General features: G+C 74.9%; 50 protein-coding genes, 1 pseudogene and 1 riboswitch (1 of these 52 running past the window's edge). Of the genes and pseudogenes, 25 read left to right on the plus strand and 26 right to left on the minus strand.

The genetic code is table 11. From position 1 onward, the window contains the following. The coding region (locus ACF053_RS22830; RefSeq protein WP_391955622.1) for an MFS transporter at window positions 1-1,528 on the minus strand (1,528 nt) is incomplete at its 3' end. 595 nt (window positions 1,529-2,123) lie between these two features. Next, complete coding sequence (locus ACF053_RS22835) at window positions 2,124-2,402, minus strand: hypothetical protein (protein ID WP_391955623.1); 279 nt, start codon at window positions 2,400-2,402, stop codon at window positions 2,124-2,126. A gap of 184 nt (window positions 2,403-2,586) precedes the next feature. On the opposite strand from ACF053_RS22835, the pseudogene ACF053_RS22840 reads away from it, so the two are divergent. Next, window positions 2,587-3,165 (plus strand): annotated as a pseudogene (locus tag ACF053_RS22840) (TauD/TfdA dioxygenase family protein); the annotation flags it as partial. A gap of 135 nt (window positions 3,166-3,300) precedes the next feature. On the opposite strand, the gene ACF053_RS22845 reads toward ACF053_RS22840, so the two are convergent. Both ACF053_RS22845 and ACF053_RS22850 read right to left on the minus strand, forming a co-directional pair. Next, the gene (locus ACF053_RS22845; protein ID WP_391955624.1) at window positions 3,301-3,735 is read right to left on the minus strand and encodes a rhodanese-like domain-containing protein; all 435 of its coding nucleotides are present in this window, start codon (window positions 3,733-3,735) and stop codon (window positions 3,301-3,303) included. Next, on the minus strand, window positions 3,732-4,214 hold the full coding sequence (locus ACF053_RS22850; protein ID WP_391955625.1) for a cysteine dioxygenase: 483 nt from the start codon (window positions 4,212-4,214) through the stop codon (window positions 3,732-3,734). Before ACF053_RS22850 ends, ACF053_RS22845 begins: the two co-directional genes overlap by 4 nt. A gap of 382 nt (window positions 4,215-4,596) precedes the next feature. Here ACF053_RS22850 and bdeA point away from each other — a divergent pair, with 382 nt between their 5' ends. Beyond that, window positions 4,597-5,499: a bis(hydroxyethyl) terephthalate hydrolase gene (gene bdeA, locus ACF053_RS22855; protein WP_391955626.1), complete on the plus strand. Its 903-nt coding sequence runs from the start codon at window positions 4,597-4,599 to the stop codon at window positions 5,497-5,499. A gap of 229 nt (window positions 5,500-5,728) precedes the next feature. Next, the gene (locus ACF053_RS22860; protein ID WP_391955627.1) at window positions 5,729-8,590 is read left to right on the plus strand and encodes a helix-turn-helix transcriptional regulator; all 2,862 of its coding nucleotides are present in this window, start codon (window positions 5,729-5,731) and stop codon (window positions 8,588-8,590) included. 39 nt (window positions 8,591-8,629) lie between these two features. On the opposite strand, the gene ACF053_RS22865 is transcribed toward ACF053_RS22860, so the two are convergent. The 9 genes from ACF053_RS22865 to arfA form a co-directional block, all read right to left on the minus strand. Beyond that, complete coding sequence (locus ACF053_RS22865) at window positions 8,630-9,025, minus strand: VOC family protein (protein ID WP_058940282.1); 396 nt, start codon at window positions 9,023-9,025, stop codon at window positions 8,630-8,632. Between the two features lie 87 nt (window positions 9,026-9,112). Beyond that, window positions 9,113-10,513 (minus strand): serine hydrolase domain-containing protein, encoded by a 1,401-nt coding sequence (locus tag ACF053_RS22870; protein ID WP_391955628.1) that lies wholly within the window; start codon window positions 10,511-10,513, stop codon window positions 9,113-9,115. 220 nt (window positions 10,514-10,733) lie between these two features. Further along, entirely contained in the window at window positions 10,734-10,877 is a 144-nt protein-coding gene (locus tag ACF053_RS22875) for a hypothetical protein (protein ID WP_198549246.1), read from the minus strand. A 129-nt stretch (window positions 10,878-11,006) separates the two neighbouring features. Further along, window positions 11,007-11,399 carry a PRC-barrel domain containing protein gene (locus ACF053_RS22880; RefSeq protein WP_391955629.1) on the minus strand — a complete coding sequence of 131 codons (393 nt, stop codon included), beginning with the start codon at window positions 11,397-11,399 and terminating at the stop codon, window positions 11,007-11,009. Between the two features lies 1 nt (window position 11,400). Continuing rightward, window positions 11,401-12,336, minus strand: coding sequence for a DUF72 domain-containing protein (locus tag ACF053_RS22885; RefSeq protein WP_391955747.1), 936 nt, complete (start codon window positions 12,334-12,336; stop codon window positions 11,401-11,403). Between the two features lie 121 nt (window positions 12,337-12,457). After that, window positions 12,458-13,351, minus strand: coding sequence for a carbohydrate ABC transporter permease (locus ACF053_RS22890; protein ID WP_391955630.1), 894 nt, complete (start codon window positions 13,349-13,351; stop codon window positions 12,458-12,460). Next, window positions 13,348-14,310 (minus strand): carbohydrate ABC transporter permease, encoded by a 963-nt coding sequence (locus ACF053_RS22895; protein ID WP_391955631.1) that lies wholly within the window; start codon window positions 14,308-14,310, stop codon window positions 13,348-13,350. Before ACF053_RS22895 ends, ACF053_RS22890 begins: the two co-directional genes overlap by 4 nt. Continuing rightward, on the minus strand, window positions 14,307-15,650 hold the full coding sequence (locus tag ACF053_RS22900) for an extracellular solute-binding protein (RefSeq protein ID WP_391955632.1): 1,344 nt from the start codon (window positions 15,648-15,650) through the stop codon (window positions 14,307-14,309). Before ACF053_RS22900 ends, ACF053_RS22895 begins: the two co-directional genes overlap by 4 nt. Window positions 15,651-15,800: 150 nt before the next feature. Further along, entirely contained in the window at window positions 15,801-17,330 is a 1,530-nt protein-coding gene (gene arfA, locus ACF053_RS22905) for an arabinosylfuranosidase ArfA (RefSeq protein ID WP_391955633.1), read from the minus strand. 801 nt (window positions 17,331-18,131) lie between these two features. Here arfA and ACF053_RS22910 point away from each other — a divergent pair. Continuing rightward, on the plus strand, window positions 18,132-18,269 hold the full coding sequence (locus tag ACF053_RS22910) for a hypothetical protein (RefSeq protein ID WP_391955634.1): 138 nt from the start codon (window positions 18,132-18,134) through the stop codon (window positions 18,267-18,269). A 152-nt stretch (window positions 18,270-18,421) separates the two neighbouring features. Continuing rightward, the gene (locus ACF053_RS22915) at window positions 18,422-18,583 is read left to right on the plus strand and encodes a hypothetical protein (RefSeq protein ID WP_391955635.1); all 162 of its coding nucleotides are present in this window, start codon (window positions 18,422-18,424) and stop codon (window positions 18,581-18,583) included. Between the two features lie 70 nt (window positions 18,584-18,653). Here ACF053_RS22915 and ACF053_RS22920 read toward each other — a convergent pair whose 3' ends face one another. Beyond that, complete coding sequence (locus ACF053_RS22920) at window positions 18,654-19,583, minus strand: anti-sigma factor RsbA family regulatory protein (protein ID WP_391955636.1); 930 nt, start codon at window positions 19,581-19,583, stop codon at window positions 18,654-18,656. A 787-nt stretch (window positions 19,584-20,370) separates the two neighbouring features. Between ACF053_RS22920 and ACF053_RS22925 the strand changes: the two genes are divergently transcribed. Further along, window positions 20,371-20,877, plus strand: a complete 507-nt coding sequence (locus ACF053_RS22925) for a MarR family winged helix-turn-helix transcriptional regulator (RefSeq protein ID WP_391955637.1) — start codon at window positions 20,371-20,373, stop codon at window positions 20,875-20,877. A 160-nt stretch (window positions 20,878-21,037) separates the two neighbouring features. On the opposite strand, the gene ACF053_RS22930 is transcribed toward ACF053_RS22925, so the two are convergent. Beyond that, the gene (locus ACF053_RS22930) at window positions 21,038-22,210 is read right to left on the minus strand and encodes a PP2C family protein-serine/threonine phosphatase (RefSeq protein ID WP_391955638.1); all 1,173 of its coding nucleotides are present in this window, start codon (window positions 22,208-22,210) and stop codon (window positions 21,038-21,040) included. Window positions 22,211-22,413: 203 nt separating this feature from the next. On the opposite strand from ACF053_RS22930, the gene ACF053_RS22935 reads away from it, so the two are divergent. The 3 genes from ACF053_RS22935 to ACF053_RS22945 all read left to right on the plus strand — a co-directional run bounded on the left by ACF053_RS22935 (window position 22,414) and on the right by ACF053_RS22945 (window position 29,355). Further along, window positions 22,414-22,791 (plus strand): STAS domain-containing protein, encoded by a 378-nt coding sequence (locus ACF053_RS22935; protein ID WP_391955639.1) that lies wholly within the window; start codon window positions 22,414-22,416, stop codon window positions 22,789-22,791. Window positions 22,792-22,996: 205 nt separating this feature from the next. Next, window positions 22,997-27,025: a HAMP domain-containing protein gene (locus tag ACF053_RS22940; RefSeq protein WP_391955640.1), complete on the plus strand. Its 4,029-nt coding sequence runs from the start codon at window positions 22,997-22,999 to the stop codon at window positions 27,023-27,025. After that, window positions 27,022-29,355, plus strand: a complete 2,334-nt coding sequence (locus ACF053_RS22945; RefSeq protein ID WP_391955641.1) for a SpoIIE family protein phosphatase — start codon at window positions 27,022-27,024, stop codon at window positions 29,353-29,355. Before ACF053_RS22940 ends, ACF053_RS22945 begins: the two co-directional genes overlap by 4 nt. A gap of 291 nt (window positions 29,356-29,646) precedes the next feature. On the opposite strand, the gene ACF053_RS22950 is transcribed toward ACF053_RS22945, so the two are convergent. From ACF053_RS22950 to ACF053_RS22960, 3 genes are all read right to left on the minus strand, one after another. Then, window positions 29,647-30,498, minus strand: a complete 852-nt coding sequence (locus ACF053_RS22950) for an RNA polymerase sigma factor SigF (protein ID WP_391955642.1) — start codon at window positions 30,496-30,498, stop codon at window positions 29,647-29,649. Between the two features lie 80 nt (window positions 30,499-30,578). Beyond that, window positions 30,579-30,797 (minus strand): DUF5133 domain-containing protein, encoded by a 219-nt coding sequence (locus ACF053_RS22955; protein ID WP_391955748.1) that lies wholly within the window; start codon window positions 30,795-30,797, stop codon window positions 30,579-30,581. 163 nt (window positions 30,798-30,960) lie between these two features. Next, window positions 30,961-31,377 (minus strand): CBS domain-containing protein, encoded by a 417-nt coding sequence (locus tag ACF053_RS22960; protein WP_391955643.1) that lies wholly within the window; start codon window positions 31,375-31,377, stop codon window positions 30,961-30,963. A 204-nt stretch (window positions 31,378-31,581) separates the two neighbouring features. Between ACF053_RS22960 and ACF053_RS22965 the strand changes: the two genes are divergently transcribed. The 10 genes from ACF053_RS22965 (at window position 31,582) to ACF053_RS23010 (ending at window position 44,120) form a co-directional block, all read left to right on the plus strand. Continuing rightward, window positions 31,582-32,169 (plus strand): DUF6328 family protein, encoded by a 588-nt coding sequence (locus tag ACF053_RS22965; RefSeq protein WP_391955644.1) that lies wholly within the window; start codon window positions 31,582-31,584, stop codon window positions 32,167-32,169. 138 nt (window positions 32,170-32,307) lie between these two features. Then, window positions 32,308-33,399 (plus strand): glutamate--cysteine ligase 2, encoded by a 1,092-nt coding sequence (locus tag ACF053_RS22970; protein ID WP_391955645.1) that lies wholly within the window; start codon window positions 32,308-32,310, stop codon window positions 33,397-33,399. Window positions 33,400-33,662: 263 nt separating this feature from the next. Beyond that, on the plus strand, window positions 33,663-34,238 hold the full coding sequence (locus tag ACF053_RS22975) for a hypothetical protein (protein WP_391955646.1): 576 nt from the start codon (window positions 33,663-33,665) through the stop codon (window positions 34,236-34,238). A gap of 636 nt (window positions 34,239-34,874) precedes the next feature. After that, window positions 34,875-34,985 (plus strand): keywimysin-related RiPP, encoded by a 111-nt coding sequence (locus ACF053_RS22980; RefSeq protein ID WP_391955647.1) that lies wholly within the window; start codon window positions 34,875-34,877, stop codon window positions 34,983-34,985. Between the two features lie 18 nt (window positions 34,986-35,003). Further along, window positions 35,004-36,860, plus strand: a complete 1,857-nt coding sequence (locus ACF053_RS22985) for a lasso peptide isopeptide bond-forming cyclase (protein WP_391955648.1) — start codon at window positions 35,004-35,006, stop codon at window positions 36,858-36,860. 124 nt (window positions 36,861-36,984) lie between these two features. Further along, window positions 36,985-37,239 carry a lasso peptide biosynthesis PqqD family chaperone gene (locus tag ACF053_RS22990; protein ID WP_391955649.1) on the plus strand — a complete coding sequence of 85 codons (255 nt, stop codon included), beginning with the start codon at window positions 36,985-36,987 and terminating at the stop codon, window positions 37,237-37,239. Beyond that, the gene (locus ACF053_RS22995) at window positions 37,236-37,673 is read left to right on the plus strand and encodes a lasso peptide biosynthesis B2 protein (protein WP_391955650.1); all 438 of its coding nucleotides are present in this window, start codon (window positions 37,236-37,238) and stop codon (window positions 37,671-37,673) included. The genes ACF053_RS22990 and ACF053_RS22995 overlap by 4 nt, the downstream gene beginning before the upstream one ends. A gap of 83 nt (window positions 37,674-37,756) precedes the next feature. Further along, the gene (locus ACF053_RS23000) at window positions 37,757-39,733 is read left to right on the plus strand and encodes an ABC transporter ATP-binding protein (protein ID WP_391955749.1); all 1,977 of its coding nucleotides are present in this window, start codon (window positions 37,757-37,759) and stop codon (window positions 39,731-39,733) included. Window positions 39,734-39,862: 129 nt separating this feature from the next. Continuing rightward, the gene (locus ACF053_RS23005) at window positions 39,863-41,308 is read left to right on the plus strand and encodes a glyceraldehyde-3-phosphate dehydrogenase (protein ID WP_391955651.1); all 1,446 of its coding nucleotides are present in this window, start codon (window positions 39,863-39,865) and stop codon (window positions 41,306-41,308) included. 547 nt (window positions 41,309-41,855) lie between these two features. Beyond that, on the plus strand, window positions 41,856-44,120 hold the full coding sequence (locus tag ACF053_RS23010) for a S8 family serine peptidase (RefSeq protein WP_391955652.1): 2,265 nt from the start codon (window positions 41,856-41,858) through the stop codon (window positions 44,118-44,120). A gap of 239 nt (window positions 44,121-44,359) precedes the next feature. On the opposite strand, the gene ACF053_RS23015 is transcribed toward ACF053_RS23010, so the two are convergent. After that, window positions 44,360-45,061 carry a restriction endonuclease gene (locus ACF053_RS23015; RefSeq protein WP_391955653.1) on the minus strand — a complete coding sequence of 234 codons (702 nt, stop codon included), beginning with the start codon at window positions 45,059-45,061 and terminating at the stop codon, window positions 44,360-44,362. Window positions 45,062-45,470: 409 nt separating this feature from the next. After that, window positions 45,471-45,649, plus strand: a riboswitch (cobalamin riboswitch). A gap of 30 nt (window positions 45,650-45,679) precedes the next feature. On the opposite strand from ACF053_RS23015, the gene ACF053_RS23020 reads away from it, so the two are divergent. The 5 genes from ACF053_RS23020 (at window position 45,680) to ACF053_RS23040 (ending at window position 51,096) form a co-directional block, all read left to right on the plus strand. After that, a complete protein-coding gene (locus ACF053_RS23020; protein WP_391955654.1) occupies window positions 45,680-46,726 on the plus strand; it encodes an ABC transporter substrate-binding protein in 1,047 nt (348 codons plus the stop codon). Further along, entirely contained in the window at window positions 46,723-47,847 is a 1,125-nt protein-coding gene (locus tag ACF053_RS23025; protein WP_391955655.1) for a FecCD family ABC transporter permease, read from the plus strand. Before ACF053_RS23020 ends, ACF053_RS23025 begins: the two co-directional genes overlap by 4 nt. After that, complete coding sequence (locus ACF053_RS23030; RefSeq protein WP_391955656.1) at window positions 47,844-48,668, plus strand: ABC transporter ATP-binding protein; 825 nt, start codon at window positions 47,844-47,846, stop codon at window positions 48,666-48,668. Before ACF053_RS23025 ends, ACF053_RS23030 begins: the two co-directional genes overlap by 4 nt. Before the next feature lie 438 nt (window positions 48,669-49,106). Next, window positions 49,107-50,201 (plus strand): magnesium and cobalt transport protein CorA, encoded by a 1,095-nt coding sequence (locus ACF053_RS23035; protein ID WP_391955657.1) that lies wholly within the window; start codon window positions 49,107-49,109, stop codon window positions 50,199-50,201. 55 nt (window positions 50,202-50,256) lie between these two features. Then, the gene (locus tag ACF053_RS23040) at window positions 50,257-51,096 is read left to right on the plus strand and encodes a DUF1206 domain-containing protein (protein ID WP_391955658.1); all 840 of its coding nucleotides are present in this window, start codon (window positions 50,257-50,259) and stop codon (window positions 51,094-51,096) included. Window positions 51,097-51,212: 116 nt separating this feature from the next. On the opposite strand, the gene ACF053_RS23045 is transcribed toward ACF053_RS23040, so the two are convergent. The 5 genes from ACF053_RS23045 to ACF053_RS23065 all read right to left on the minus strand — a co-directional run bounded on the left by ACF053_RS23045 (window position 51,213) and on the right by ACF053_RS23065 (window position 55,594). Further along, a complete protein-coding gene (locus ACF053_RS23045) occupies window positions 51,213-51,713 on the minus strand; it encodes a DUF1360 domain-containing protein (protein WP_391955659.1) in 501 nt (166 codons plus the stop codon). Window positions 51,714-52,020: 307 nt separating this feature from the next. Then, complete coding sequence (locus ACF053_RS23050) at window positions 52,021-52,347, minus strand: hypothetical protein (protein WP_391955660.1); 327 nt, start codon at window positions 52,345-52,347, stop codon at window positions 52,021-52,023. After that, entirely contained in the window at window positions 52,344-54,068 is a 1,725-nt protein-coding gene (gene ctaD / locus ACF053_RS23055; protein ID WP_391955661.1) for an aa3-type cytochrome oxidase subunit I, read from the minus strand. Before ctaD ends, ACF053_RS23050 begins: the two co-directional genes overlap by 4 nt. A gap of 141 nt (window positions 54,069-54,209) precedes the next feature. Continuing rightward, window positions 54,210-55,046, minus strand: coding sequence for a cytochrome c oxidase assembly protein (locus ACF053_RS23060; protein WP_391955662.1), 837 nt, complete (start codon window positions 55,044-55,046; stop codon window positions 54,210-54,212). After that, window positions 55,043-55,594, minus strand: a complete 552-nt coding sequence (locus ACF053_RS23065; protein WP_391955663.1) for a DUF2243 domain-containing protein — start codon at window positions 55,592-55,594, stop codon at window positions 55,043-55,045. The genes ACF053_RS23060 and ACF053_RS23065 overlap by 4 nt, the downstream gene beginning before the upstream one ends. 216 nt (window positions 55,595-55,810) lie before the next feature. On the opposite strand from ACF053_RS23065, the gene ACF053_RS23070 reads away from it, so the two are divergent. Further along, window positions 55,811-55,948, plus strand: coding sequence for a hypothetical protein (locus ACF053_RS23070; protein ID WP_391955664.1), 138 nt, complete (start codon window positions 55,811-55,813; stop codon window positions 55,946-55,948). A 156-nt stretch (window positions 55,949-56,104) separates the two neighbouring features. Here the strand turns inward: ACF053_RS23070 and ACF053_RS23075 are convergent, their stop codons facing one another. After that, window positions 56,105-56,611 (minus strand): SPW repeat domain-containing protein, encoded by a 507-nt coding sequence (locus ACF053_RS23075; protein ID WP_391955665.1) that lies wholly within the window; start codon window positions 56,609-56,611, stop codon window positions 56,105-56,107. Window positions 56,612-56,677: 66 nt separating this feature from the next. Next, window positions 56,678-57,319, minus strand: the 3' portion of a protein-coding gene (locus ACF053_RS23080; protein ID WP_391955666.1) for a phosphodiesterase. 96 nt of this gene lie beyond the right edge of the window; 642 of the gene's 738 nt are visible here — the last part of the coding sequence; its start codon lies off the right edge, out of view — the gene reads right to left on this strand; it ends in the stop codon at window positions 56,678-56,680.

The following is a 57,319-nucleotide window of genomic DNA, read 5'->3' on the forward strand; positions in this document are numbered from 1 at the left end:
TGGGGGGGGGGGGGGGCGCGCGGGGCGCCGCGGCCGCCGGCGCGGGGGGGGGGGGCGGGGCGGCCGGGGGGGGGGGGGGGGGGCCCCGCGCCCCGCCCCCCCCCCCCCCCCCACGGCCGTCCCGCGGGGCGGTGACCGCCGGCGCCTGCCGTGCGGCGCGGGCCACGAGGAACAACAGCGCGCCGCAGGCGGCGACCACGAACCAGCCCGGCCGGGACGCGTGCGCCAGCCCGGCCGGGGAGACGTCCGCCACCAGCCCGCCGGCCACGGCGATGCCGACCGCGGCGCCGAACTGCCGCGCGGTGGACGTGATCGCCCCGGCGACGCCCGCCCGCTGCGCGGGCAGCCCGCTCACGGCGGTGTTGGTGATCGGGGCGTTGGCGAAGCCGAAGCCGACGCCGACGAGCCCGTTGGCCAGCAGGAGCAGTGGTACGCCGGTGTCACCGTCGAGTCCGACGAGGCAGAGCCCGCCGGCGGTGAGGAAGCCGGCCGCCAGGGTGAGCGGGAGCCGCGGACCCGAACGGCCGACCAGACGGCCGGAGAACGGGGCGCACAGGGTGGCGCCGACCGCCATGGGCAGGGTCGCCGCCCCGGCGGCCAGCGGCGTCCAGCCACGGACGTGCTGGAGGTGGAAGGTCTCCAGCAGCAGCGTGACGTTGAGGGCGACGAAGACCGCCACGGCGCCGACGACCGCGCCGGTGAAGGCCGGGCCGCGGAACAGCGCCGGCTCCATGAGCGGCTCGCTCCGGCGGGACTCCACCATGCCGAACGCGACCGCGGCCAGCACGACGCAGGCGTAGGCGCCGACCGCCGGCAGCGACGTCCAGCCGACGCGCGGCCCCTCGATGAGCACGCCGACCGACCCCCCGATCACCACCGTCAGCAGGACCTGCCCCGGGAGGTCGAGCCGTCGCGGTCGCGACGCCCGGGACTCCGGGACGAACACCGCGCTGAGGACGAGGGCCACCACGACGACCGGCACGTTCACCCAGAACACCGACCGCCAGCCGAAGGCGTCGATGAGGGCGCCGCCCGCGACGGGACCGGCGGCCATGCTCAGCCCGAAGACCGACGCCCAGACGCCGATCGCCCGGGCGCGTTCCCGCGGGTCGGGCATCGCGTTCACCACGATCGCCAGGGCCACGGGACTGAGCATCGAGGCACCGACCCCCTGGAGGGCGCGGGCCGCGACGAGCGCCCCCGCCGAGGGGGCGACGGCGCACGCCAGCGAGGCGGCGCCGAAGACGGCCAGTCCCCACTGGAACACCCGTCGCCGCCCGAACCGGTCGGCCAGCGCACCGGCGGAGATCAGCAGCGCCGCAAGGACGAGCGTGTAGGCGTCCACGGTCCACTCCAGGCCGCGGGTGCCGATGTCCAGCGCCTGCCCGATGGTGGGCAGGCCGATGTTGACGATGGTGGTGTCCATGCCCACGAGGAACATGCTCAGGCAGCAGACGGCCAGCACCGTCCAGCGTCTGCGCGCACTGGCCGCGGGTGGGGTTCCGACGGGTCGGGTCGTGGTGGTCACGGCCTGCCTCTCGTGTCCGGGAAGGGCTTCCCGGACATGGTCGGGCGGAGGGGCACGCGGGGCCCAACGCCGTTGCGGAAACGGCACGTCGGGCCCCACCGCCGGACGTTACCGACGCGAGGGGCGCGGTGGGGCGGGGCGGGGCCGGACGGGGCCGGACGGGGCCGGACGGTGTTGGGCCGGACACCCCGGGTCGTGCCGGGGGGCCCGGCCGGACGGGGCCGTGCCGGTGCGGACAGCCAGGACGTCGACCTGCCGGACGGTTCCAGGTGTTCATGGGCTGAGCCGCTCGGGCGGGTGCGCACGGCCGGGGGGTGCGCACGGCCGGGGCTCGGCGGGGCGGTGGGGGGCCCGGCAGCAGGGCGGTACGGGGCGCCGGACGCGGTCGGGCCCGAGGCGGTACGGGCGGGCACCGCCCGAGCTTCCGGACGGACGGCCCCTGGCCCTGGGTGACGGGCCCGGCGTGAGGCGGGCCCGGCGTGACGGCGGGCCCGGCGTGACGGCCCCGACTGGAGGGGGCCCGGGGGGCGGCGGGCCCGGCGTGACGGCCCCGACTGGAGGGGGCCCGGGGGGCGGCGGGCCCCGCTCGGGATGGTCAGTAGCGGCCGGTGTCGGTGACCTCCGTGATCTCCGCCTGCGGATCCACGGCCACCGTGACGCGGGTCCACAGCTCCCGCAGCCGCGTCACCATGGCCTCGGCCCGCTCAAGGTCGTCGAACTCCAAGTCGATCATGACCCGGCCGGGATCGGAGACCGGCCGCATGATGCGGTAACCGCGGACGCCGGAGGCGGATCGGCCGAGGGGATCGCCGTCGAACGCCTCCTTCCACGCCTGGTACTCGGGGACCGCGTGTTCGATGCGGACGACGTACATGGTGGCTCCTTCCGCCGGCCCCCCTTCCAGTCGACCACCGCGCAGGCCGCACGGCGCGCCGGCGGCCGCAGGCGCGCGCGAGGCCGGCCGGCCGGTGCCTCGGCCGGCGGGACGGGCGGTGCCTCTGCCGGCGGGACGGCACCGGCGGCCGCCGTCGCGCCGACCGCGTGTACGGCGGTGTCTCACCCCGCCGAAGGCGTCGACGCTGCGGGCCCTCGTCGTCCCCCCGTACGGCGGGAACACGCTGATCGCCGACTCGGCCGCCGCGTACCGGGACCTGCCCGAACCGCTGCGGCAGTTCGCCGACCGGCTGTGGGCCGTGCACACGAACGCCTACGACTACGCGGAGCCGAAGACGGAGAAGGCCGCCGAGCACCGCAGGCGGTTCGTGTCCCGCACGTACCGGACGGCCCATCCCGTGGTACGGGTCCACCCCGAGACGGGGGAACGGGGCCTGTTCATCGGCGGGTTCGCGCAGAGCCTCGTCGGCTTCGGTCCGTCGGACTCCCGCGACCTGCTGCGGATCCTGCAGGGGTACGTCACCCGGCCGGAGAACGTCGTGCGGATCGCCTGGAACGTCGGGGACGTGGTGCTGTTCGACAACCGCGTCACCCAGCACTACGCCCCCGACGACCACGGTGACCTCCCCCGCCTGCTGCACCGCGTCACCGTCGCCGGCGACGCGCCGATCGGGGTGGACGGCGGCCGCAGCCACGTCCTGGAGGGTGACGACGCGGCCCACTACACGCCCACGGCGGCCTGACCGGCCGACCGTGACGGAGGGGGCCCCGGCCGCGTGGTGGCCGGGGCCCCCTCCCATGTGCCCGCCGGTGTGCCCGGCCGGCCGGCCCCGCGGCAGCCGCCGGCAGAGCGCGAGGCTCGGCGCACCGTGTGCCCGTCAGCCGGTGCCCGCGTCCGCCCCGGAATCCACGTCCGCGCCCGCACCCGCGGCGGGCGGCGTGACCGGCAGGCCCGCCGCGCGCCAGGCGCGGAACCCGCCCGCGAGGTCCGTGGCGCGGGAGAGCCCGATGGTGCGCAGCGAGGCCGCGGCGAGCGACGAGGCGTACCCCTCGTCGCAGAAGACGATCCAGCGGACGTCGGTCCGCGCGGCCTGCGGAAGCGCGCCCTCGGAGGCCGGGTCGCACCGCCACTCCAGGTGGTTGCGCTCGATGAGGAGGGCGCCCGGAACGGTCCCCTCGGCGCGGCGGGTGGCCTCGGGCCGGGTGTCGACGAGCAGCGCGCCCTCCTCCCGTACGGCGCGCAGGGCGTCGTGCGGGCCGAGGCGGTCGAGGCCCGCGCGGACGTCGGCGAGGTGGCGGTCGATCCCGGTCACGCGTCCACTCCTTCGATGCGGTCCGTCACCAGCCGCCCGTCGGGCAGCCGGCGGTAGTACGTCATGGTGGTCAGCGCGGGCGCGTAGGCGTGGATACTGACGGCGGGCGACGCGCCGCCGTTGACCACGCTGTGGACGTGGCGCGGGCCGAAGGAGCGCGTCGCGCCCGCGACGAGCCGCCGCGGCACGGGGTGCACGGGGTGCGAGGACGGCGGGAAGGCCCGTTCGGTCAGTTCGCCGCGCACCACGGTGAAGGCGCCGCTGGAGCCACCGTGACCGTGGATCTCCGTGCCCTGGCCCGGCAGCCAGGTCAGCAGCCACACCTCGTGGGTGTCGGCGCGTGCGAGGCGGGTGTAGTGGCGGTCGGGGTGGGTGAAGCGCACGGCCGGCAGCCACAGGTCGCGGCGCGCGGCGAACGACGCGGCGAGCCCGGCGAGGCGGGCGGGTCCGAGCAGGGCGGGGGAAGGCACGACGGACATGGGGGTTCCCGGAGGGTGTCGAGGCGGGTGGGCGCACGGGGAGGAGCCGCGCCTCGGGACACCGGGCGCGACCGTCAGGGACGGTCGCTGCGACACAGCGCGCTGGCCACGCGGACGAGGTCCACGTGGTGCCGCGCGAAAAAGCGCCTGCTGGTCGACATGGGAGGAAGGCTCGCACCACGGGACGGCGGCGGTCAAGGCACCCGGTGTGTCAGGCGCGGCACACGAGGACCGGTGATATCACCGATGCCCGCGCCGCGGGGGCGCGGTGACAGTGGCATCCCCACCCGCGGCGGGTCAGCCGCCCGGGGCAGCGCGCCGGCGGCGGACGTCCGCAGGTGTGCGTCCCGGGGCCCGCCACGACAGAGAGGACGACCCCGTCGTGCACACGCTCCCCCCCACCCGGCACCGGATCCGCCGTTCGCTCGGCGCCGCCCTCGCGTCGTTCGCCGTCGTCGCCGGACTCGGCTTCGGCCCGGCGCCCGGCGCGCACGCCGCGGACAACCCGTACGAGCGCGGCCCCGCGCCCACCAACGCCAGCATCGAGGCGGTGCGCGGCCACTACGCCGTGTCCCAGTCGACCGTCTCCTCGCTCTCCGCCACCGGCTTCGGCGGCGGGACGATCTACTACCCGACCACGACCGCCGACGGCACGTTCGGGGCCGTCGCCATCTCCCCCGGCTACACCGGCACCCAGTCGTCGATAGCGTGGCTCGGGCCGCGCCTCGCCTCACAGGGGTTCGTCGTGTTCACCATCGACACCCTCACGACGGTCGACCAGCCGGACAGCCGGGGCCGCCAGCTGCTCGCCGCGCTGGACCACCTCACGCGCGTCAGCCCGCTGCGCACGCGGGTCGACAGCACCCGCCTCGGCGTGATGGGGCACTCCATGGGCGGCGGCGGCAGTCTGGAGGCGGCCAAGAGCAGGCCGTCGCTCCGTGCCGCGGTCCCGTTGACGCCTTGGAACCTGGACAAGACCTGGCCGGAGCTGAGGACGCCGACGCTGATCGTCGGTGCCGACGGGGACAGCATCGCCCCCGTCTCCAGCCACTCCGAGCCGTTCTACGAGAGCCTGCCCTCCTCCCTGGACCGGGCGTACCTGGAGCTGAACGGGGCGTCGCACTTCGCGCCGAACTCGTCGAACACGACGATCGCCAAGTACAGCGTGTCGTGGCTGAAGCGGTTCATCGACGACGACACCCGGTACGAGCAGTTCCTGTGCCCGCTGCCGCGGCCGAGCCTCACCATCGAGGAGTACCGGGGCAACTGCCCGCACACCTCCTGACCGACGGTGCCGACGGCCCGCGCCGCACCCGTACCCCCGCACCCGTCGCCGCGCCGGCCGTCGCACCGTGACCCTCGATCCGCACCGCCCCCGGCGGCCGCGCCCCGTGCGCGGCCGCCTCCGGCGTTCCCGTGCCGTCGAGTGCCGACCGGGGGCCGTCGGCGGTGGGGCGCAGGTGGGACGGACCGACGGCTTCCGGAACGCGCCGCCGGAGATTAGCGTCCCGAGGATGACACGAGAGCCGACCTGGCAGGGGTCCCCGGGCGCGCGCGGTGTGCGCGGCCGGGAGGAGGAGCTGCGGGCCGTGGCCGCGGTGCTGGAAGGGGCGCGCCACGGCGACGGCGGGGTGCTCGTGGTCACCGCCGCTCCGGGGCTGGGCCGCACCGCCCTGCTGGACGCGGGCGCGGCGGCCTTCGACGCCGGCCCCGTCGTGTCCGTACGGGGCACGCCGGGCGGCACCCGGGTGCCCGGTGGCGGGGCGCGGGCGCTCCACCGCGCCCTGGAGGCGGTCACGGGCCGCGGGGACGTGCCCGGCACACGGCACCCGGGCGGTGTGGTGGACGCGGGGGCCCTGGAGGCGGCCATGCGGGCCGCCGCGGGCGCCGCTCCGCTGCTGGTCCGCGTCGACGACGCGCACCTGTGGGACGGCCCGTCCCGGCGGGCGCTGGCGGGGGCCGTGCGGCGGGCGTGGCGGCCGGGCCCGGTCGGCGTCCTGGTGTCGGTCGTCCACCGGCACGCGGGCGCCGTGGACTTCGCCGACCTCCCGTCCGTCGTCCTCGACCCGCTGCCGTACGGCGTGGCGGCGACACTGGTGGACGAGCTGACCGCCGGTCGGGTCGACCCGCCGGTGGCCGAGGAGCTGGTGGCGGAGGCCGGGGGGAACCCGGCGCTCCTCACCTTCCTGCTGGAGCGTCTGTCGGTGGCGCAGCTGGAGGGCCGTGCCCCGCTGCCGCGGCCGCTGGCGGACGCGGCGGCGCTCGCCCGGGTCGTGAGCCCGCGCCCGTCCGAACTGCCGCCCGCGGTCCGTGACCTGCTGCTGCTGGTCGCGGCGGCCGGTGAGGCCGGCGGCGGCGCGGACGCCGCGCTGGTGCTGCGGGCCGGGCGGCGGTTCGGGCTGCCGGCGGCGGCGTTCGCCCACGCGGAGGCGGCGGGCCTGGTGGGGTGGGACGGCGGCCGGGTGCGGTGCTCCACCGAGCTGCTGCGCCGGGCGGTGTACGCCGGAGCCGGACCCGCCCGCCGGCGGGCCGCGCACGGCGCCCTCGCCGCCGCCCTCACCCCGGACCGCTCCCCCGGCGCCGCCCCGTCCACCCCGGACCGTTCCCTCCCGGACCCGTCCGCCCTGGCCCGCCTGGCGCACACGGCGCTGTCGGTCCGCGGCCCCGCCCCGGGCGTGGCGGCGGCGCTGGCCGCGGAGGCCTCCCGCGAGGACCCCCGCCGGTCGCACCGCGAGCGGGCCGCCGCGCTGCGCAGCGCGGCGGGGCTGACGCCGACGGTCGGGGCGCGGGCGGAACGGCTGGCGGCGGCGGCCGAACAGGCCCGGCTGGCGGGCGCGGTGCGGCAGGCGCGTGAACTGCTGGCGGGTGCGGAGGCGGCGGGCGCGCACGACGCCGTACGCGGCAGGATCGAGCTGGTGCGGGGGGTGCTGGAGCTGGACGACGGCCCCGTGGTCGACGCGCACGAGGTGCTGCGCGGTGCCGCCGCGCTCCTCGCCCCGTACGACCCCCGGCGCACGCGCGTCGCGCGGCTCGCCGCGGCGGACGCGGCGTGGGCGGCGGGTGACGTCGCCGCGTGCACGGCCGAACTGGTCGCCGTGGCCGGCGGGGAGCACACCGGCCCCCGGGACGGCCGGCCCGTGCCGCCCCGGCCGCGGGATCCGCTGGAGGAGTACGTGGCGGGGCTGCGGGCCGCGCTGGACGGCCGGTTCGCGGTCGCGCGGACACCGCTGCGGCACACCGTCGACCGGGCGGACGCGGACGAGGCGCCCGAGCCGCTGCTGCGGGCGGGGGCCGCGGCGCTCCTCATGGGCGACGTCGCCGCGGCCACGCGGGTCGCCGCGCGGGCCCTCGCCGCGGCGCGGTCACGGGGGTCGGCCGCGCTGGTGCCGAGGGCGCTGGAGTACCTGGCGTACGCGGAGTTGCGCGCCGGGCAGCACGCGCGGGCCCGGGCGCACGCCGAGGAGGGGCTGCGCGCCGCCCGCCGGACCGGGCAGCGCAACCTCGCCGCCCACCTGCACGCCGTGCTGGCGCTCGCCCTGTCGGTCGAGGGCGACGCGGCGGGTGTGGCCGGGCACGCGGCGGCGGCCCTGGACATCGCGCGCCGGCACGGGCTGACCCAGGCGGCGACCCTGGCGCGGTGGGCTTCGGCGCGGGCCGACCTGAGCCGTGGGCGCCTGCCCGAGGCGGCCGCGCGGCTCGGACCGGTCGTCCGCGCCGGCGTGGGCGGCGGGCACTTCGCGGTGCGGATCCTGGCCGTGCCGTGCTTCGCCGAGGCGGCGGCGCTGTCGGGGCGGCCGGACGACGCGCGGGCGGCCGTCGACGAGTTCGCGGTGTGGGCGTCCCTCGGCGCCGACCCGCTGGCGCCCGCCCAGTTGGCGCGCTGCCGGGCGCTGCTGGCGCCCGGGGAGGCGGACGCCTGGTACGAGCGGTCGCTCGGCGCGTACGAGGCGGTGGGCGGCGAGTTCGACCGGGCGAGGACGCTGCTGCTGTACGGGAAGTGGCTGCGCCGCCGCCGCCGGCCGAAGGAGGCGCAGGACCGGTTGCGGGAGGCGCTGGTGGCGTTCGAGCACTGCGGTGCCCGGGGGTGGGCGGAGCAGGCCGCGGGCGAGCTGCGCGCGTCGGGCAGCGCGCCCCGGGACGGCGACGCGGGCGCGCTGTCGCGGCTGACGGCCCAGCAGGCGCGCATCGCGCGGCTGGTGGCCGAGGGGGCCACCAACCGGGAGGTCGCGGTGCGGCTGTCACTGAGCCCCCGCACCGTCGACCACCACCTGCGCAACGTGTTCGCCCTGCTCGGCGTCAGGTCGCGGGTGGACCTGGCCCGGCTGGTCGACCGCGCGGAACCCGCGCCCGCTCACCCCTCGGGGCCCGCCCCGTGACTGACCGGGGCCGGGCCCCGGAGGCGCCGCGGTGGTGACCTAGAGGGCGGACCGGCCCTCGCGGGCCGCGAGGGTGAAGGAGTGACCGGCGGGGTCCGCGTACGTGCGCACGTCCCGGGGGCCGGAGTTGTCCTTGGCCTCGACGGGACGCGCCCCCAGGCCGACCGCCTCCCGCTCGGCCTCGTCCATGTCGGCCTCGGCGACGAGGATGCTCAGGTGGGCCTGTTGCGAGTCGTCGGGCCGGGGCCAGCTGGGCGGCGCGTACCCGTGGTCGCGCCGTGCCGCGAGGCGCACGCCGTCGTGCCCGACGACCTCGATGAAGTCGGGGTCGGTGCCCCGCTGCACCCGGGCCCCCAGCAGCTCGGCGTAGAACTCCGCCAGCGCCTCCGGTTCGGCGCTGTCCAGTACCAGGACGCTCGTCTTCGCTACCGTCATGGGGTCCTTCTGCCCCCTGCGCGGGCGGGCACGCACGCGCGGGGGCCGGTGGCGGCCGCCCGCCGTGCGGTGGGCGGCCGCGTCGGCTCACCCCCGCAACCGGCTCAGCACCTCGAACGGCCGCGTCGCCACCGTGGCGGCCGCCGGCGCGGGCGCGACGGGGGCGCCGGCTCCCGGGGCGGCGACGTCCGGGGAGGCGAAGGGCGCGGCGGGGGCGGCCGGCCGGGTGATGCCGAGGGCGGTCTCGATGTGCCGGTTGAGGGCCAGGTCGATCGGGTGCGGGTCGACCGTGCCGTCCTCGTTGACGTGCTGGTACTTCATCAGGTTCAGGGCGACCGCGATCTGTCGGCGGCCGTCCTCGGAGGACAGCGCCAGCGTGCCCGCGCCGAAGACGGCGCCGTCGTGGCCCCAGTACCAGCGGCCGTCGGCCATCCGCACCGTCGACAGGCCGAGGCCGTAGCGCATGACGGCCTCCTCGCCCGGCTCGACCGGGTGGGCCGGGACGGTGGTCTTCATGGCGCGCAGTTCGGCGGGGCCGAGGAGCCTGCCGCCGAGCAGCTGCCGGTAGAAGGAGTTGAGGTCCTCGGTGGTGGAGACGAGCGAGCCGGCGATGCCGCCCCACGACATGTCGTAGACGCTGTAGTCCCGGGCGGGCGTGATGGTGCCGTACATCGACTCGTACATCTTCGCGTGCGGGCCGGTGAGGTGGGGGGTGCGCGGGAAGTACGTGTGCCGCAGCCCCGCCTTGCGGATGACGTGGTCGATGATGTACTCCTCGGGCTCCTGGCCGGTGACCTCGCGGAGCAGCAGCCCGATGATGACGTAGTTGGTGTTCGAGTAGGCGTAGGTGCCGCGCGGCGCCCCGGGAGGCGCGGCGAGCCCGAGGCGGACGAGCTCCTCGGGGGCGTGGTGGCGGAAGCGGCCCTCGTCGAGTGCCTTGCCCGGGTCCTCCAGCAGACCGGGGAAGGCGGGGAGTATGTGGTCACCGATGCCGCTGGTGTGGTTGAGCAGCATGCGTACGGTGATGGTCCGGCCGCGCTCGCCGGGGACCAGCTCGGGCAGGTAGCGGCCGATCGGGGCGTCGAGGTCGACGCGGCCCGCGCGGACCTGCTGGAGCACGGCGACGGCGGCGAACGACTTGGTGATGCTGCCGACCCGGTGCCGGAAGCCGGACCGGACGGGGCGCCGGGTGTCGACGTCGGCGACGCCGGCGGCGCCCCGCCACTGCGACGAGCCGTCGCGCACGGCCGAGAAGGTGCCGTACATACCGGCCTCGTGGACGGCTTCCAGCGAGGCGCGCAGCGCCGCACGGTCGAGGCCCCGGCCGGTGGTGGCCGGCGCGGCGGCCGTCGCGCCGGGCGGGGCGGCGGGGGCCGCGGGCGCCGCCTGGGCGGGCAGCGCCCCGGCGGCCAGCGCGAGCAGGACGGCGCTCGATGTCAGCGCGGCGCGCTGGAGGCGGCGACGGGCGGCACGCGGGGAGGGGTGCATGGGATGCTCCTGGAGTCCGGCGCGGGGCGCCGTGTGCGCCCCCGCACTCCCATCCTCACGTCCTGACGTGCCCTCAACTCTCCTCCCGACGAACGACCTTGCTCATCGGGGAGCCATGACATATGTCAGACGGCGTCCGGTGGGTGTCGCCCGCCGGACGCGCGTGGTCCCCGCCGGGCGGGAGCCCGGCGGGGACCACGGTGTCGGTGCCGCCGTACCGTCAGTGGCGACGGAGCCGGCCGAGGAGGCTGCGGCTCTGCGTGCGCCGCCGCGGGTCGGTGGCGGCCCGCCGCGCCGAGTCGATGAGCCTGCGCCCCTGCGGGCTGCGGCCGAACTTCCTGATGCGCGAGATCAGCTGGGACATGACGCCTCCTGTGTGTCTCGGTCTTCCGTGTTCGTGCCTGTGTCTCTGTCCGTGCCGGAGTCCCCGCCCCCGCCCGCGTCCGTGGGGACCGGGAGCCGGCGCCCGACGTCGGTCACGGTGGCGGTCGCCTCAGCGGAAGAAGGCGAGGTAGTAGTCCGCGAACTCCATCCGCTGGGAGTCGTCCCGGTCGTGCCTGTCGGGCACGTACTCGGGCGCGCTCTTGATCTCGTCCTTGGTGCGGCCCACGTGCACGCTCCGCTGCTCGATGTCGACGGCGGTGATGATCCCCGCGGGGAGCAGCACCTCCCGGCCGAAGATCCACGGGCCGGTGTCGACCACCAGGTAGCAGGCGCCCGCGTCCGCGGAGTGCTTGCCGACCTTGCCGACGGATCCGTCCGTCGCCTCGACCGTGAAGCCGGTCAGGTCGGTGCCGGTCACGTAACCGGTCGTGTCGGGACACGACCACATGTCCGCCTGCACAGTGAACTCCTCTGCTCCGGTGCCCCGTGCGGGGGGCTGCATGTCACCCCGTCTTCCCCGCCGCGGCGTTCCCATGTCCCCCCGCGCGTGCCTCCTGCGGGGCGCCACCGGCCAGGAGCTCCCGCAGGCACGCGGCGGCGCGTACGGCGGCGTCCCCGCAGCAGTTGTTGAACAGGACGTGGACCTCGGCGGCCCGTTCGGCCATCGCCCGCACACGGGGCAGCCACTCGCGCAGCTCGTCCGCCGTGTAGCCGTGCCGGAAGCGGTCCTCCTTGCTGCCGGTCCCCCAGGCGGCGCTGCGCCCGTGGAAGCGGACGACGGCGAGGTCGGGGGAGGTGACCGGGGCCTCCGGCGGGATGGAGCCGGTGAGGCCCTGCGCCGTGTCCACCGCCACGGCCGCCGCCCCCAGCTCCCGCAGCAGCGCCGCGGTGGAGGCGCGCGCCTCCGCCCGCCACCAGTCCGGGTGGCGGAACTCGACCGCCAGCCGCCAACCGGCGGTCCTGGCGCGGCACTGTTCCAGGAAGCCGCGTGCGGTCGGGCCTGGCCCGGCCCACGGCGGCAGCTGGAAGAGCAGCGCGCCCAAGCGGCCGGCCTCGCGCAGCGGCAGGAGCGCTTCGCCGAACCGCCGCCACACCTCGTCCAGGAGCCCGGGGTCGGGCACGCCGCGGTACCCGCCGCCGTACCGCGCCACGGCGGGCCGCAGGTCGGCGGGGACCGCGGTGGGCCGGGTGGGGTGGCCGGTCAGCAGGGAGAACGCCTTCACGTCGAAGCGGAAGCCGTCCGGCGTCCGCTCGGCCCACAGGCGGCTGTTGCGCGCGTTCGGCAGGCCGTAGTAGGTCGAGTCGACCTCGACGACGGGGAACCGTTCGGCGTAGTGCCGCAGCCGTCCCTCCGCGTCACGTTTCCCCGACGGGTACCAGCCGCTGGAGACGAGGGCGGGGTCCGTCCACGAGCACGTTCCGATCCTGATGTCACCGATGTCACCCATGCGGCCGCGCATACCCGCTGCCGGGCGGTCGAGAGCCCGGGTTCGGGACGTGCCCCGGCCGGGGGTGCCGGGAAGCGCACCGATCCGCGCCGCCCGGCCCCCCGGCGGGCGGTCACTGCCCGGCGAGGCCCGTGTGCGCGATGCCGCGCACGATCTGCCGCTGGAACAGCATGAACACGATCAGCAGGGGAAGTCCGGCGATCACCAGCGCCGCCATGATCTGCGCGTACCGCACGCCGAACGACGACTGGACGTTGACCAGGCCGACGGGCAGCGTCATGCCGGCGGGATCGGTGGTCACCAGGAACGGCCACAGGAAGTTGTTCCAGGTCGAGATGAAGGTGAAGATCGCCACGGCGGCGAGCACCGGCCGGGACAGCGGCATCACGATCGTCCAGAAGACCCGCCAGCGTCCCGCGCCGTCGACGAAGGCCGCTTCCTCCAGTTCCCGCGGGACCCCTTCGAAGAACTTCACCAGGATGAAGACCATGGCCGGTACGGCCACCTGGGGCAGGATCACGCCCCAGTAGGTGTCCACCAGGCCCAGCTGCACCATCTCGGTGAACAGCGGCGCGATCAGCACCTGCGGCGGCACCATGATGCCCGCGAGGACCAGCCCGTACAGCGCCTTGCGGCCGCGGAAGTCGGTGCGGGTGAAGCCGTAGGCGGCCATCGCGCACGTCAGGACGGTCAGCACGGTCGTCATCAGGGAGGTGAACACGGAGTTCAGCATCCAGCGCATCAGGTCGCCCGACTCCCACACCTTGGCGTAGGCGTCGAACGTGACGCGTGAGCCGATCCACGCGAGCGGGGTGCTCGTCGTCTCCGCCTCGGGCTTCAGCGAGGTCGCGACGGCCCAGGCCAGCGGGACGAGCCAGGCGGCCGCCAGGATCAGGGCCAGGACCAGCAGGGCGACCCTCCCCCCGGTCCAGCGGGTCCTCCGGCCGCCGGTGCCGGTGGCGGCCCGCCGTGCGGAGGGGGTCTTCACGATGGCGGAACCGCTCACTTCGCGGCCTCCTCGGCTCGGCGTCGGGACAGCGCGGGCTGCACCAGGGAGACGATCAGTATCAGGGCGAAGAAGAGATAGGAGACGGCGGAGGCGTAGCCGATGCGGTATCCGGTGAACCCCTGCTGGTACACGTACTGGAGGATCGGCCGGGTGGACTCGTCGGGACCGCCGCCGGTCATGATGTACACCTGGTCGAAGATCTTGAGCGAGGCCAGGACCTGGAGGACCACCACCAGTCCGGTGGTGCGGCGCAGCATCGGCAGCGTGATGTGGAGCAGCCGGTGCCACGCCCCGGCCCCGTCCAGTTCGGCGGCCTCGTAGAGGTGGACCGGGATGGCCTGCAACGCGGCGAGGTAGAGCAGGAAGTTGAAGCCGACGGTCCACCAGACGGTGGTCGCCACGATGGAGAGCATCGCGTGGCGCTCCTCGCTGAGCCAGCCGATGCCCGGCTCCAGTCCCGCGGCGGCGAGCATCTGGTCGGCGAGACCGAAGCCGGACGGGAAGATCATCTGCGCGAAGAGCAGGCAGACCACTCCGGACGGCAGCAGGAACGGGGCGAACCAGCTCAGCCGCCACAGCCACTGCACCACCCGCAGCTGGTGGGAGAGCAGCGCCAGCCCCAGGCCCACCAGGACGAGGGGGACGGTGGAGAGCACGGTGAACCAGACGGTGTTCCACAGCGAGGACCAGACGTCCGGGTCGCGGACGGCCTCGGCGTAGTTGGCGAGACCGACGAACTCGCCCCCGGTCCCGGTGATGTTCTCGCTCGTCAGGCTCATGCCGACGCCGGACACCAGGGGCCACAGCAGGAACATGGCGTACAGGAGCAGGAAGGGGGCGACGAACACCAGGCCGTGCTCGGTCCACCTGCGGTGGACGGAGCGGACCGGCGCGCGGCGGGCGGCGGTGTGCCGCTCGGTCACCGGTGGCGGGGGCGCCGCGGTGGTGGTGGTCATGACGCGACTCCGGGAAGCGGATTGCGGGTGTCGAGGAGGTTCCTGAGGCGGGCCTTGGCCTCGGTCAGGGCTCCCCGGGGGCTGCGGGAGCCGGTGAGGACACCGGAGAAGACGGCGCCGAGTTCGATCCACATGCGGGAGGCGGAGCCGGCGAACCACGCGGGCTCGTCGAGCGCCACGTCGTCGATGACACCGCGGTACTCCGACTGCGGCTTCAGCGCGAGGTAGGCGGGATCCCGCAGGACGGGCAGGTACGCGGGCACGTGGCCGCCCTCGGCCCAGGCGACGGAGTTGCGCAGCATCCAGGCGACGAGGGTGTGGGCGGCGAGGTTCGCGGCACCGCCGCGGCCGGCCTGGTGCGGCAGGACGAAGGCGTGGCAGTCGGCCTGGGCGGCGGCGCTGCCGAAGAGGGCGGGGACGCGGGTCATGGAGAAGGGGATGCCGGCCGTGCGGAAGGTGCTGATCTCCCATTCGCCGTTGAGGTGGAAGGCGGTCCTGCCGCCGTTGAAGACCCCGACGGAGGCGCCGTAGTCGACGCGGCGCACCATCAGGCCCTCCTCCGCGAGCCTGGCCATGTACGTCAGCACCCGTAGCGCCTTCGTGTCGTCCAGGGCGAGGCGCCGGCCGTCGTCGGAGAGGACCTTGCCGCCGGTCTGGGCGTAGAAGGTGGCGAACAACCGCCAGGGGGTGATGCAGTCGGGGCCGAGGGTCTCCGTCACCAGGCCGGGCAGCCCGGTCGCCTTCTTCGCGGCGCGCAGCGCGTCGGCGAACGCGTCGGCCCCCACGATGGGCTTGAGCCGTCCGCCCGCCATGAGCCCGGCCTTCTCGCAGACGTCGGTCTGGTAGTAGAGCACCATGGGGTGGGTGTCGAGCGGCACGGCGTACTGCCTGCCGGCCACCCGGCCGCGTCGCCAGATGTCGGGCGGGAAGTCCTGCTCCCGCACCCCGAGGTCGGCGAGCAGGTCCAGGTCGAAGGGGTCCAGGAGCCGCCCGGGGGCGAATCCGGCGAGTCTGGCCAGGTGCAGCACGGCCAGTTCCGGAGCACGTCCGCCGGCGCCGGCCATGCCGAGCTTCGTGTAGTAGGGGGCGCCCCACTGGAGGGTCACGGCCTCCAGTGCCACGTCCGTGTGCCGGGCGCGGAAGTCGTCCAGCATGGCCTGCATGTTGACTCCGTCGCCGCCGCCGAACAGGTGCCAGAACCTCAGGCGGGTCTGTCCGGGGCCGGCGGTGGCGGACGGGGCGGCGCAACCGGACAGGGCGCCGAGGGCCGCGGCGCCGCCGAGGGCCGCGCCGATGCCGCCGGCGAGGGCCCGGCGCCGGGTGGGGAGGGAAGGGTGCATGGTGGCTCGTCTCTGCGGGGGTTCGGTCGCCGGCCGGGGCCGCTGCGGGGCGCGTCGGAGCTGCCCGCCACCCTCCCCCGGGCCTCCCGGGTGGTCCGGGGCGGCCGGGGGACGGGCGGCGGGTCGTGCCGGGACCGGGCGGACGGGGGGTCAGGCGTCGGGGGCCAGCCGGATCACGTTCCACGACAGCGGTTCGAGGGCGACGTCGAGGGTGCCCGCTTCCAGCCGGGCGCCGTGGCCGGTGTGCGGTACGACGCGCTCCGGTTCGGCCAGGGTGTTGCGCGCGTCCGGGTCGGCGTCGCTGAGGACGCTGTGCTCCACGATCCGGCTCACGCCCAGGCCGGGCAGCGCCACGCGCAGCGGCAGCGGCCGGCTCTGGTCGCGGTTGACGGCGAAGACGGTGACGGTGCCGCTCTCCGGGTCCCGCACGGCGGTGGCGTGCAGCAGCGGCACCTCGCCGTAAGCGGCGGTCCGGTACGTGGGCGACTCGGCCCGTACGTCGAGGACGACGCCGCGTCCGTACCGGGACGCCTGGGCGAAGGGGTGGAACGTCGTCTGCCGCCAGGCGGGACCGCCCGGCTCGGTCATGATCGGGGCAATCACGTTGACGAGCTGGGCCAGGCAGGCGACGGTGACCCGGTCGGCGTGGCGCAGCAGGGCGATCAGCAGCGAGCCGAAGACGACGGCGTCGGTGACGCTGTACTGGTCCTCCAGCAGCCGCGGCGCCTCGGGCCAGTCCAGCGGGTTCTCCTCGGCCTCCGCCTGGAAGCGCCTCTGGTACCAGACGTTCCACTCGTCGAAGGAGAGCTGGATCCTCTTCTTCGACTTGAGCCGGGCGCCGACGTGGTCGCAGGTGGCGACGACGTTCTCGATGAAGGACTCCATGTCGACGGCCGACGCGAGGAACGAGTCGCGGTCGCCGTCGACTTCCTCGTAGTAGGCGTGCAGCGAGACGTGGTCGACCAGGTCGTACGCCTCCGTCAGGACGGTGGCCTCCCAGGCGGCGAAGGTGGGCATGGCCTGGCTGGAGCTGCCGCAGGCCACGAGTTCGAGGCCGCCGTCGATCTGGCGCATCGCGCGGGCCGTCTCCGCCGCCAGCCTGCCGTACTCCTCGGCCGTCTTGTGACCGGTCTGCCAGGGGCCGTCCATCTCGTTGCCGAGGCACCACAGGCGGATGCCGAACGGCTCCTCGTCGCCGTGGGCGACGCGCCGGTCGGACAGTTCGGTGCCGGCCGGGTGGTTGGCGTACTCCAGGAGCCGGACCGCGTCGGCCACGCCCCGCGTGCCGAGGTTGACCGCCATCATGGGCTCGGCCTGCGGGCCGATCTTCTTCAGGAAGGCGATGAACTCGCCCAGTCCGAACCGGTTGGTCTCGGTGGACCGCCAGGCGAGGTCCAGGCGGCGCGGCCGTTCGCCGACGGGGCCGACGGAGTCCTCCCACCGGTACCCGGAGACGAAGTTGCCGCCGGGGTAGCGGATCACCGTGACGCCGAGCTCGCGGATCAGCTCCAGCACGTCGGTGCGCAGTCCGGCCTCGTCGGCGGCCGGATGGCCGGGTTCGTGGATCCCGGTGTACACGCAGCGACCCAGGTGCTCGACGAAGGAGCCGAAAAGACGGGCGTTCACCTCTCCCACGGTGAAGGCCGGATCGAGCGTGAAACGGGCGATGCTGTCGGGCATGGTGTCCTTCCGGGAGTGCGGGTGTCAGGGGGTGACGACCGGACCGGTCGTCCCCGACCGGGGGCGGGGGGCCGGGACCGGGCGGGTGGCCGGCCGTCGTCCGCCGGGCCGGCCTGATCGCGCGGGGTCCATGAAGGGCGGCTCCTTCGTTCGGCGGGACGGAAGGGAGCGACCGCGAAACGTTCGACATACCGTCAGCCGCACGCCACTTCGAACGGGACCGTAGACGTGGGTCGGTGAACCGTCAATGACTTTCACCGAGATCACGGACGACGTCTGACCTGCCGAACGTCGGGCTCACCGGGACGTGCTCGCAGCGTCCGCGGCACTGCCGGGGCCGTACGGGAAGTTGACGCGCAGGGCGTTCGACCCTACGTTCCGTCCGAACAACCGATCCTCGTTCGACATACAGAACAGGAGTGTCCTCGTGAGCCGCACGAGAACCGCCCCTCCCGCTCCCCACCGCCGCCCTGCCCGCCCCTCGCCCCGAGCGCCGCGTCGGCGCGCCCGAAGCCCGGCCGGGGTCGCGGAACCCATCCAGGGGTGCGGACCCGCCCACGCGGTTCAGGCGGCGATCCGCTCAGACGCGTGGCGCAGACAGAGGGAACCGGTTCGGCCGAAGCGGTTCGCGCCCTCTCGTCCGCTCGCGGGTCCCGCCATGAGGCACCGTCCGCGACTCGGACACATCGGCACGCGATGTCGCGACGCGATTGAGTGTGCACCTCACGTACCCAGGGAGTCGGCGGAGTCGGGGTGCTCAAGCCGGCACGGGGGCTTGCCAGGGGGAGCAGTGCTGACGGCGTGCGGAAGGGCGGCGCCGGTGACGGCGGCGCAGCGGGTGCTGCCGGCGGCACCGGCGGCGGCCAGGACGAGGCCCAGGTGGTCGTGACCGGGGACATCATCCGCACAGCGCTCATCAGCAAGACCGCGGCCCTCTGAGGGTCGGCGCCATGAGGACGCCGGATCGACGAGGACGCCGGCGACAGCTTGCGGGCCTGCGAGGAGCGGACGGGGACGAACTACGGCGGGTTCGTCACGATCGGGTCGACGCTGCCGGTTCTCGAAGACGACGGCGGGGCGTCGAGCCCCCGATGATCAGGTTCACCGTCCTCTCGTTCCGGTCGACGGACGCTGCGAAGGTCGCGCTGAAGGGCATGGCGGCCGAACAGCGACAGGGGTGGGCCGAGACGAAGCCGCTGGAGATCTCGGCCCCGGCGGCCCGGGGCGGGCGGCCCGCATGGACGCGGCGGTGACCCGTCGGCCGGACGGACCCCGCGCGCGGGCCGTTCGGCCGCGCCGTCACCCCGTGGCTTCGCAGCCGGATCAGAGCGGCATGCGGAAGCGGATGGTCGTGCCGGTGTCGGCCGTGTGGGCGCGGACCAGTTCGGACACCTGGTTGACCACCAGGAGGCCGCGGCCGCCGATCTGTTCGGGGCGGCGCGCGAGGCGCCCGGCGAGCGGGTCGCCGAGCCGGCCGGCGTCCTCCACCTGGCAGTACACCCGCCCGTCGTGGTGCCAGAGCCGCACGGTGCCGCGACCGCCGCCGTGCAGGACGCTGTTGGTGGTCAGCTCGGCGACGGCGAGGGCCAAGTCGTCGAGGGGGCGCTCGGCGAGGCCGAATCCGCGCGCGACGGAGACCGCGAAGTAGCGGGCGTCGGGCAGGGTGGCGTCGTCGAAGTCGAGGGACGCGGCGGTGGCCGGCGCGGGCAGCGGGCGGTTGCCGGCGGCGATGCCCCGCTCGGGCGCGTAGGCGGCGCTGGCGGTCTCGACCCCGTCGTCGATGACGACGGGGTGGGTGGCACGCGCGTCGGCGAGGACGTCGGCGTCGAGGCCCGCGGCGTCGTACGGGCAGAGGACGGTGACGGACCGGCCGTGGAACGCGAGGTTGATGAGGGCCTCGTGCTGGACGCAGGCCGGGTACTCCTCCTCGGTTCGGGAGGCCCAGATCGGTTCGCCGATGATGCGGACGCGGCCGGTGGGGAAGCGGTCGGCGAAGGCCATGAGGACGCCGGGGATGATGCGCCCGGGGTTGCGTCCGGCCTCGGTCATGTCGAGGAGGCGGACGCGTTCGGCGGCGGCGCCGAGTTCACCGCGCAGGAGCCGCAGCCGCTCGCCGGGGACCGCGACGGCCACCGGCTCGTCCTTCGCGAGCCCGTCCAGGACGAACGGTACGGTCCCCGCCAGGTACGCGGCGTCGTCCCGGTAGAAGAGCGCGGGATGGACGAAGGAGTCCATCCCGTTCCGGGTGTTCATCGCGGGCTCACCCCGTTCCTCGGCCTGTCCGGTCCGGCGGTGCCGGAGGACGCGGGTGTGGTGGGCGCGCCCGCGGGCTCCGTGGCGCTCGTCACCCCCGACCCGTGCCGCCCCTGCCCCGGTCCGCCGCCGGGCGGCGGGGTCGGCCGCCGGCCGCTCCGTACCTGTGTCACCATCCCCGTGCACCGGACGATACAGCTCCCGCTCCGCCGTCGCGTGGGCGACGCACCTCCTCCGGACGCCCGGAGCCTACCGGGAGCGTATTTCCCGATCGGCCGAGGTCATGCCAAAAAGGATCGACCGGCCTCCCGGCACCGGTGTGAGGGGGAAACCCGCAGGCAGGGCGCCCCGGTCGGCGGCCGGGAGCGGGCCCGCGCGGCCGGTAGTGTGGCCGACGGCACACCCGGACGGTGTGGGGCGGACGGCGTGGGCGGCGCCCGCCGACGCCTGGTCGGCACGGCGCGGCTCGGGGATATGGTTGTGACCCCGGGACGGCCCGGCCGGGGTGCCGTACGTGGAACCGACGGGGCCACCGAGAGGTGGCGCCCGCCGCGTGGAAAGGTCCGTCCGTCGGCCCGGGGCGGCTCGCGGGCAGGTGACGGGAGACGTTCGGCGACGATGGCACGGAGGGAGCGGCAGACCGTGAGGTGGTGCTTCCCACGGGGCGCGGTGTGCGACGGCCCGCGGCCCCACCGTGCACGATCGCTCGGCGGGGACCCGGGATCGAGGCGTGGCGCGCGGGGCCGGGCGACGAGGTCCGACAGCGCTGATTCGGAGTGTCACTGTTATGGGAGTGAATCCGGCACCCTCTCACGACGGGTCCCGGGCGGCCGCCGAGGCCGCGTGCGAGGTCATCGAGTTGCTGGAGGTGCTGTGGGAGCGGGGCCGGGACGCCGTCTCGTCCTCTCCCGTGTCGGCCTCGCAGCTGCGGGTGCTCTACAGCCTGGACCGCGAAGAGGGCATCAACCTCCGCACGCTGGGCGAACTGCTCGGCTCCGCGCCCTCCTCGGTGAGTCGGCTCTGCGACCGGTTGGAGGCGCTGGGCTTCGTCGAGCGCGGCTCCAGCCCCGTCAGCCGCCGTGAGCTGGAGCTGCGCCTGACGGGCCACGGCAAGGCGTACCTGCGCGAACTGCGGGCGCGGCGCGAGGAGGTCCTGCTCTCCTCCATCGCGGGCATGACGCCGACGGCCCGCGAGGCGCTGTCCAAGGGGCTGCGGGGCTTCCGCGACGCCATCGGGACCAAGCTGCCCACGAGGCGGGCCGACGAGTCCGACGACGAGGCGAGATCCGCCTGACCCGCTCCACCCCGACGGGGCACGGGTGCACGGTGCTCCTGCCGATCGCCCCGCCGCAACCACCTCCCCGCTTCCGGGCGGCAGTTGACGGTCCAAGACTGTTGCCCCCGGGACACTGTTGTCAAATAGCAATGATCTTTCGGGTGGGCGTCCGCCGGATTCAGGTCGCGGGCCGGCCGCGCCAGTCGAGGCACAGCACCAGCGCGTCGTCACCGAGCGGCGAGTCCCCCCGGTGGTCGGCGACCGCCCGCAGGATCGCTCCGGGGACCTGCGCCGCGGGCAGCAGGCCCGTCGCCGCGAGCTCCCGGGCGAGCGCCCGTTCGGTGAACAGCTCCTGGCTCGGCGAGACGCTCTCGTACACGCCGTCGCTGGCGAACAGGAGGCGGTCACCGGGCTCGACCCTGAAGCGCTCCGGAACGTAGACGGTCTCGTCGAACATGCCGAGGGGCAGTTGGGCGTCGAAGGTGAGCTCCTCCACCTGGCGGCCGCGCCTGCGCCACACACGCGGCGAGCCGGCCTCGACGACCTCGACCTCGCCCGTGGCGAGCTCGAACCGCATGAGGAGCACCGCGACGTGGGCGCGGCCGCCGTACTGCGCGTAGACGGCCTGGTCGGCCAGGCTCGCCTGGTCGGCGAGGGGCAGTCCGGCGCGGCGGGCGTTGCGCAGGGCGTTGACGGCGAGGTTCGACAGCAGGGCCGCCTCGATGCCCTGGCCCATGCCGTTCGTCACGGTGACCGTGAGGTGATCCGAGGACGCCGACCAGTCGAAGTTGTCGCCGTAGATGGCGTATGCGGGCTCCAGTTGGGCCCCGAGGGAGAACTCGGCGCGCGTGCACGAGCGGCCGGGCAGGAGCTGCCACTGCATCTCGGCGGCCAGCGTCAGCCGGGCGGCGCGCCGGGCCATCAGGTAGAGGTCCGTGTCCCGCTCCGCGACGAGAATCTCGTGCCCCAGGGCCTGGCAGATGTGCTCCAGGTCGGCGACGACCCCGGGGGCGTAGCGGTCGGCGGGGAGCCGGACGGAGAGCACCCCCAGGCGGTCGCCGCGGATGGTGACCGGCAGGTGCACGTCCACCACGCCCGCCGCGTCGCGGTGGACGACGTGCGGCTCCTGCGCGCCGAAGGCGCGGCCCTCGGGGCTGTCGTGGAGGGGCACCGCCTCGGCGGCTCCCTCGGACGCCTGGACCGGCTGCAGGTTCTTGAGCCCGTAGTCGGCCATGCGCAGCTCGACCCGTCCGGCGCCGTACTCCTCGGTGAGGGCCATGCGGACGACGTTGAGCAGCAGGTGCGGTTCCGCGGCGCGCAGGGCGCGCTCGACACTAGTGATCTTGTTCACGTCGTCCTGTTCTGGGGATGCCCGACTGGTCCGTCCGGGTCGTGACGATCACGCGCATTCTATGTCCGAGGCGACAACAGTTGCCGGACGGCAAGGACCTTCTACGCTCCACGGCGGGCAGTTGGTATAGATGAACGCCGAGCCGGGTCACCTGGAAGGCCCCGGATGCACGGGTATCGACGGTCTTCGTGAGGTGAGTGCCAGTGTCCACCAGTCGCTTCATGATCGAGTCCGTGGAGGCGGACCGCGTGTTGGTCCTGCGCGGCGAGCTGGACATCGAGGCCGGGCCGTGGCTGGTGCGCGCCGCCGAGGACGCCGTGGCGCAGGGGTGGGACCGGCTGGTACTGGACTGCCGGCAGGTGAGCTTCTGCGACTCCAGTGGCCTGAACACACTGCTGCGGCTGCGGATGGTGACCTCCCGGGCGGGGGTGCCGCTGGTCCTGGCCGACCCGTCGCGCAGCATGCGGCACGTGTTGCGCATCACGGAGACGGACCGGGTCCTGACGTTGACGGACACCCTGGAGGAAGCCTTGGGGCGGCGACCCGAGGAGGCGTCCGACAGCCCGGAACCCGGGGTCTGAGCGGACCCGGAGGGCAACCGCGGCCGGCCGGGGCGGCGGCCCCCCGATGGCCCTATTGTCTGGATTCAGACACCAACCTTTGCCGCTCGACAACTGTGGCAATATGGGTCGACGCGATGGCTGATCATCTGTCCGGCCACCGACCAGGAAGTCGCCGGCCCCAGGGGCCGGCGGCACGTCCGGACCGAAACGAGGGGCGGGAACCATGACTGTGGGCCCGGGCACGGAGGAGCGCACGGTGGTGGAGCACGAGAACGACGGCGAGCGCGCCGGCGCCGTGCCGGAGCGAGACCTCCGGCAGCTCCTCGCCGGCCTGACGGCGGTGCGGGACGGCGATTTCCGCACCCGGTTGCCGGACGACCACGACGGGCTGCTCGGCGAGATCGCGTCGGTCTTCAACGGGATGGTCGACCAGCTGTCCCTGTTCACCTCCGAGGTGACCCGCGTCGCGCGCGAGGTGGGCACCGAGGGCCGGCTCGGCGGCCAGGCCCGCGTGCCGGGCGTGGACGGCACGTGGAAGGACCTGACGGACTCGGTCAACGCCATGGCCGGCAATCTGACGACCCAGGTGCGCGACATCGCCCAGGTCGCCACCGCCGTGGCCCGGGGCGACCTCTCGCAGAAGATCACCGTCGACGCCCAGGGCGAGATCCACGAGCTGAAGAAGACCATCAACACGATGGTCGACGAGCTGTCCGCGTTCGCCGACGAGGTGACGCGCGTCGCGCGCGAGGTGGGCACCGAGGGCCGCCTCGGCGGCCAGGCGCAGGTGCCGGGAGTCGGCGGTACCTGGCGCGACCTGACCGACTCCGTGAACTTCATGGCCGGCAACCTCACCGCGCAGGTGCGCTCCATCGCCCAGGTCGCCACCGCCGTCGCGCAGGGCGACCTCACGCGCAAGATCGACGTCGACGCCCGGGGCGAGATCCTGGAGCTGAAGACCACCATCAACACGATGGTCGACCAGCTGTCCGCCTTCGCGGACGAGGTCACCCGCGTCGCCCGCGAGGTCGGCACCGAGGGCAACCTCGGCGGCCAGGCCACCGTGCGGGGGGTGTCCGGCACGTGGAAGGACCTCACCGACAACGTCAACGTGATGGCGTCGAACCTCACCGGTCAGGTGCGCTCCATCGCCCAGGTCGCCACCGCCGTGGCGCGCGGCGACCTCTCCCAGAAGATCACCGTGGAGGCGAAGGGCGAGGTGGCCGCGCTCGCCGGGGCCATCAACACCATGGTGACGACGCTGTCGGCGTTCGCCGACGAGGTGACCCGCGTGGCCCGCGAGGTCGGCACCGAGGGCATCCTCGGCGGGCAGGCGCACGTCCCGAACGTGGCCGGCACGTGGAAGGACCTCACCGACAACGTCAACTCCATGGCGAAGAACCTGACCAACCAGGTCCGCAACATCGCCCAGGTCACCACCGCCGTCGCGCAGGGCGACCTCACCCGGAAGATCGACGTCGACGCCCGCGGCGAGATCCTGGAGCTGAAGACCACCATCAACACGATGGTCGACCAGCTCTCCTCCTTCGCCGCCGAGGTCACCCGCGTCGCCCGCGAGGTCGGCAAGGAGGGTCGCCTCGGCGGCCAGGCCGAGGTGGAGGGCGTCTCCGGCACCTGGAAGCGCCTCACCGAGAACGTCAACGGGCTGGCCGGGAACCTCACCCGGCAGGTCCGCGCCATCGCGGAGGTCACCAGCGCCGTCGCCGAGGGCGACCTCACCCGGTCGATCTCCGTCGACGCCTCCGGCGAGGTGTCGGAGCTCAAGGACAACATCAACGCCATGGTGGAGTCCCTGCGCGAGACGACCCGGGCGAACCAGGAGCAGGACTGGCTCAAGACCAATCTCGCGCTGATGTCCGGCCTCATGCAGGGCCAGCGCGACCTGACGGTCGTCGCCGAGCTGATCATGGACGAGCTGACCCCGCTCGTCGGCGCCCAGTACGGCGGCTTCTACCTGGCCCAGGAGGCCCGGGCCGGCGTCGAGCTGTCCCTCATCGCCTCGTACGGCATGCCCGTCGCCGGCTCCGACCGGCCGGCCCGCTTCCGGCTGGGCGAGTCCCTCGTCGGCCAGGCCGCCCGCAGCCGGCGGACGATCGCCATCGACGACCTGCCCGGCGGGTACGTCAGCATCTCCTCCGGGCTGGGGACGGCCGAGCCGTCCAGCCTGATCGTGTTGCCGATCGTCGTCGAGGAGCAGGTGCTCGGAGTGATCGAGCTGGCCACGCTCGGCACGTTCACGCACGTCCACCGCACCTTCCTCAACCAGCTGATGGCGACGATCGGTGTGAACGTCAACACCATCGTCGCCAACGCCCGCACCGACGAGCTGCTGGAGGAGTCGCAGCGGCTGACCGCCGAACTGCAGGCGCGCTCCGAGGAGCTCCAGGAGCAGCAGCAGGAACTGCGCAAGTCCAACGCGGACCTGGAGGAGAAGGCCGCGCTGCTCGCGGCGCAGAACCGGGACATCGAGGCGAAGACGCAGGAGATCGAGCAGGCCCGCCAGGAGCTGGAGGACCGCGCCCGGCAGCTGTCGCTGGCGTCGAAGTACAAGTCGGAGTTCCTGGCCAACATGAGCCACGAGCTGCGCACCCCGCTGAACAGCCTGCTGATCCTCGCCCAGCTCCTCGCGCAGAACCCCACCCGCAACCTCACGCCCAAGCAGGTCGAGTACGCGGGGGTCATCCACTCCGCGGGCTCCGACCTGCTCCAGCTGATCAACGACATCCTCGACCTGTCCAAGGTCGAGGCCGGGAAGATGGACATCTCCCCCGAGCAGGTCCCGCTGCGGCGCCTCCTCGACTACGTCGAGGCGACGTTCCGGCCGATGACCACGCAGAAGGGGCTGGAGTTCCTGGTCAGCGTCGCGCCGGGGGTCCCCGACGAGCTGGTCACGGACGACACCCGCATGCGGCAGGTGCTGCGCAACCTCCTGTCGAACGCGGTGAAGTTCACCGAGGCCGGCGCCGTGGAGCTGCGCATCGCACCGGCGACCGAGGACGAACTCCCCGAGCAGATGCGGGACCACGGCCCCGCCCTCGCCTTCCACGTCACCGACACCGGCATCGGCATCGCCGAACACCAGCTGGAGTCCATCTTCGGGGCGTTCCAGCAGGCGGACGGCACCACGAGCCGCAAGTACGGCGGGACGGGCCTCGGGCTCTCCATCAGCCGGGAGATCGCCCACCTCCTCGGCGGCGCCGTGCACGCCACGAGTGCCCTCGGCGAGGGCAGCACCTTCACCTTCTACCTGCCGGTCGCCCGCTACGCCCCCGCCGGCCCGGCGGACAAGGAACAGCCGCGGGCCGAGAAGGAGGTCGCCCGCTCCGGGCAGGACGCGCCGTCCGGTGCGCCCGGCCGGCTGCCGGGCCGCCGCCGCGTCCTCGTCATCGAGGACCGGCCGCGGGGACTGCTGTCGCTCGTCGCCGAGAGCGCCGTCGCCGAGCTGGCCGACAACACCGGCGTCGCCGACTCCCTGCCCGGCGCCCACGTGCGCACGGCCGTCGGCCCCGAGGAGGCGGCCGCGGCGCTCGCCGCCGAACCGTGCCACTGCGTGGTGCTCGGGCTCGACATGCCCGACGGCGCCGCCATGCGCTTCCTCGCGGCCGTCGGCGGGGATCCCGCGCTGCGCCAGGTGCCGGTGCTCGCCCACCACACCCGGCGGCTGGAGGAGGACCAGAAGCGCCAGCTGGAGACCTGGTCGACGGACAAGCCCTGGGAGCTGCTGCCCAGCCTGGACGAGCTGCGCGAGCGCATCGCCCTGCACCTCACCGCCGACCACCCGGCCGACGTGCTGCCCCGCGTGCACGGCCCGGTGGCCGCCGCGGTGGACGGCGCCGGGGCCCCTGGCGACAGCGACCTCGCGGGCCGGGTGGTCCTGGTCGTCGACGACGACGCCCGCAACGTGTACGCGCTGACCGGCATGCTGGAGATGCACGGCATGCGCGTCCTGCACGCCGAGAACGGCCGCCAGGGGTTGGAGATGCTGACGAACAACCCGGACGTCGAGCTGATCCTGATGGACGTGATGATGCCGGAGATGGACGGGTACGCCGCCACCGCCGCCATCCGCGCCATGCCCGACCACGCCGACCTGCCGATCATCGCGGTGACCGCCAAGGCCATGGCCGGTGACCGCGAGAAGGTCCTCGCGGCGGGGGCCAACGACTACATCACCAAGCCCGTCGACGCGGCCGCGCTCGTGGACCGCATGCGGCGCTGGCTGCGCCGATGAGCGGCGACGAACAGCGGGTGGAGGCCCTGGCCGGCACCGTCGAGCAGCTGCGGCGCGACCTCGACCTCGCGCAGCAGTCGGCCGACGCCCGGGCCCTGATCGGCATCGCGACCGGCATCCTCGTCGAGCGGGGCCACGGCGGGCCGATGGAGTCCTTCCGGCACCTGGAGGAGCTGGCCCAGGCGGCGCGGCTGCCGCTGCTGGAGCTGGCCGCCGACATCGTCAACGGCGCGGCGGGCGACGACGTCGCCGCGGCGGCGCCGGTGGCGACCGCGGCGGCGCGGCAGGTCGTCGCCCCCGAGCAGTCCGCCCCCGGCGAGGTGCTGCGGATGCGCACCGCCGAGGCCGGGTCGCTGACCGGCGACGCGCAGGCCGTCGTGGACTCCATGCTCGACCAGGCGCTCGCGCCGCTGGGGGCGAAGGCCGCCGCCCTGTGGGCGGCGATCCCGGGTGGCGCGCTCGTCCTCGCCGCGCACGCCGGCTTCGTCCACGGCGAGGCACAGCGCTGGCACTACGTACCGCCCGGTGTGGGGACGCTCGCCCAGCGGGCCGTCGCCGACCGCCGGCCGCTGTGGTTCGGCGACCTGCCCACCGACGTGCCGGGCATCGGGCAGCGGCGCGGTACGACCGGGGCCCGGGCCGTGCTGCCCGCCGAGGTGTCCGGCCGCGTCATGGGCGTCCTGGAGGTGTGCTGGCCGCACACCCAGCCGCCGCTGTCCGGCATGGCGGCCCGGCAGCTCGACGCCCTCGCCGACCTGTGCGCCCACACCCTGCCCGGCTCCGAGGCGGCCCTCGCCGAGCCGCGCACCCCGGACAACCCCGCGGGCCCGCTGGTGGAGTTGGCCGACAGCCTGCTCGACCCGACGATGGTGCTGCGGCCCGTGCTCGACGACCGGGACCAGGTCACCGACTTCACCATCTCGTACGCCAACGAGCGCTTCAGCGACATCGCCGGCCGCGCCCGGTCGACGCTGATCGGCATGAGGCTGCTGGAGGCGTACCCGCTGACCGCCCGCGAGGGCGGGCTGTACGAGTACGTGCTGCGCGTCCACGCCACGGGCGAGGCGTTCCACGCCGAGCGGATGGCGCTGAGCGCCCTGGTCGGCGAGGTGCCCCTCACGTCGGTGGCGGCCGTCGGCATCGGCCGGTACGGCGATTCGGTGCTGCTCACGTGGCGGCTGGAGGACGAGGCCACCCGGCTCGCCGCGCTGCTCCAGCACGCGCAGCGGCTGGGCCGGATCGGCGGCTTCGAGGAGAACGTCGTCAGCGGCGAGATCACCTGGAACAGCCAGCTGTTCGCGCTCTTCGGGCTGCCGCAGGGCTCCTCGCCCGTGCCGCTGGAGCGGCTGCACCACCACGCGCACCCGGACGACGCCGTGGCCATCGGCCGGTTCCTGCGGGCCGTCCTGTACCACCGGCACGCGGCGTCCACGGCCGTACGGCTCCAGCGCGCCGACGGCGTGGTGCGCCACATCCGCATCGTGGCGGAGCCGGTGACGGGTCCGGACGGCGCGCTGCTGGCCGTCCGGGGTGCCTACCAGGACGTGTCGGCGCAGCACTGGACGGAGGTGGCGCTGGCCGCGACGCGGGACCGGCTCGCCGACTCCGAACAGCGCGTGGCCGAGCGGAACCGCCTCGCCCTCCAGCTCCAGCAGGCGATCATGCCACCGACGTCGGCGCCGGTGGACCTCGCCGACCTGCGGGTCGCGGTGCGCTACCGGCCGGCGGAGGAGGGGCACCTCGTCGGGGGCGACTGGTACGACGCCGTGCTGCTGCCCACGAAGAAGGTGCTGCTCGTCGTCGGGGACGTGGCGGGCCACGGCATCGAGGCGGCGACCGGGATGGTGGTCCTGCGCAACGCCCTGCGCGGACTGGCGGCGACCGGTTCGGGTCCCGCGCAGCTGCTCGGCTGGCTGAACACGGTGGCGCACCACCTCACGGAGCACGTGACCGCCACGGCCGTCTGCGGGGTGTACGACCCGGAGACGCGGGTGTTGCGCTGGGCGCGGGCGGGACACCCGCCGCCGGTGCTGGTGCGTGACGGCGAGGCGTCCGCGCTGCCGCTGCCGCGCGGTCTGCTGCTGGGTGCCGTACCGGACGCGGAGTACGAGGAGCACCGGCTGCCGTTGGAGCTGGGCGACCGGTTGTTCATGTACACCGACGGTCTCATCGAGCGGCGGGACCGTTCGGTGGAGCACTCGCTCCAGCAGCTGCTGCCCATCGCCGGGCAGAGCACCCGCGACCTGGGCGAGCACCTGGACCTGCTGCTGACGCACAGCCGGTCCGACACGGACGACGACACCTGTCTGATCGGCGTGCAGGTGGGCTGAGCGGGTCGACTGGAGGGGTGGTGGCCGGGCAGCCGGGGCGGGCGGGCCTCGGCGGCCCGCGCGAACGGACCGGGGCCGGGCGGCCTCCGGGCGTGCGGGGGGGGGTGAGCCGGCGGCGGCACTGCCGGGCGGGGCCCGGCGAATCCGGACGGGTCTCCCGAGCGGGCCGGGGCCGAGCGGGCCGGGGCCGGATGACTGGTTCACCGGGCGGGTCTGCCCCGTGCGGCGTCCCGACGTCCCGTGGGCGCCCCCGGCGGCCCGGTGCTCGGGCGGCCCGGCGCCCCCGGCGCCTCAGGAGGTCGTCAGGAGGCCCTCCCGCAGGCGCCGCACGGTGCGGGCGAGCAGCCGCGACACGTGCATCTGCGACACCCCGAGCACCTCGGCGATCTGCGCCTGCGTCCGCTCCTCGACGAACCGCAGGTGCAGGATGGTGCGGTCCCGCTCGTCGAGTTCCGCGACGAGCGGGGCGAGGGAGTGGAAGTCCTCGATGAGTTCGAGGGCGTGCTCCTCGACGCCGATGAAGTCGGCGAGCACGGCCTCGCCGTCCGGTGAGTCGCCGCGCACTGCGGCGTCGAGCGAGGCCGAGCTGTAACCGGCGGCGGCGACCTGGGCCTTGCGGACCTCGTCCTCGGTCATGCCCGTCAGGTCGGCGAGTTCGGAGACCTTCGGGTCGCGGCCGAGCCGGGAGGTGAGTTCGTCCGTCGCGCGCACCAGCTCCTGGCGCGCCTCCTGGAGCCGGCGCGGGACGTGCACGGCCCACGAGGTGTCGCGGAAGAACCGCTTGATCTCCCCGAGGATGCAGGGCATGGCGAAGGTGGTGAACTCCACCTCGCGGGACAGGTCGAACCGGTCGATCGCCTTGATGAGGCCGATCATGCCCACCTGGACGATGTCGTCCATGTCGCTGCCCGGCCCGCGGAAGCGCCGTGCGGCGAAGCGGACGAGCGACATGTTCATCTCGATGAGCGTGTTGCGCACGTACTGGTGGTCGTGGGTGCCCTCCTCCAGCGTCGCCAGCCGGTCGAAGAACGTCCTGGAGAGTTCACGGGCGTCCTGGGGGGAGAGCCGCTGCGGCTCGACGCCCCCGGGGATGCGCCCCTCGCGGTCCGCCGCCGTCGACGTCCCCGCCGCGATCACCGTCATGTCCCCTCCGATTCTGCCGTCGTGCCCGCCGTGCCGGCGCGCGTGTGGGTGGTCGGGGCCGGGCCGGGCCCGGCGGCCGGTCAGAGCGCGAGGACCGGGTCGTTCCCGTGGGCCTCGGCGAGCCGGCGTCGGACCGCGGCGAGCGCGTCCTCGACGTCACGGGTGCCGGTCGAGACGCAGAGCGTGTACGCGACGTCCTCCATGCGGCGCCGCACCTCGGGGCCGTCGGCCTGCGCGCGCCGGGCCTCCAGCGACGCGTACTCCTCTGCCAGCTTGCTCAGCACGGCGGGGTGGGCCATCAACACGGCTCGTCTCCTCTCGCTGCGGCGGGCGTCCTACGCCTCGCCTGGAAGCGCTGCTACCCCCGACCCCCGCGCCCATGCCGGTGCGGTGCCCCGGTTCGGCGCAAAAGCGCGGGCCCCGGCCGAATCGTTTCGGTCGGGGCCCGTCGCTGAGGAGGCGTCAGTCCGTGGACAGCGCCTCCAGCAGGTCGCCGACCTTCGGCTCCGGCAGCGCCCGCGCCACGTCGGCCTGGGCGACCATGCCGACCAGTTCGTGGCCGTCGATGACCGGCAGACGGCGCACCTTGTGGCTCGTCATGGTCCGCAGGATCTCGTCCGCGTCGTCGTCCGCGCCGATCGTCACGACCTCACCCTGGGCCAGTTCGCCGGCCTTGCAGCTCGCCGGGTCCTTGCCGGCGCCGAGCACCTTCACGACGATGTCGCGGTCGGTCAGCATGCCCTTGAGCTTGTCGTCCGTGCCGCAGATGGGCAGGGCACCGACTCCGAGCTCCTTCATCTTCCTGGCGGCGTCGAGCACGCTCTCGTCCTCCCCGACACACTCGGCGCCCTCGGTCATGATCTCTCGTGCCGTCGTCATGGTGCGGCCTTCCCTCCTTCGATGACCTTCCGACCGCGCGCCGTCCCGTGGGACGCGACGGCGGCCGGTGTTCCGACGGAACGACGGGTCCCCCGCCATCCGGCCCGGCTAACCCCGTTTCCCCCGATCCGCAACCGGAGGGCGGCATCGGCATGCATGTGCGAGGAACGGGCACACGGTCGTCCCCCGAATATGGAGGACGCCATGACCATGACAGAGCCGCCGGTCGACCGGGACACGAGAACTCCTCCTGCCTGCCGCACGGGGGACGACTCCGTCACCGACGACGACGTCACCCGTGACGACCGGCCGGAGTCGGCCCGGGACCGGGTGAACCGCAGGTGGCAGGAGATCCTCCAGGAGACCCGGGTGGCCCAGACGGGCGTCCAGATCCTCTTCGGCTTCCTGCTGAGCGTCGCCTTCACCCCCGTCTTCCGCGACCTGGGGACGTTCGACCGGGCGGTCTACGTCGCGACGGTGGTGACCGGCGCGTCCGCCACCGCGGCCCTCATAGCCCCGGTCTCCCTGCACCGGTTCCTGTCCGGCCAGCGCATGAAGGACGAGTTGGTCGGGACCGCGCACAAGCTGATGATGTGCGGCATGGTGCTGCTCGCCCTCACGATCGGTTGCACCCTGCTGCTCATCCTCCACGTGGTGGTCCCCGGTCTGCTCGCGGAGCTCCTGGTGGGCGGGGTGATGCTGTGGTTCGCGCTGTGCTGGTACGCCCTGCCGCTGTGGCTGCGGCACCGGTCGGGCCGCCGCGGGGACGACGACCCGGCGGTACGCGAATGAGCGGCGGCGCGTACGGGTCGCACGACGGCGCGTACGGGTCGGGGCCGGGCGGCGGGCGCCGCGCGGGCCGGACCAGGAGTGGGAGCCGACGATCGGGGCAGGCGGGCTGGACCCCAGCGCCGAGGAAGGGTGAGTGACGTGCGGAGTGTGGGTGTGGAGGAGGAGCTGCTCCTGGTGGACGGCCGTACCGGGGAGCCGCGCGCCTTGTCCGCGGCGGTCCTCGCGGCGGCCTCCCGGGACCCGCAGGGCAACGAGGAGGTCTTCGAGAGCGAGCTGCAGCGCCAGCAGCTGGAGTTCGCGACGAAGCCGCAGACGGACATGCGGGACCTGGAGGAGGAGATCCGGCGGTGGCGGGCGGAGGCCGCCCGGCACGCCGAAGGCGTCGACGCCTCGGTCGCCGCGCTGGCGACGTCCCCGCTGGAGGTGAGCCCGACCATCGGGAACGACGAGCGCCACCAGTGGCTCAAGGAGCACTTCGGCCTCACGGCGCAGGAACAGCTGACGTGCGGCTGCCACGTCCACGTCTCGGTCGACTCCGACGAGGAGGGCGTCGCGGTCCTGGACCGCATCCGGCCCTGGCTGCCCGCCCTGCTCGCCATGAGCGCCAACTCGCCGTTCTGGCAGGGCGAGGACAGCGGGTACGCCAGCTACCGCAACCGCGTGTGGGGCCGCTGGCCCTCGGCCGGTCCCGTGGAGGTGTTCGGCTCGGCGGACCGGTACCACGAGCAGGTCGCCGACATGGTGGCCAGCGGCGCCCTCAAGGACGAGGGCATGGTGTACTTCGACGCCCGCCTCTCCCGCTCGTACCCGACCGTGGAGATCCGGGTCGCGGACGTCTGCCTCGACCCGTCCACCACGGCCCTGATCGCCACGCTGATCCGGGGCCTGGTCGACACGGCGGCCCGGGAGTGGCGCGACGGGGTGCCGCCCACGCGGCACGGCGTCGCCCTGCTGCGCCTGGCGTCCTGGCGGGCCGCCCGGTCGGGCCTGGAGGACCAGCTGATCCACCCCGTCACGATGCGCCCCGCGCCCGCCGAGGCCGTGGTGCGGGCGCTCTTCGACCACGTGCGCGACGCGCTGGAGGAGAACGGCGACCTCCTCGGCGCGCAGGACGCCTTGGCCGGACTGCTCGCCACGGGCAACGGCGCCCGCGTCCAGCGGACGCTGCTGCACCGCACCGGGAGCCTGCAGGAGGTCGTGGCGGAGTGCGTGCGCCGCACGCTCGCCTGACGCACCGCGCCGCGCCCCCCGCGGTGTGACGGATCGGCCGGTCGCCCTACGGCGACCGGCCGATCCGTGTGTACGGGAGGCGGCCGACCTGCGGCGGAGCCCGGTTTACCGCGTCCGCTCCCCTTTCGGGCGACGGGCGCGGCGCTCCCTTGTGACGGCCACCCGGCGGTACGGACGCTGGTTCCCGGGCGCCGATGGTCGGGCGCCCCGCCCGCGCGCGTGCGGCGTGCCGGCCGCCCGCCCCTCATCGAGGAGGTGCCGTCTTGGCGCCCTGCCGCATCCCCCCGGACCACGACCCCGACGTCATCAGGACCGTCCACCGGGTCGGCCTCAGGCTCGCCGTGTCGGACAAGGTCATGCTGGCCGCGTTCGAGGCCGGCTGGGTCGAGTCGCACATGAACAACCTGGACTGCGGCGACAAGGACTCGCTCGGCGTCTTCCAGCAGCGCCCCAGCCAGGGCTGGGGCACGCCCGAGCAGATCATGGACGTGCCGTACGCGGCCGAGCGGTTCTTCCGCGCCGCGATGGGCGTCGAACGGCGGTCGCCCGGCCTGTCCGCCGGCCGCACCGCCCAGGAGGTGCAGCGGTCGGCCCACCCGGACCGCTACGACGCGGCGGAGGACAAGGCGAGGGCCCTCCTCCGCGAGGCCGAGGCGGCTGTTGCCGCGCTCCCGCAGGTCGGGGCGCCCGGGACCCCCGCACCGAGCGAACCCGTACCACCGCGGGCCGTACCGCCCCGGGCCGTCCCCCCGCAGGCCGGGCAGGCGCGGTCCGGGGAGGCGCGGCGGTCCGGGGAGGCGCGCGCCGGGTCGGCCGACGCGGCGGAGGCGGGGCAGTGACCCGGCGCGCGCCGTCCCGGCCGCCTTCCGGCACCTGACCGCCCGGAGGGCCACCGGCGGCCTCCGCCCTACGTCGCCCCCGCCGCACCCCGGTCACGCCCGATCAGGGCGTGCCGGTGCGGCCCCGGGGCGAGTCCCGCTCGCGGGAGCCGGCGGCCGTGACCGCCGCCGCGCAGGGACGTGCGAAGCGGCCCCTCGCATCCACGGCACCCCGGGTGGAGCCGTCGGTGCCCGAGAACCGACCGGCTCACTTCGGTGGGGCGGTTGCCCGTGGACGGCGCGCGGAGCGGGTGCGGTGCGCCGGGCGCCGCTCGTCGTCTCCGGTCGGACCGGGTGGGGCGCAGGGTGGCCGAGGGACATGACGGTGCAGGTCGAATCGTTCCGGAGGAGAAGCGGTGACCACACCCGGTCCATCCCGGCCGAGTCGAGTCCCCGGTGGCCACCGCGAGGAGGACCGATTGGCCCGATAGTCCGACTAAGCCTTGCAGGGTTGTGATCTCGCCTGACCGTACAGATAGCTGGTGGACGGGGCGACCACCCGGTCGCGGAGCCTGACGGCCCCGCCACCAGGCCGACCCCACGGCACAGCCGCCACCCACCGCCCGGGTGGGTGGCGAACCGACCGGAGGAGTAGTCATGAAGAAGGCGTACGAGGCTCCGACCCTGGCCCGGCTGGGCAGCTTCCGGAAGACGACGGGGCTCCTGCAGCGCTCCGGCAACGACCGACTGATCCTCAGCAAGAACTGACGTTCCTGACCTGACGTCATGACGGAACTGCACGACAGTGCGGGGACGGGCCACGGCGGCGCGCACTTCGCGGTCTTCACCGACCGCGCGGACGCGGCCGCCGCGGCCCGCTCCTTCCGACGCCCCGGGACCCGCGTCCTGGCCCACGCCTCGGGGAGGCCCTGGCTTGTCGGCCGGTGGGACGACGACGAACTCGTCTCCGCCCGCGCCGGCTCCGCCGCGCTCGCCCTGGTCGGCACCTGCCCGGTCGACGCCGCCGAGGTGCACCGGGTCGCCGGCCGCCTGCGCGACCTGGCCGACCTGGACGCCTGGGTAAGGTCCCTGCCCGGCAGCTTCCACCTGGTCGCCGCGCTCGACGGCCGGACCAGGGTCCAGGGCACCGCGTCCGGCCTCCGCCTCACCTACCACGCCGACCTCGACGGGGTGACGGTCGCCGCCACCCGCGCCGACTGGCTCGCCGCCGCCCTGGGCCGCGCGCCCGACCGCGCGCAGCTGGCCGTACGGCTGCTGTGGCCGGTGCCGCACCCGCTGTCCGAGGCGTCCCTCTGGGAGGGGGTCCACGCGGTCCCGCCGGACGAGGCGCTCGTCGTCGCGGCGGACGGGCGCGGGGTGCGCCGCTCGCGGTGGTGGACGCCGCCGGAGCCGGTCCAGGCCCTGGCGGACGGGGCGCCGCTGGTACGACAGGCCCTCGCCGACGCCGTGGACGCCCGCACCCGGGGCGGCGGCGTCGTCAGCTGCGACCTGTCCGGCGGGCTGGACTCCACCTCCGTCTGCTTCCTCGCCGACCGGTCACCGGCCCGTGTGGTGGCGAGCACCTGGCCGGGCCGCGACCCCGCCGACACCGACCTGGAGTGGGCCCGCCGGGCCGCCCGCGCCCTGCCCGACGTGGAGCACGTCGTGTGGGACGCCGACGCCTCGCCACTCGTCTACACCGGCCTGCTCGGCATCGACGACCTCCTGGACGAGCCGACGATCGGGGTCATGGACCGGTCGCGCGTCCTGCACCACCTGCCCGGCATGGCGCGCCGGGGCAGCCGCCTCCACCTGACGGGCATCGGCGGGGACCACGTCGCCTGGTGCTCGGAGGCGTACTACCACCGGCTCGCCCGGAGGCGGCCGCTGTTCGCCCTGCGGCAGCTGCGCGGCTTCCGCGCCCTGTGGCAGTGGCCGCTCGGCGGGACACTGCGGGCGCTGGCCGACAGCCGGCCGTACGGCAGGTGGTTGCGCGACTGCGCCGTCGACCTGCGCGGGGCGCGGCCCGCCACCGTCACCACCAGCCTCGGCTGGGGCATGCCTCCCCGCCTGTTCGACTGGGTCACCCCGGACGCCGCGGAGCTGGCGGGGCGGGCGCTGCGCGACGCGGCCGCCGGGGCCCGGCCCCTGCACCCGGACCGCGGTCTCCACACCGACCTGGAGCAGATCCGCGGCTGCACCCGCGTCATCCGCCAGTGGGACCACATGGCCGCCCGGGCGGGGCTGCCCATGGCGTCCCCCTTCCTGGACGACCGGGTCATCGAGGCCTGCCTCGCGGTGCGCCCCGCCGAGCGGGTCTCCCCGTGGCGGTACAAGCCCCTGCTCACCGCGGCGATGCGCGGAATCGTGCCGGAGGAGTGCCTGCGGCGCACCAACAAGGCGGCCGCTTCCATGGACGCGGCGGACGGGCTGCGGGAACACCGCGCCGACCTCATGGCCCTGTGGGAGGACTCCCGGCTGGAGCGGCTGGGGCTCGTCGACGGAGCGGCCCTGCGCCGCCTCGCCCAGCGTCCCTCCACGCCGGAGCTGCGCGATGCGGTCCTCTACTCGACCATCGCGGCCGAGGTGTGGCTCCGCGGCCTCGAACCGGCCCGCGACGGCACGGCCCCCGCCCGCCCCTGACCGCTCCCCCGACCGGATCTCCCCGACGCTCCCCCTCCGGTCGGCCCCTCCCCCAGCCCGCCCCGACCATCCCGGCGACCGGCCCCGGCGCCGCCGGGCGCCCACCACCAGGAAGGACCCTCGCATGGCACTGCGGTTCTCGGCGGACGTGTCCACCGCGAAGACGGACTACGGCACCGTCCTCCTGGACGAACGCGGCGGTGAGTACTGGGAGCTGAACCCGAGCGCGACCCTGGTGGTCGGCGTCCTGATGTCGGGCGGCGACGAGTCCGCCGCGGCGGCCGCCCTGGTCGCGGAGTTCGACGTCGACCCGGAGGGCGCCGCGCGGGACGTCGCGGCCCTCGTGGGGGAGCTGCGGGCCGCGGGGCTGGCCGCATGACGACACCGTCCGCGCTCGAACGGCCCGAGGGCGTACCGTTCGCCCGGCGGTGCGCCGCCCGGCTGGTGCTGCTGCCGGCCCTCGTCCTCTCCCTCCTCCCGCCCCGCCGGATCCGCGGCGTCCTCGACCTGCTGCGGCGGGGCGCCGCGCCGGCGAGCGCGGCGCAGGCGGCGGACGCCCGTGACGCGGTGTGCGCGGTGAGTCTGCGCTGCGCCGGCCCGAAGGGCTGCCTGCCGCGGTCCCTCGGCGCGGCGCTGCTGTGCCGGCTGGGCGGCACGTGGCCCACGTGGTGCACCGGTGTGCGCGTCGTCCCCCCGTTCACGGCCCACGCCTGGGTCGAGGCGGAGGGGCGTCCCGTGGGCGAGGACGCGCCGGACGACTACTTCACCCGCCTGATGGCGATCGGGCCCGTCCCCCGGCCGCCCCGCCGGTGAGCGGCGCGCACGACCCCGACGGCGCCGCCGGGGTGCCGGCGGCAGCCGTGGAGGCGACGGCCGAGGGGGCAACGGCGGCGGTCGTGGGGACGACGACGGCGGCGGTCGTGGGGGCGACGTCCACGTGGACGTCGATCGCCACCCTGTACCGCCTCACGGTCGGGCACCGTCGGGCCATCGCCCTGGCGGCCGTCCTCAGCCTGGCGGCGGCGGCCCTCGGGCTCACCCAGCCGCTGCTCGCCCGGGAGGCCGTCGACCTGGGCGCCGGGGGGCGGGCGTTCGGGCCGGTCCTGCTGCTCCTGGCCGCCGTGTTCGCCGCGGAGGCGGCGACGGGCGCCGTCGGCCGGTACCTCCTGGAGCGCACGGGCGAGGGCGTGGTCCGCCAGCTCCGCCACGGGCTGGTCGACCGGTTCCTGCGGCTGGAGATGCGCGAGTACCACCGGCACCGCGCCGGTGACCTGACCTCCCGCGTCACCGCCGACACGACCGTCCTGCGCGAGGTCGTCTCGCAGGCGCTCGTCGACCTGGTGACGGGGACCCTGGTCGCGGCCGGGGCCATCGCGCTCATGGCGTGGCTCGACCCGCTGCTGCTGCTCCTCGTGGCGTTGACGGTGGTGGTGGCCGCGGTGCTGGTCGCCTCGCTGCTGAAGGGGATCCGCGCGGCGTCGGCGCACACGCAGGACTCGGTCGGCGCGGTCGCCGCGGAACTCGAACGGGCCCTGGGGGCCCTGCCCATGGTGCGGGTGCACCGCGCCGAGGAGCGCGAGGCGGCCGCCATCGGGAGCCGCGTCGAGTCCGCGTACCGGTCCGGCGTGCGGACCGCCGGGCTCGCCGCCGTGATGAGCGTGGCCGTGGAACTCGCCGTCCACGGCTCGTTCCTCCTCGTGCTGGTCGTCGGCGGTCTGCGGGTGACCGGTCAGGGCACCTCCCTGGGCGACCTCGTGGCGTTCCTGCTGTACGCGTCCTACCTGGCGCTGCCGCTGTCGTCGGTGTTCCGCGCGATCGGCCTCATCCAGCGCGGCGCGGGCGCCCACGCGCGCGTACGGCAGACCCTCGACCTGCCGGCGGAGCCACCGGAGCCCCCCGCCCCCGCCCCTGCCCCTGCCCCTGCCCCTGCCCCTGCCCCTGCCACGACCTTTGCGGCCACTCACGGTCCCGGTGCCACGGCCGTCACGGTGTCCCCCGCCCCCCGCGTCCCCACCTCAGCCCGGCGGGCGGACGAGGCCGGTGCGGCGGCACCCGTCCTCGCCCTGCACGACGTGCACTTCGCGTACACGCCGGAACGGCCCGTCCTGCGCGGGGTGTCGCTGACGGTGCCGCCCCGGCGCCAGGTGGCCCTGGTCGGCACCTCGGGAGCGGGCAAGAGCACCCTGTTCGCCCTGGTGGCACGGTTCTACGAGCCGGACGCGGGGACCCTGTCGTTCGACGGCGTGCCCGCGGCGGAGCTGAGCCGATCCGACTGCCGCGCGCGCATCGCGGTCGTCGACCAGAACACCCACGTGGTCCACGGCACCCTGTGGGACAACATCACGTACGGCGCCCCCGACGCCGGCGAGGCGGAGGTCCGCCGCGTCGTCGACCTGGCCCGGCTCGGGGCCGTCGTCGAGCGGCTCCCCGGTGGTCTGCGGGGAACGGTCGGCGAGCGCGGCGCGACCCTGTCGGGGGGTGAGCGCCAACGCGTCGCCGTGGCCCGGGCGCTGCTCACGCGCCCCTCCCTGCTCCTGCTCGACGAGCCGACCTCGCACCTGGACGCCGTGAACGAGGCGGCGCTCACCGGCGTCCTGAGGGACCTGGCCCGGGAGTGCGCCGTGCTGGTCATCGCGCACCGGCTGTCGACGGTGCAGCACGCCGATCGCATCGTCGTCCTGGACCGGGGGCGCGTCGTCGCCACCGGGCCGCACGACCGCCTCCTCGTCGACAGCCCCGTCTACCGCCGGCTGGCCGCCGCGCAGGTGCTCCGACCGGCGGCGGTGACGGGTGCCTCCCGCGGTACCCCCACCGACCGGGACGGAAGGGATGGTTCCCGTGCATTACGCCCCCAAGGGGACACCATCGCCTAGCGAAACGGGGCGAAACGGACCGCCTTTCCTCCCATTCGAGCTGGGCGTCCGCTCAGGTGGGCACCGCTTGAAAGATCAAAGTGCTGTCGGGTTAGCATATGAGCACCGCCTAGCTCGAAAGATGAACCTGTGACTGTCAATGAGGACTCGTTCACCAGCTGGAAGAACCGCGAGGAGATCGCGGAGTCGATGATCCCGATCATCGGGAAGCTGCACAGGGAGCGGGACGTCACGATCCTGCTCCACAGCCGCTCCCTGGTGAACAAGTCGGTGGTCAGCATCCTCAAGACCCACCGGTTCGCCCGGCAGATCGCCGGTGAGGAGCTCTCGGTCACCGAGACGATGCCCTTCCTGCGGGCCCTCACCACGCTCGACCTCGGCCCGTCCCAGATCGACATCGGCATGCTCGCGGCGACCTACCGGACCGACGACCGCGGCCTGTCCGTCGAGGAGTTCACCGCCGAGGCCGTGGCCGGGGCGACCGGCGCCGACAAGATCGAGCGCAGCGAGCCCCGCGACGTGGTCCTCTACGGCTTCGGCCGCATCGGCCGCCTCGTCGCCCGCCTCCTCATCGAGAAGGCCGGCTCCGGCAACGGCCTGCGCCTGCGCGCCATCGTGGTCCGCCGGGGCGGCGAGCAGGACATCGTCAAGCGCGCCTCGCTGCTGCGGCGCGACTCGATCCACGGCCAGTTCCAGGGGACGATCACCGTCGACGAGGCGAACAGCACCATCGTCGCCAACGGCAACGCCATCAAGGTGATCTACGCGGGCGACCCGTCGGAGATCGACTACACGGCGTACGGCATCAACAACGCCATCCTCATCGACAACACCGGCAAGTGGCGCGACCGCGAGGGCCTGTCGCAGCACCTGCGCCCCGGCATCGACAAGGTCGTCCTGACCGCCCCGGGCAAGGGCGACGTCCCGAACATCGTCCACGGCGTCAACCACGACACCATCAAGCCGGACGAGCAGGTCCTGTCCTGCGCCTCCTGCACCACCAACGCGATCGTCCCGCCGCTCAAGGCGATGGCGGACGAGTACGGCGTCCTGCGCGGCCACGTGGAGACCGTCCACTCGTTCACCAACGACCAGAACCTGCTGGACAACTACCACAAGGCGGACCGCCGGGGCCGCTCCGCGCCGCTCAACATGGTCATCACCGAGACCGGCGCCGCTTCCGCCGTCGCCAAGGCGCTGCCGGAGCTGAAGGCGCCGATCACCGGCAGCTCCATCCGCGTCCCGGTGCCGGACGTGTCCATCGCGATCCTCAGCCTCAGGCTGGGCCGCGAGACCACGCGCGAGGAGGTCCTCGACTACCTCCGCAACGTCTCGCTGACGTCGCCGCTGAAGCGTCAGATCGACTTCACCACCGCCCCCGACGCGGTGTCGAGCGACTTCATCGGCTCGCGCCACGCCTCGATCGTCGACGCCGGCGCCACCAAGGTCGACGGCGACAACGCCATCCTCTACCTGTGGTACGACAACGAGTTCGGCTACTCGTGCCAGGTGATCCGCGTCGTGCAGCACGTCTCCGGGGTGGAGTACCCGACCTACCCGGCCCCCGCGGTCTGACACGGCGTCACCACCTCCCGGCCCGCGTCTCGCGGCCGGGGCGGCGGTGGGGCGGCGGCCGGTCGTTCCGGCTCCCCCCACTCCCCCGCCCCGCCCGCCCGGCGCGGGCCGTCGGCATGCCGCCCCGAGCGGGCTCCCCTAGTGGACGGCCCGAGCGGGCTCCCCTGGCGCGGCTGCCCGAGCGCGGCGTTCCGGCCCCGGCGGCCCGAGCGCGGCGGGGCCTGGCGGCGACACGCGCGGCGGCGCCCTCCGAGCTGCCGAGCGCGCGCCGTGAGACGAGCCAGGGCTCGTGGTGAACCTGTTCACGGGAAGCGGCCTCCCGCCGAACACGTCTGACGGCGGCCGCGTGCGGCGGCGGTCCCGGCCCGGCGGCTCCGAGTGGCGCTGCCCGGGCGGGCGGTGCGGGCGCCGGGCCGAGCGGCGGACCTGCCGTGCCGGAGTTACCTTGGCAGTGCGACCGTGCGCACGCCCCGCGCCCGCCGGGCCCCACGGGCCCCTCTCGTGGACGCTCCACCCGACATGCCCTGCTCCGGAAGGGGCGAACGCCATGCGTGTCATCGCCTATTACCTGCACGAGGGGGAGGCCGCCGAGGCCGTGCGCGTGCTTCGCAACGCCTCGGTGACGAGCGGTTTCGTCGTCGGCGACGCCGACGCGGACGACCTGCCGCGGCTCACCGCGGCGGGCCTGCTGGTCGACCCGCTCGACCCGGGCCCCCCTGCCGCACCGCCCTCCCCCGCCCGCGCCACGCTCCGTGCCCGCGAACCCGGCACCGGGGCCGGGGCCGGGGCCGGGGCCGACGCGCGGGAGGGCCGTGCACCCGAACCGCTCCCCCCGGAGCCCGGGGTGCCCGCGCAGTGGGTGCTGCACCTGGGCGAGCCGCTGCTGGAGGAGTACCGCGCCGGGATCGTCAGCCAGGGCGCGGTCCTGCTGCGCGCCCTGCCCGGCGGTGCCTACCTCGTCACGGCCACCCCCGAGCAGGCCGAGGACGTCCTGAACCTGCCGTTCGTCAGAGCGGTACGACACCACGACCCCGACGCGGCGGCGCCGCTGCGGCTGTCGGCCGGGGAGCTCACCGAGGTGGAGACGGAGGGTCACGGCACGACGGTCCTGCGCACCTGGGACCTGGTGACGGCCGACGCCGACGCCCGCGCGGGCGTACGCGCCTGGCTGCTGGCGCGCGTCGACGCGCACGGACCGGAGATCGTCGCCGAGGGCGGGCGCCGCCTGCGCGTCCGGATCCCCGCCGGATCACCGCTGGAGGAGGAGGTCGCCCGGGTGCCGGGCGTCCTGGCCGTGACCGAGTACGTGGAGCCGAAGCTCTTCAACGACGTCGCCCGCGCACTGCTCGGCGTGACGCCGGCGGGCCCGGCGGCCGGCCTGCCGCTGACGGGCCGGGGCGAGGTCGTCGCCGTGGCCGACACCGGATTCGACACCACGCACCCCGACTTCGACGGCCGCGTGGTCGGCACGGCCGCCCTGGGCCGTCCCGGCGACTCCTCCGACCCCCACGGACACGGCACGCACGTGGCGGGGTCCGTCCTCGGCGACGGCAGCGCCTCCCAGGGCGCCTTCCGGGGCGTCGCGCCGGAGGCGAAGCTGTACTTCCAGTCGGTGCAGGACCGGCACGGGGGCCTCGGCGGTCTGCCGGCCTCGCTGGAGGACCTGTTCGAGCCCGCCTACCAGGCCGGGGCCCGCGTCCACAACGACAGCTGGGGCGCCGCCACCGAGGCCGCGTACACCGCCAACTCCGACGACGTCGACGCCTATGTGCGGCGGCGGCCCGACATGCTCGTCGTGATCGCCGCGGGGAACGAGGGCACGGCGGCGGCCCGCCTCCACGCGCAGGAGGGGTTCGTCGACTGGCTGTCGCTCGGCTCGCCCGGGTCGAGCAAGAACGCCCTGACGGTCGGCGCCGCGCGCACCAGCCGCACCGACGGGCCCGGTGGGAACCTCACCTGGGGCGAGTGGGACCGGGGCACGCCCTTCCCCGACGATCCGATCGCCGGCGAGCGGGTCTCGGGCGACCCCGAGGCGCTGGCCGCGTTCAGCAGCCGCGGCCCGTGCGACGACTGGCGCGTGAAGCCCGACGTGGTGGCGCCCGGCACGGACATCCTCTCGACGCGCGCCGCCGGCGCCCCGCGGCAGAGCTTCTGGGGCCTGCACGACAACCCCCGGTACGCCTTCATGGGCGGCACCAGCATGGCCACCCCGCTCGTCGCGGGCTGCGCCGCGCTGGTGCGCGAGTACTACGTGCGGGAGCGGGCCACCAGCCCCAGCGCCGCCCTGGTGAAGGCCACGCTGATCAACGGTGCCCGGCGGCTCACCGCGCCGGACGCCACGGCCCCGGACCCGCACTTCCACCAGGGGTTCGGCGCGATCCACCTGCCGTCGACCCTGCCGAACCCCGCCGTCCCGGACCTGGTGCTCGACTTCGCCGACACCTGGCAGGCCCCCGCGCGGCAGCTCGCCCGGACCGGCGACGTCAGCCGCTTCACGGTGGAGGTGGCGGCCGGCGCGGCCCTGCGGCTCTGCCTGGCGTACACGGACCTGCCGGGCCGGTCCCTGCAGAACGACCTCAGCGTGCTGGTGGAGGCGCCCGACGGCGTCCGGCACGCAGGGAACGACACCCTGCCCAACCGGCTCCTGCGGACGGACAGCACGAACAACGTCGAGGTCGTCCGGCTCCCGGACGCCCCGCAGGGCCGCTACTTGATCCAGGTGTTCGCCCGCAATCTGCTGGAGGGTCCGCAGGACTTCGCCCTGGTGGTGACGGGCAGGCTGACCGGCCCCCTGCGACGCGCGACCGGCTGAACGGCACCCGTGCCCGTGGACGGCGAGCCGGTGACGAGCCGGCGGCCGGAGACCGGGCGGGATCGCGCCCCCGCGCCCCCGCCCCCGGCGCCGCCGTGCCGTCCGCCCCGGAGTGCCCCCGCCCCGGGGCGCCGCCGGCCACGGGGTGCGGGCCACGGGCTGCGGGCACACCCGGGGCCCACGGCCCCGGAGCGGAAGCGGGGCGCCGGGCTCCTGGGACGGGGCGAGCGCCGGGGGGTTCAGCCCGCCTCGACGGGTGGCTCCGGCGCCGCCACCGGGTCCTCCCAGGGCGGGGGCGTACGGCCGTCGGTCCAGGCCGCGAGGGCCTCCCCGTCGACGCAGACGATGCCGATCGTCGCGGCGTACTCGACGGCCGGCGCCGTGAACGTGCTGGTCGTCACGACGACCGCGACCTCCGCCCCGTGGACGGCGAAGCAGGTGCCGCCGAAGCGCTGGAGGTCCTGCGAGCCGACGGGGTTGTCGGCGGCGTACTGCTTGCACTGGACGATCAGCCTGCGGCCGTCGGGTGCCGTCGCCACGACGTCGGCACCGAGGTCGCCCGGGCCGCCGGACACCTCCGTCCGCGTACACCCGTCGCGTACGCACAGCGCGGCCACCGTGTGCTCGAAGCCGTAGGGGTCGACCTCCTCGTGGTCGACGCTGTCGCCGTCCAGCCGCGGCACCGGCGGGGCCGGCGCGGCGCCCTCGACGGGGAGCACCGCCGTGACCTCGTCGGGATCCGCGGGCGGGGCCTGTGCCGGGATCCGCGCCCGGCCGGGGGTCCGGCGCGAGGCCGCCCGACCCGCCACGACGGCCGCGAGGACCACCATGACGAGCAGCAGGACGGGGCCGAACGCCCCGTCGGGGACGTGCCACACGGTGCGCACCAGCAGCGCGAGCCCGCCGACGGCGACCCCGACCAGCCCCAGGGCGAGCACCACGTCCCGCCAGCCGGCCCGCCGCGTCCTCGGCGCCCTCTGCGCTCGCTGCGCCCTCGGCACCCTCCGTGCCCTCGGCGCCCTCGGCGCCCTCGTCGTCCTCTGCGGTACGGTCACGCGGCACCCCCTCCCTGACACCCCGTCTGGCCCCGCCACCCGGCGCCAAACCCCTCGGGGCGCCCGGCCGGAACGTGCGGCGCCGTCCGGACGGCGGGGGCGCGGCCCGTACCCGGGGGATGACGGGCCCTCCCTCCACGAGGCGGCGCCCCGCCCGGGCCGAGGTCCTCGGCGGCTTGCACGGCCGGCCCCGTGAGCAGGACACCGAGCGGCTGGTGGCACGGACGCCGTGGCCGGGCCGACGGACTGCCAGGCGCACGGTTCCCCCGTGCGCCCTTTCGTCCCTGACGCGGCGAATCGTAGGATCACCTGGTCATCACCGCGACGGGAGACAGGAAGCCGGTGCGATTCCGGCACGGTCCCGCCACTGTGACCGGGGAGTGGACCCCACCGGAAGGCCACTGCGCACGCGCGGGAAGGCCGGGGGAACGTCGATCCGGGAGTCAGGACACTGGCCTGTCGCGGGCCCGATCCGAGGAGCGCGGACTCCGCAGGAGGCTTCACGTGTACGACGGCTCGTCCCGTCCCCCCTTTCCCACCCCTGCCAGGGCGCGCCGGCGCGCCCTGGGCGCGGCGGCCCTGGCCGCCGTCCTCTCCGCGACCCTGCTGTCCGGCTGCGGCACCTCCCGCGGCGCGGACGACGGCCGCCCGTCCGCGGCGGCGCGGCCCGCGAAGGGCTTCCCCGTCACCGTCGACAACTGCGGCACGCGCACGACGTACGACAGGCCGCCGGAGCGGGTGGTCACCATCCACCAGCACCCGGCCGAACTGCTGCTGGCCCTCGGCCTGAAGGACCGCATGGTGGGCACCGCCTTCCCCGACTCGGCGGTCCTGCCCCAGTACCGGAAGGACTTCGCGGCCGTCCCCCGACTGGCGGAGAAGGAGCCGTCCTTCGAGACGGTCCTCGACGCCGAACCGGACCTCGTGTACGGCGGCTACGCCAGCGCGTTCGACGACAAGGCGGGCCGCTCCCGGGCGGCGTTCCGGGACGCGGGGATCGACACGTACCTGAACCGCGAGTACTGCGGCGGCAGGAGCGTGTCCATGCGGGACACGTACGAGGAGATCCGTACCGTCGGCTCGATCTTCGGCGTGCCGGAGCGGGCCGACGCGCTCGTCGCCGACCTCCGCTCGCGCATCGACGAGGCGACCCGGGCGGTGAAGGGCGCCCCGCAGGTCCCGGTGTTCGTCTACGACAGCGGCGACAAGGCGGCGTTCACGGCCGGCGGCAAGGGGCTCGGCACCGAGATCATCCGGCTGGCCGGCGGCCGGAACGTCTTCGCGGACCTCGACGAGGTCTTCGGCGACGTGTCGTGGGAGCAGGTCGTCGCGCGCAAGCCGGAGGTCATCGCGATCTACGACTACGCGGGCGCGGGCGGAGTCGAGCAGAAGAAGCGGTTCCTGCTGGCGCAGCCGGCGCTCGCCGACGTGCCCGCGATCAGGAACAAGCGGTTCGTGGTGCTGCCGCTGACGGCGACGCTCGTCGGCGTCCGCCCGCCTTACGCGGTCGAGGACCTGGCCAAGGCCCTGCACCCCGAGCGGTTCCGGTGACGGCCACCGCCCCCGCCGCCCCCGACGCCCGCACCGGTCCCGGCCCCCGGGGCCGGGCGAGCGGCGGGGGCGGGCCCCGCCGTGCGTCGTTCGCGTTCACCCTCGTGGTCCTCGGCGTCCTGCTGGTGGTCTCCGCGACGGCGGGCATGGCCATCGGCTCGGTGCACGTGCCGCCGGGCGAGGTGTGGGGCATCGTGACGCACGCGCTGGGCGCGGACTGGTCCGAGCCGACGTGGTCGCGGGCGCGCGAGACGATCGTGCTCGACGTGCGCGCGCCGCGCGTACTGCTCGGCGTGGTCACCGGCGCGGGCCTCTCGGTGGTGGGCGCCGCCCTGCAGGCGCTGGTGCGCAACCCGCTCGCCGAGCCGTACCTGCTGGGCGTGTCGTCGGGGGCGGCGCTCGGCGCCGTCTGCGTCATCGTCCTCGGCGTCGGCGTGTTCGGGGCGCTGTCCCTGTCGGTCGCCGCCTTCGCCGGCGCCCTGCTCGCCCTGGTCGTCGTGTACGTCACCGCCCGCGCGGGCGGGCGGATCACCTCCGTGCGGCTGGTGCTGTCGGGCGTGGCCGTCGCCGCGGTCCTCACGGCGGTCGTGGACCTGCTGCTGCTCACCTCGGGCACCGGCGACCAGGCCCGCGCGGTCCTCGCCTGGACGCTCGGCGGGCTCGGCGGCGTCCGGTGGGCCGGCCTGTGGTTGCCCGCGGCGGCACTGCTGCTGGGGATCGGCGTGCTGCTGGTCCAGGCGCGGTCGCTGAACCTGCTGCTGTCGGGCGAGGAGGCCGCCGCGACGATGGGCCTGGACGTGGCCCGGTTCCGGGCCCGGATGTTCGTGCTGCTCTCCCTGGTGACGGGGGTCATGGTGGCGGCGACCGGACCGATCGGTTTCGTCGGGCTGATGCTGCCGCACATGGTGCGGGTCCTCGTCGGCGGCGACCACCGCCGGGTGCTGCCGACGGCCGCGCTGGGCGGGGCGGTCTTCCTCGTCTGGGCGGACATCGCGGCGCGGACCGTGGCCGCGCCGATGGAGATCCCCGTCGGCGTCCTCACGGCCCTGTGCGGCGGACCGTTCTTCCTGTGTCTGATGCGCCGCGACGCCCGGCGCGCCACCGACCGAGGAGTGGGATGACCGCGGCCGAACTCTCCGTCGAGGGCGTCACGCTCACCGCCGGCGCGCACCGGCTCGTGCGGGACGTCTCCCTCACGGCCCGCCCGGGCGAGCTGGTCGGACTGGTCGGCCCCAACGGCAGCGGCAAGTCCAGCCTGCTGCGGGCCGTCTACCGGGTCCTGCGCCCCGACGCGGGACGGGTCCGCGTCGACGGCGCCGACGCCTGGCGCCTGCCGCCCCGGCGCCTCGCCCGTACGCTGGCGGCCGTCGTGCAGCAGTCCGCCGCGGACTTCGACCTGTCCGTGCGGGAGGTCGTCGCGATGGGGAGGACCCCGCACAAGCGGCTGCTCGACGGCGACGACGCCGAGGACGTCCGGCTGGTGGAGGCGGCGCTCGCGGCGGTGGACGCCGTCGCCTTCGCCGACCGGCCCTTCGACCGGCTGTCGGGCGGTGAGCGCCAGCGGGTGCTGATCGCGCGCGCCCTGGCCCAGCAGCCGTCCCTGCTGGTCCTCGACGAGCCCACCAACCACCTCGACGTCCGGCACCAGTTGGACGTGCTCGGCCTGCTCAGGCGGCTGCCGGCGACGGTCCTGGTGGCCCTGCACGACCTGAACCTCGCCGCGTACCACTGCGACCGCCTGTACGTGCTGCGCGACGGCGAGGTCACCGCCGCCGGCGCACCGGTCGACGTACTCACGCCGCACCTGCTGGCCGAGGTGTACGGCGTGAGCGCCGAGGTCGAGGTCCATCCGCGCACGGGGGCGCCGCACGTGACCTTCCTCCCCGACGCACCACCGGCACCGGCACCACCGGCACCCGTACGGGAGCACGCCGGGTCGTGAGGCCCGCCCGCCGGGGCGCCGGCCGGGTCGCCGGGGGCCTGCGCTGCGCCGGGCTGCCCGGCCCCGGACGGGGAGGGCCGGCGCACCGGCACGGCCGTACCGGGCGTGGAAGGCGGCGCGGCCGCCGGCGGGTACCGCGCCGACACGGACGGCGCGGCGTGGGAGCCGGGCGCCCCCGGTCATGGGACCCGTGGTCGCGACGACCCACAGCCGGCTGACCGGCATCGGTGACCGGGGCCCCGACGCGGCCGGGCGCGTCCTGCCCGACCGGATCCGGGAGCGCCCCGAGTGCACGCCGCGGACGCACGACCCGAGTGCAGGCCGCGGACGCACGACCCGGGCGCGCGCCCGGGCGCCGGCCCCGGCGGTCGGCCGGACGGAGGCGTACCGGGGGGCCGGCGGTGGCACACTGTCCGGGTCCCGTCGAAGGAGGACCGCATGTCCATGGTCGGCAGCCTGCGCAGGGTCGCCCGCCTCGCCCGCGGCGGGCGCCGGGTCGACCTCAGCCACCCCGCCCGGTCGCCGCTCGGCAGCAGCGTCGTCAACTGCGTCGTCTACCGGGACGGGGTGCGGCAGGAGTGCGATGAGGGCGTCGGGGAGGCCGTGCGGCGGGTGCGGAAGCAGGGCGACGGTTTCGTGTGGCTGGGTCTGCACGAACCGACCGCGGAGCAGATCGCGGACGTCGCCGAGCTGTTCGGCCTGCACCCGCTCGCCGTCGAGGACGCCGTGCACGCCCACCAGCGGCCCAAGGTGGAGCAGTACGAGGACGTGTTGTTCGCCGTCTTCAAGACCGTCGCCTACGTCGAGCACGAGGTACTCAGCGCCGTGAGCGAGGTGGTCGACACGGGCGAACTCATGGTCTTCACGGGCCCCGACTTCGTCGTCACGGTCCGGCACGGCCGCCACGGCTCGCTGGGGCCGCTCCGCGAGACCCTGGAGGCCCTCCCCGAGCAGCTGGCCAAGGGGCCTTCGGCGGTGCTGCACGCGATCGCCGACCACGTCGTCGACGAGTACCTGGCCACCGCCGACGCCGTGCAGGGCGACATCGACCAGGTGGAGATCGACGTGTTCGCGCCGCGTGGGTCGAAGCCCGTCGACCCGGGCCGCATCTACCAGCTGAAGCGGGAACTGCTGGAGCTGAAGCGGGCCGTGGTCCCCCTCGGCCGTCCGCTGCACCTGCTGTCGACGGGCACGAGCCGGGTGGTCGACCCGGAGATACGGACGTACTTCCGGGACGTCGCCGACCACCTCGCCCGCGTCACCGAACAGATCCAGGGCTTCGACGGCCTGGTCGACTCCATCCTCCAGGCGCACCTCGCGCAGGTGACCGTCGCGCAGAACGAGGACATGCGCAGGATCACCGCCTGGGCCGCGATCATCGCCGTCCCCACCATGGTCTGCGGGGTGTACGGGATGAACTTCACGCACATGCCGGAGCTGCGCTGGCGGTTCGGCTACCCCCTGGCGCTCGCCGCGATCACGGTGGCCTGTGTCCTCATCCACCGCGCTTTCCGGCGCAACGGCTGGCTGTGACACCGGTGCCCGTTTCCGCGCCTCCCGCGGGGGCAGGCGACCCCGGGAGGATGAAATGAACACACACTTGTTCTCGCTGCCCGGCCGCACGTCGGCGCGCGGCGCGGCGAACAGTTCGGCGGTCGGTGTAGCGGCGCGGTGGGGGCTCGCCGCCAGGGGTGTTCTGTACGTGCTCATAGGGCTGCTCGCCGTGCGGATCGCGTTCGGCGAGGGTGACCAACAGGCGGACCGGGGTGGTGCGCTCGCCGAGCTGTCGAAGCAGCCCATGGGCTCGCCGCTGCTGTGGGCCGTCGGCATCGGCCTGGTGGGCATGGCGCTGTGGCGGCTCTCGGAGGCCCTGTTCGGCGCTGCGGGCGAAGGCGGGCACAAGGCGCGCAAACGCCTCATGTCCGCCGTCCGCTGCGTCTTCTACGGGTTCGTCGCCTACTCGGTGCTGGCGTTCGCCGGCGGGGAGGGCGGCAGCGGGAGCGGCTCGGGCGACCAGCAGTCCGAAGACGTCACCGCGCGGGCCCTGGAGCTGCCCGGCGGCCGGTGGATCGTGGGCCTGGCCGGGATCGGCATCGTCGTCGTCGGCGTGTGGATGGCCGCCCGGGCGGCGCTGCGCAAGTACCGCAAGCACCTGAAGGTCGGCACGATGTCCCGCCGGGCCCGTCAGTTCACGGACGTGACCGGGGTGGGCGGCGGTGTCGCGCGCGGCGCCGTGTTCGCGGTGGTCGGCGTGTTCGTGGTGCGCGCCGCCCTGACGTACGAGCCGGACGAGGCGAAGGGGCTGGACGACGCGTTGCGGTCCTTCGCCGCGACTCCGGTCGGCCCGTGGCTGCTGGTGCTGGTCGCGTCGGGGCTCACGCTGTTCGGACTGTTCTCCTTCGCGATGGCACGGTGGCGCCGCGTGTGACCCACGGCGTGCGCCGCACGGGGCACCGCGCACCGCACGGGTCAGGGGCCCGGCCGTCGACACGGCCGGGCCCCCTGACGTGTCCCCCGCCGCCGCGCCCGGCGCGGCGGCCGGGCTCACTTCCCGCCCGTGACCTTGTCCATCAGCCCGCTGTAGGCCAGCTGCAGGGCGTCCGCGCCGGCCAGGGACGCCATGACGGCCGTGACGGTGCGGGTCGCCCGCGGCCACACGCAACGACCGGCGGTGAGCGCGGTACCGACCCACAGGCTCATGCAGAACGGGCAGGTCAGCAGCTCCCCCACGGTGTGCCGGTGCCCCTCGCGCGACTCCTCGCTGACCTCGGCGGGCCCCTGCGGGCCCTGGTAGGTGGTGAAGGGCGCGCGCAGCGGACTGGTGACCGCTCCCTTCGTCACCAGCCTGCTGAACCGGAACGTGGCGACCGCGGTCAGGGCGACGTCCAGGGGGTCGTGCCGTTCGGGCAGCCGACCGCGGCACCGGATCAGCGCGGCCCAGGCCCCGGCGTACGCCGCGTAGCCGGCCATCGCGGCCGTGTATCCGCCGAGCGGTCGCTCGGCGTCGCCCTCGTAGGTCTCCCGGATGCCCTCGTCTGCGCCCACCAGCGTCCCTCCCGTCGTTCGGGCGGCGGATCGCCCGCGCGCCCTCTCCGTGCTCGCCCGGCCCGTCACGGACCGGTACGGGCCGCGGTCCGGCCCCGCACCGCCCGCCCTCGGCACGGACACGGTCCGGACGGGACGGGAAGCGGGCCTCCACCCGCCCCTCCCCGGTGCCCATGGTGCCCGGGCACAAACGGAACCGGTGTGCCCGTCACCCCAGGGCGTGACTCCCGCAGCCACGCCCTCCCCGCTGTCGGGGGCGCTCCGGGGAGGGCCGCGGGCCGTGGCCGTCGCCGTCGCCGTCGCCGGGTCAGCGGAGGGCCGACCACGTCCCCGCACCGAGGGCGGCGGCGGCGAGCAGGGTGGCGGCGCCGGCGCACAGGAGGCGCCGGCGCAGGCGGTCGTAGTGCGCGGCGTACTCCTCGCGCAGCTCCTCGCAGCGGGCGGCGGTCCTTCGCAGCAGCCGGGCCGACGACTCGACGCGGTCCTCGGCGTAGAGCCGGGCGACCTCCTCGTGCTGGGCGGTGGTCAGCCACGGCATGCGGCGTGCGAACGCCTCGCCCTCCGCGCGGGCCTCCCGCGAGTGCGTCCGGTGGAGCGGGCCGCCCGCGCGGCGCGCGGCCCGGTGCGCGGTCACGGCCGTTCGTCGTCGGTCAGGGGCGCCACGCCCATCCCCGGTTCGACGACGTCCCGGCGTCCGCCGGTGTCGGCCTTCACCAGCTGGGAGATCGCCGGGTGGTGCAGGTCGAAGGCGGGGGACTCGGAGCGGATCTGCGGGATGGTGACGAAGTTGTGGCGCGGCGGCGGGCAGGAGGTGGCCCATTCGAGGGAGCGGCCGTATCCCCAGGGGTCGTCGACGTCGATCCGCTTGCCGACCTTGGCGGTCTTCCACACGTTGTAGAGGAACGGCAGCGTGGAGAGCCCGAGGAGGAACGCGCCGACGGACGACAGGGTGTTGAGGGCAGTGAAGCCGTCGGCGGCCAGGTAGTCGGCGTACCGGCGCGGCATGCCCTCCGCGCCCAGCCAGTGCTGGACGAGGAAGGTGAGGTGGAAGCCGACGAACAGGGTCCAGAAGTGGATCTTGCCGAGGCGTTCGTCGAGCATCGTGCCGGTCATCTTCGGCCACCAGAAGTGGAAGCCCGCGAACATCGCGAAGACGATCGTCCCGAAGAGGACGTAGTGGAAGTGCGCCACCACGAAGTACGAGTCCGTGACGTGCCAGTCCAGGGGCGGGGAGCCGAGGATGACGCCCGTCAGGCCGCCGAAGAGGAACGTGACGAGGAAGCCCACCGACCACAGCATCGGTGTCTCGAAGCTGAGGGACCCCTTCCACATGGTGCCGATCCAGTTGAAGAACTTCACCCCCGTGGGCACCGCGATGAGGAACGTCATGAAGGAGAAGAACGGCAGCAACACCGCACCCGTGGCGAACATGTGGTGCGCCCACACCGTCGCCGACAGGCCCGTGATGGCGATGGTGGCCCCCACCAGGCCGATGTAGCCGAACAGCGGCTTGCGGCAGAAGACCGGGATGACCTCGCTGACCACGCCGAAGAACGGCAGCGCCAGGATGTACACCTCCGGGTGCCCGAAGAACCAGAACAGGTGCTGCCACAGCAGCGCCCCGCCGTTCTCCGGGTCGAACACCTGCGCCCCGAACCGCCGGTCCGCCTCCAGGACGAACAGCGCGGCGGCGAGGACCGGGAAGGCCAGCAGCACGAGGACCGACGTGAGCAGGACGTTCCAGGTGAAGATCGGCATCCGGAACATCGTCATGCCGGGCGCCCGCATGCAGATGATCGTCGTCATGAAGTTGACCGCGCCCAGGATGGTGCCGAAGCCGGCCAGGGCGAGACCCATGATCCACATGTCGCCGCCCACGTACGGCGTGCGCTCCCCGCCGCTCAGCGGGGTGTAGGCGGTCCAGCCGAAGTCCGCCGTCCCCTGGGGGGTGAGGAGACCGGCGACGACGATGAGGCCGCCGAAGAGGAACAGCCAGTACGAGAACATGTTGAGCCGCGGGAAGGCGACGTCGGGCGACCCGATCTGCAGCGGCATGATCGCGTTGGCGAAGCCGGCGAAGGTCGGCGTCGCGAACAGCAGCAGCATGACCGTGCCGTGCAGCGTGAACGCCTGGTTGTACTGCTCCGCCGAGACGAGCTGCAGACCCGGGCGGGCCAGCTCCGCGCGCAGCACCAGGGCCAGCAGACCGCCGAAGAGGAAGAACGCGAACGACGTGATCAGGTACAGGTGACCGATCTTCTTGTGGTCGGTCGTCGTCAGCCAGTCCACGACGACGCGCCCCCACCCCCTCCCCTTCACGGGGACCAGCGTGGTGGGCTCGGTGGTCATGGTCATGCGGGACCTCATCCGGGCGGGGGCGGGGCAGGGCGCGGGACGCGGGACGCGGGGCCGTCTCCGGCGGGGCGCGCCAGGGACAAGTTACGGACCATCGCCCTCCCCGGCGCGGTGGACGAGCCGTTTCGGGCACAAGACATCTCATGCGACTGCGCGGGTGCGGGCGGTCGGCCCCCTCCGAAGGGCCCTCACCCGGGCCCGACCGGCGGCGGTGTACCACTGGACCGCGAGGGTGACGGCGAGGGCCACCTCGACCAGGTCGCCGCCGTAGTACATGAGCTGCGCCCCGGTGTGCAGGTCGACCGCGGCGTAGGCGGTACCGGGCGGCGGGGCGGCGTACAGGCTCTTGGCGAGCACCGCGTGGGCGCCGCCGGCGGCCAGCAGCGTGCCGCCGCGCAGGGCGAGGCCCCGGGGGTGGCGCACCGGTTCGAGCCGGCAGACGGCCAGCGTGAAGAGCACCCCGGCCGCCAGGACGTGGACGTGCACGAGGACGTGCGGCAACATCTCGCGCAGGGTGGTGGCGAACAGGTCCGTGCGGTACAGCACCCACAGCCCGCCGACGTCCAGGAGGGCCGCCACCGGGGGGAAGAGCAGCAGCCCGGCCGGCCCCGAGTGGAGCAGGGCGAGCAGGCGACGCCGAGCCGGGCCGGGCGGCAGGACGCGCAGGGCGAGCGTGAAGGGACGGGCGAGGACGAACAGCAGCGGGGCCGCCATCCCGACGACCAGGTGCTGGGCCATGTGCGCCGTGAAGGGACCGCCCGGCAGGCCGCCCACGGCCGCCCACGCGAGGGCGGCGCCGCCGCAGGCGAACGACGCGTCCCGCGCCCGGGGCCAGGCATCCCCGCGGCGCCGCAACCGGGCGGCGGCCCACAGGTACGCGACGGCGGCCAGCACCGCGGCGGCGGCCGTCAGCTGCTCCGCGAGGCCGGGCCCGGCGTGGACGGCGACCGGACCGGTGTGGCCGTGCAGCGGCGTCACGCGCCCCCTCCCCTACGGCCTGGGCCACCGTCCGAGACGCCGTCCGAGACGCCGTCCGGGCGACGGCCGAGGCGGCGGTCGAGGCGGCGGGCGCGGAGGGCGAGGCCGGCCCCGACGAGGAGCAGGAGCAGGCCGCCGAGGTTCCAGGCCCAGTCGTAGGGGGCGGTGTCCACGCCGTAGCGGATCTGGTGCACGCGCAGCACCTTGTGGTCCACGATCCCGTCGAACAGCTGGAACCCGCCCAGGCCGAGGAAGAACCCGGCCCAGGCGTACGGGCGGGCCAGCGCCCCGCGGCGGCGCAGGTCGGCGAGGAGGAAGAAGCCCGCGACGAGGGCGAGCAGTTCGGCCGTGTGGAGCAGTCCGTCGGAGAACAGGCCGATCCGGGGCGTGGAGCGGTCGTAGAAGTGGTGCCAGGCCAGGATCTGGTGGAAGACGATCTCGTCCACCGCCGCCATGACGGCCGCTCCGACGACCGCGCAGACGGCCGTCGACGCGCGGGGCCGCGGGGGCTCCCGGCGGGTGGCGGGGGAAGGGACCTGCCGGCTCATGGAGCCTGCCTTTCTGTCGGCCCGGTGGGGCGCGCGCCGGACGGGTGGGGTGGGGCGTGTGCCCCCGGCATGTACCCGGCCGGGAGCCGTTCGAGCCGTGGCCGCACGCGGCCCCCGCCCCGGGGGGGGGACACCACCCGGGTGGCTGGGGACGACCGGGCCCCCGCGGTGCCCGGCGCCCGGAGCTGCCGAACGTCCTGACGTTCGGGGGAGGCCGTGGCGCTCACCCGGCCGCACCCGGGGGTGCGGTCGGCCGCGGCGAACACGGCGCTCGGCCCGGTCGCCGCGCTGGTGGACCGGTCGCGGGACGCGGTGCACGGGGTCAGGGGCAAAGACGGCGGCAAGCACGGCTGACCGCCGGACGCCCAGGCGGACGCCGGACGCGAGAAGGATGCCGGTCCGTGGCGGAGCCCAGGGGTTCCGCCACGGACCGGCGTCCTCTCAGCGCGCGCGGACCGTGCCCTCGGCGTGCACCGGTCGGCGCCGCCGCGCGTGGGGCGGCCGGGCGGCTCAGTGCTCCCGCTGGTGGTCCGCCTCGGGGTCGTCCCCCACCGCCGGGCGGTACAGCGCGAGGGAGACGACGGACAGGACGACCAGGACCGTCCCGGCCGCCACGTCGAAGACGTGCGCACCGTCGGCGAACACGACGGTGTCCTGCAGGGCCAGCAGCCAGGGCGAGCCGATCAGCCAGGCGCCGGCCGCCAGCAGCGCCAGGTCGGACCAACGGCCGAGGTGCCACCGGAGGCGGGCCATCGCCAGGAACACGACGACCATGCCGACGGCCAGCTCGTTGCGGTGGGCGTCCTTCGCGGTGTCGGGCTCACCGGCCACCCAGGGGGCGACGAACAGGGCGATCGCGACGAGACCCATCAGCAGACTGACGATCTGGTCGCGCTGCCCCTCCCGCAGAATCCGGCGGGCGGCCGACGCCGAGGGCTGTCGGCCTCCCGCGGCCGAAGCCGGCGTCGGGGTCCGTGTCGACGTCGCCGCCACCGTGGCTGCCGCTTTGCGTTCCATGCCGCCCCGGGTAGCCCTTCCGGCCGCGGGGAAACACCCGTGCCCGCCGGGCGGCCCCAAGCCCGCTCAGGCGGCCCGGCGGCGTCCGGCGCGGGACCCGGCGTAGGCGGCCTGCCGCAGCGGACCCAGGCGGGTGCTCGGGCGGAGTCCCGGGGCGGTGTGTCGGTAGGGGTCGTAGCCGGGGGACGTGCCCGTCCAGGGCAGGCGCGGGGTGAGGACGAGGACGCCGACCGGCCGCCACGGCTGGCCGCGCGCGGCGACGCACAGGTCGAGGACCACGTCGGTGCGGAGCAGGTGCCGCCGCAGGGCCGGCAGCCCGCCGCGCACCGCGTGGTGCGGATCGCGGGGCACGGCGGCCAGCCAGCAGGTGCGCGGGCCCACCCGGTAGGCGGTGAGCGTCCCGTACGGCCCGGCCAGCGGGCGGCGGCGTGGGAGGGGGACGTGACGCAGCAGCCGCCCGTCGCCACTGGTGGTGAGCAGCAGGTCCCACGGCCGTCCCGGGCCGTCCGCACCCTCCACGCGCAGCGCCAGGCCGAAGCCGTCGGGGAGGGCCTGCGGCAGGCCGAGCGCCCGCGACCAGCGGGCGGTCACCTCGTACGTGCCCGGGTCGTCGAGGAGCGGGACGCCCCACGCTCGGTGGGGTGAGCCGGGGACCGTGAGGACGCCGGAGCAGACGAGGCCGTCCGGGTGCAGCGCGGGGGCGCGCCG

The organism is Streptomyces kanasensis, assembly GCF_043077165.1.
In the GTDB taxonomy this organism is placed as follows: Bacteria; Actinomycetota; Actinomycetes; order Streptomycetales; family Streptomycetaceae; genus Streptomyces; species Streptomyces changanensis.

Coding starts and splice junctions, on each gene's coding strand:
- ACF053_RS22835 (WP_391955623.1), bottom strand. CDS start 2,402: ATGTACGTCGTCCGCATCGAACACGCGGTCCCCGAGTACCAGGCGTGG.
- ACF053_RS22850 (WP_391955625.1), bottom strand. CDS start 4,214: ATGTCCGTCGTGCCTTCCCCCGCCCTGCTCGGACCCGCCCGCCTCGCC.
- ACF053_RS22860 (WP_391955627.1), top strand. CDS start 5,729: ATGACACGAGAGCCGACCTGGCAGGGGTCCCCGGGCGCGCGCGGTGTG.
- ACF053_RS22865 (WP_058940282.1), bottom strand. CDS start 9,025: ATGACGGTAGCGAAGACGAGCGTCCTGGTACTGGACAGCGCCGAACCG.
- ACF053_RS22870 (WP_391955628.1), bottom strand. CDS start 10,513: ATGCACCCCTCCCCGCGTGCCGCCCGTCGCCGCCTCCAGCGCGCCGCG.
- ACF053_RS22875 (WP_198549246.1), bottom strand. CDS start 10,877: ATGTCCCAGCTGATCTCGCGCATCAGGAAGTTCGGCCGCAGCCCGCAG.
- ACF053_RS22880 (WP_391955629.1), bottom strand. CDS start 11,399: ATGCAGCCCCCCGCACGGGGCACCGGAGCAGAGGAGTTCACTGTGCAG.
- ACF053_RS22895 (WP_391955631.1), bottom strand. CDS start 14,310: ATGACCACCACCACCGCGGCGCCCCCGCCACCGGTGACCGAGCGGCAC.
- ACF053_RS22900 (WP_391955632.1), bottom strand. CDS start 15,650: ATGCACCCTTCCCTCCCCACCCGGCGCCGGGCCCTCGCCGGCGGCATC.
- arfA (WP_391955633.1), bottom strand. CDS start 17,330: ATGCCCGACAGCATCGCCCGTTTCACGCTCGATCCGGCCTTCACCGTG.
- ACF053_RS22915 (WP_391955635.1), top strand. CDS start 18,422: ATGATCAGGTTCACCGTCCTCTCGTTCCGGTCGACGGACGCTGCGAAG.
- ACF053_RS22920 (WP_391955636.1), bottom strand. CDS start 19,583: ATGAACACCCGGAACGGGATGGACTCCTTCGTCCATCCCGCGCTCTTC.
- ACF053_RS22925 (WP_391955637.1), top strand. CDS start 20,371: ATGGGAGTGAATCCGGCACCCTCTCACGACGGGTCCCGGGCGGCCGCC.
- ACF053_RS22940 (WP_391955640.1), top strand. CDS start 22,997: ATGACTGTGGGCCCGGGCACGGAGGAGCGCACGGTGGTGGAGCACGAG.
- ACF053_RS22945 (WP_391955641.1), top strand. CDS start 27,022: ATGAGCGGCGACGAACAGCGGGTGGAGGCCCTGGCCGGCACCGTCGAG.
- ACF053_RS22950 (WP_391955642.1), bottom strand. CDS start 30,498: ATGACGGTGATCGCGGCGGGGACGTCGACGGCGGCGGACCGCGAGGGG.
- ACF053_RS22955 (WP_391955748.1), bottom strand. CDS start 30,797: ATGGCCCACCCCGCCGTGCTGAGCAAGCTGGCAGAGGAGTACGCGTCG.
- ACF053_RS22960 (WP_391955643.1), bottom strand. CDS start 31,377: ATGACGACGGCACGAGAGATCATGACCGAGGGCGCCGAGTGTGTCGGG.
- ACF053_RS22965 (WP_391955644.1), top strand. CDS start 31,582: ATGACCATGACAGAGCCGCCGGTCGACCGGGACACGAGAACTCCTCCT.
- ACF053_RS22980 (WP_391955647.1), top strand. CDS start 34,875: ATGAAGAAGGCGTACGAGGCTCCGACCCTGGCCCGGCTGGGCAGCTTC.
- ACF053_RS22985 (WP_391955648.1), top strand. CDS start 35,004: ATGACGGAACTGCACGACAGTGCGGGGACGGGCCACGGCGGCGCGCAC.
- ACF053_RS22990 (WP_391955649.1), top strand. CDS start 36,985: ATGGCACTGCGGTTCTCGGCGGACGTGTCCACCGCGAAGACGGACTAC.
- ACF053_RS22995 (WP_391955650.1), top strand. CDS start 37,236: ATGACGACACCGTCCGCGCTCGAACGGCCCGAGGGCGTACCGTTCGCC.
- ACF053_RS23010 (WP_391955652.1), top strand. CDS start 41,856: ATGCGTGTCATCGCCTATTACCTGCACGAGGGGGAGGCCGCCGAGGCC.
- ACF053_RS23030 (WP_391955656.1), top strand. CDS start 47,844: ATGACCGCGGCCGAACTCTCCGTCGAGGGCGTCACGCTCACCGCCGGC.
- ACF053_RS23035 (WP_391955657.1), top strand. CDS start 49,107: ATGTCCATGGTCGGCAGCCTGCGCAGGGTCGCCCGCCTCGCCCGCGGC.
- ACF053_RS23040 (WP_391955658.1), top strand. CDS start 50,257: ATGAACACACACTTGTTCTCGCTGCCCGGCCGCACGTCGGCGCGCGGC.
- ctaD (WP_391955661.1), bottom strand. CDS start 54,068: ATGACCATGACCACCGAGCCCACCACGCTGGTCCCCGTGAAGGGGAGG.
- ACF053_RS23065 (WP_391955663.1), bottom strand. CDS start 55,594: ATGAGCCGGCAGGTCCCTTCCCCCGCCACCCGCCGGGAGCCCCCGCGG.
- ACF053_RS23075 (WP_391955665.1), bottom strand. CDS start 56,611: ATGGAACGCAAAGCGGCAGCCACGGTGGCGGCGACGTCGACACGGACC.